The organism is Luteibacter sp. NPDC104163, assembly GCF_055584245.1.
On the sequence record NZ_JBVJMK010000003.1, the window covers coordinates 303,937 to 348,382 of the forward strand.

Sequence of the window (44,446 nt, forward strand, 5' to 3'; positions counted from 1 at the left end):
CAGCACCGTGGCGACATTTTCGGGCTAGCTATCGACGTTGCCGTAACGGTCTACGCCTGGCGCCTGGCCCAGCGCGGCGAGCTCCGGTAACCCCATTCACGCGCCCCGTCACATTCGGTTGTCACAAAAGCGAGGCAAAATCCTGCGGCGGACCTGACAGGGGGAGCGCCGCCGCAGGGGATTGCGGGCGTCTTGGGTCGCGTACAACTCAACGACTCGAGGGGATTATCGAATGCGTTCGACCAAGCAGCAGCGCGCCCTGTGGGCGGCGCTCGCCGGCCTCATGGCCGTCTCGTCGCTCCAGGCGGCGGATCTTTCCATCACCCAGTTCCGCGTCCGCGGCCCGGCTGGCGGCAACGACGAATTCGTCGAAGTCCAGAACTCCGGCACCGCCCCGCTGGATGTGTCGGGCTACAAGCTCAACGCCTCCAACAGCGCCGGCACGACGGGTACCCGTTTCACGTTCCCGGCCGGCGTGACCATCGCCCCGGGTTGCTACCTGCTGCTGGCTAACACCGCCAGCTCCGGTTACTCCGGCAGCGTGGCGTTCGACCAGAAGTACTCGACCGGCGTCACCGACGATGGCGGCCTCGCCCTCCTCGACGCCTCGGGCACGGTCATCGACCAGGTCGGCCTGAGCGCCGGCTCGGCCTACAAGCTCGGCACGCCGCTGGCGAGCCTGGGCAGCACCAATGGCGACCAGGGCTACGGCCGCAAGACCAACGCCGCCGGCTTCCCGCAGTCCACGGGCGATAATTCCGCCGACTGGGTGAAGGTCGCCCCGACCACCCCGCATAACAGCGCCAGCACCTGCGTGGCCCAGGGCCCGAGCCTGTCGATCGCCGACGCCTCGGTGAGCCTGCGCAACGCCGATGACGTCGCGATGCCGTTCACCGTGACGCTGAGCCAGGCCGGCGCCGCTGACGTCACCGTGCACGCCGCCACGGCCGACGATACCGCCACGGTCGCCGCGGGCGACTACGACGCGGTCAACACCGACCTCACCATCCCGGCTGGCCAGACCACGGCCACCGTGTCGGTGAACGTGCACGGCGCGAAGGCCGCCGGCCCGGACAAGGCGTTCAAGGTGAACCTCACCAACGCCTCGGGTGACGTCGCGCTGGCCAAGGCCACCGCCGTCGGCGCGATCCTCAACGAGATCCCGGTTGCTGCCGAAATCTGGCAGATCACCGGCCACGACCAGGTCTCGCCGCTGCTTGGCAAGCGCGTGTCGACCAAGGGCAACATCGTGACGGCCGTAGGCCCGGCGGGCTTCACCATGCAGACGCCCGACGCCCGCGCCGATAACGATGCGCTGACCTCGAACGGCATCTACGTGTTCACCAGCACGGCGCCGACGGTGAAGGCCGGCGACCAGGTGGACGTGGAAGCCACGGTCGACAACTACTTCAACCTGCCGGAACTGAAGAACGCGACGATCACGACGACGATGCACGGCGCGCGCCTGCCGGCCGCGGTCGTCTTCAACGACAAGGTCCCGTCGAACGATCCGAACGCCCTCTCCTGCGGCACGACGAACTACCAGTGCTTCGTGGGCATGCGCGTCACGATCAACAACGGCATGATCACCACCGGCAACCTGCGCTTCAGCAACGAGCCGTTCGCCGAGGTGTACATCACCGCCAACGGCCAGCGCTCGCTGCGCAAGCCGGGCGTGCGTTACACGGTGCCGGTGCCCGATGGCGTGAACCTGCCGAACTGGTCGGGCAACCCCGAAGTGCTGAAGATGAACACGGCCGATTTCGGCGCCGTGCCCGCCAACACGCCGTACAACGCCGGCACCACCTTCAAGGCGGAAGGCGTGATCTCGTATGCGTTCGGCGCGTACACGTTCATCCCGAGCAAGATCACCATCACCAAGGCCAACCCGCTGCCGCGTCCGGTCGATAGCCGTCCGTTCTACGCCGCGCGCATCGGTGCTTTCAACATGGAGCGCTTCTGCGATACGGACTTCAACACCACGTTCACCTGCAGCGGCGGCAGCACCGAGCCGACGGCGGACGAGGTGAAGCTGAAGACCCAGCGTCTCTCCGCGTACGTCGGTAGCGTGCTGAAGCTGCCGGATATCCTCTCGGTCGAAGAGGTGAAGAGCCTCGCCGTGCTGCAGGGCCTGGCCAAGCAGCTGGGTGACGATTACCCGGTGCAGTACGAGGCGTTCCTGCAGCCGGGCCACGACCCGAGCGGCATCAACGTCGGCTTCCTGGTCCGTACCGATCGCGTCCGCGTGGTCAGCGTGCGCCAGCTCGACGCGGATGCCACCTGGGATGATGGCGGCACGCAGTCGTTCCTGCATGACCACCCGCCGCTGCTGCTCACGGCCGACGTGCCCGCGATCATCGGCCGCATGCGCGTCAACGTGATCGCCGTGCACCCGAAGGCTCGCCAGAACGTCGACAAGACCGGCACCACGGCCGACCGTGACCGCCAGAAGCGTTTCCTCCAGGCACAGTCGCTCGCGAACCAGGTGCAGTTGCTGCAGACCGACAAGAAGAACCTGCTCACCCCGATCATGGTGGTGGGTGACTTCAACTCGTACCAGTTCAGCGATGGCTTCACCGACGTGGTGGGCCTGGTCTCGGGCAAGTACGACGACAGCCAGAACCTGCTGAAGCTCGGCAAGAACATCGTCAAGCCGGCACTCTGGAACGCGGTGGATTCGGTGCCCGCGCAGGATCGCTACTCGTTCCTGTTCACCGAGAACTTCGGCAACATCCAGGGCCAGGCCCCGCGCTCGGTGCCGACGCACCAGGTGCTGGACCATGCGCTGCTCAACACCATCGCGCGTGGTCTGTTCATCCGCATGGAATACGGCCGCGGCAACCTCGACGCCCCGGTGCAGACGCTGGATGATTCGGCGAAGGAAACCGGTGTGAAGAAGGCGATCGGTTCGTCCGACCACGATGGTTTCGTGGTGGACCTGCTGACGCTGCCTTCGATCCTGTTCTAAGCACGACGCACGTGATGTAAAAAGGCGCCCGGCTCACACCGGGCGCCTTTTTTTTATCGGCTGTTGTGGGAGCGCGCTTGCGCGCGATCCAGTCCGCCGCGAGCACCCATCGCGCGCAAGCGCGCTCCCACAACGAAGGGTGCGCGCGAGCGGTGGTATTACTTCGCGAAAGCGTCCGTCGCGCGGACGAGCTCGCGGGTGATGCCGGGCTCGAAGGCGGAGTGGCCGGCATCCTGGACGATGCGCAGCTGTGCCTCGGGGAACGCGCGGTGCAGGTCCCATGCGCTGCGCACCGGGCAGACCACGTCGTAGCGGCCCTGCACGATCACCGTTGGGATATGGCGGATCTTGCCGACATCACGCAGCAGCTGGCCATCGACCTCAAAGAAGCCGGCGTTGACGAAGTAATGGCACTCGATGCGCGCGAACGCCAGGGCGAACTCGTCTTCGCCGCTGGAGGCCATGTGGCCTTCATCCTGGTAGAGATAGCTCGTGGCGGCTTCCCACACCGACCACGCACGCGCCGCGGCGACGCGGACGACCGGATCGCTGCTGGTGAGGCGGCGGTGGTATGCGCTTATCAGGTCGCCGTGCTCGGCCTGCGGGATCGCGGAGAGATAGGTCTCCCACGCATCCGGATAGAGCTGGTCGCAACCGCCCTGGTAGAACCACTCCAGCTCGCTGCGGCGGAGCATGAAGATGCCGCGCAGGACGAGTTCGCTCACCTGTTTCGGATGGGTCTGCGCGTAGGCCAGCGCCAGCGTCGAGCCCCACGAGCCGCCGAACACCTGCCACTGGTCGATGCCCAGGTGCTTGCGGATGCGCTCGATGTCTTCAACCAGGTCCCAGGTCGTGTTGCCTTCCAGCTCCGCATGCGGGGTGGACTTGCCGCAGCCGCGCTGGTCGAACAGGACGATGCGGTACTTCGCCGGATCGAAGAAGCGACGGCAGCGCGGGTTGGTGCCGCCGCCCGGGCCACCGTGGAGGAACACCACCGGCTTGCCGTTCGGGTTGCCGCTCTGCTCGTAGTAGAGGGTATGCAGCTCGGACACCTTGAGCGAACCGACGTCGTACGGCTCGATCGCGGGGTACAGGTCGGGGGATTCCTGGGCCATGGGGGTGTCGCCTTGGGGGATGGGGGAAATGTTACAAGGGTAACCTACCCTGCCCCCGGCCTGTACCGGCCGTCCGGGAGCATCGCGCGCAAGCGCGCTCCCACAACGTCAGCCGCGCCCGCCCCCCCTGTGGGAGCGCGCTTGCGCGCGATAGCCTCCCCGGCTAGAGCAACTTTCCCGGGTTCATTAACCCTTTTGGATCCAGGACGCTCTTGATCCCCCGCATCAAGGCAATCTCCGCCTCCGAGCGCACACTGCCCAGCCACGGCTTCTTGACCAGCCCGATCCCGTGTTCAGCCGATATCGAACCCTCGTGCCGCTCCAGGGTTTCGACCAGCAGCGTCGTCACATGCTCGCACTGCTCGACGAAGGTGGCGTACTCGACGCCATCAGGCTTCAGAACGTTGATATGCAGGTTCCCGTCGCCGATATGGCCGAACCAGACCACATCGACGTCCGGGTAGCCCTCTTCGAGCAAGGCCTGCATCTCGGCCATGAAGGCCGGCACCCGTGAGATCCGCACCGACACGTCGTTCTTGTACGGCTTGTACTTCGCCAGGCTCTCGGTGATGCCCTCGCGCAGCCGCCACAGTGCCGCAGCCTGGGCGTCCGACGAGGAGATCACGCCGTCGACGACCCAGCCCTCCTCCATGCAAAGCTCGAAGAAGCCCAGCGCGTCCGCTTCCGCCTTCTCGTCAGCGGCGTCGAACTCGGTGACCACGTAGAAAGGGTGTGTCTCATCGAACGGAGCCTGCGCGCCATGCTCGAGCACGTGGTGCAGCGCCCGGTCGGTAAAGAATTCGAATGCCTCCAGGCGCAGCCGATGGCGCGCCTCGGCGAACACCTTCATCAGCGCATCCATGGCCGGCACGGCCAGGAGCATCACCTGCGTCGCGGGTGGCGGCGACGTCAGCGCCAGCGTGGCTTCGACCACGATGCCCAGGGTGCCTTCCGAGCCGATGAAGAGGTGACGCAGGTCGTAGCCCGACGCGTTCTTGACCAGGCCCTTGTTGAGGTCCAGCAACTCGCCGCTGCCGGTCACGACCTTCAGGCCCATGACCCACTGGCGGGTGTTGCCGTAGCGGATGACCCGGATGCCGCCGGCATTCGTCGCGATATTGCCGCCGATCTGGCAGGAACCGCGTGCGGCGAAATCCACCGGATAGATCAGCCCGTGTTCCTTCGCCGCGTTGTGCACCGCCTCAAGCGCGATGCCGGGCTGGACCGTCAGGGTCCGGTCGACCGGATCGAAGGCCAGCACCTTGTTCATTCGGTCCAGCGAGACGACCAGCTCGCCGTTCGCAGCTACGGCACCGCCGGAGAGCCCGGTGCGGCCGCCTGACGGCACTATGGCGACCCCGTGCTCGTTGGCCCAGCGGACCACCGCCTGGACCTCGGCGATGTCCGCCGGAAAGGCGATCGCCAGCGGCGCGGGCGTCCAGCGGCGCGTCCAGTCACGGCCATGGTGTTCCAGGTCCCCGGGCCCGGTGGAGAGCTTCAGGCCGGGCAGCTGGCGGGCGAGTTCGGTCAGGCGCGGATCGCTCATGGGTGTCTCGCAAGGGTGGCCATCCGAGGGTGCCAGTGCGCGGCGACCTCGTCCACTGCACTGCAACATCGCGGTCACGTTCTGGCATAGTGGAGCTTCACTTCGCTGGAGACCGGGCTGGCCATGAAGCGCACGTCGTACCCCAAAGAGGACATCAAGGTGCTGCTCTTGGAAGGCGTCAGCCGGAGCGCCCTGGATACCTTCCGCCAGGCCGGTTACACCCAGATCGAGTTCCACGAGAAGTCGCTGCCCGAGGATGAGCTGCGCGAGCGCATCGCGGACGCGCACATCGTGGGCATCCGCTCACGCACCCACCTGACCGCCGAGGTACTGGCCGAGGCACGCCGGCTGATCGCCGTGGGCTGCTTCTGCATCGGCACCAACCAGGTCGACACGGCCGAGGCCGAGCGGCTCGGCGTGCCGGTGTTCAACGCACCCTATTCCAATACGCGCAGCGTGGCCGAGCTGGTGATCGCCGAGGCGATCATGTTGATGCGCCGCATCCCCGAGAAGAACGCGCAGTGCCATCGCGGCGGCTGGTCGAAGTCCGCCGCCGGCAGCTTTGAAGTGCGCGACAAGGTGCTGGGCATCGTCGGTTACGGCCACATCGGCACGCAGGTCGGCGTCCTCGCCGAATCGCTGGGCATGCGGGTGATCTTCCACGATGTCGAGGCGAAGCTTTCGCTGGGCAACGCCCGCCCCGCGTCGAACCTGGAGGACCTGCTCGAGCGCGCTGACGTCGTGACGCTGCACGTGCCGGAAACCCCGCAGACGAAGCTGATGATCGGCGCGGCCGAGATCGGCCGGATGCGCCCGGGCAGCATGCTGATCAACGCCTCGCGCGGCACGGTCGTCGACATCGACGCGCTCGCCGCCGCGCTGCATTCGAAGCACCTGGCCGGCGCAGCCATCGATGTCTTCCCGGTTGAACCCAAGGGCAACGACGATCCGTTCGTCTCACCGCTGGTCGGCATGGATAACGTGATCCTGACCCCGCACGTCGGTGGCAGCACCGGTGAAGCCCAGGAGAACATCGGTATCGAGGTGGCCTCCAAGCTGGTGCGCTACAGCGACAACGGCAGCACGCTCTCGGCGGTGAATTTCCCCGAGGTCTCGCTCCCCGGCCACGCGACCAGCCGCCGCCTGCTGCACATCCACCGCAATATCCCCGGCGTGCTCTCGCGGGTGAACGACGTCTTCTCGCGTGCCGCCGTCAATATCGACGGCCAGTACCTGCAGACGTCGGGACAGGTGGGTTACGTGGTGATCGATGTGACCACGACGGAAGAGCATGCGGCGGCGTTGCGCAACGAGCTTGCCGCGATCGATGGCACGCTTAGGGCACGCGCGTTGTATTGAAGTCATCCGCGCTCTGGCATCGCGCGCAAGCGCGCTCCCACAGGGCCGTGCCTGCTGTTGTGGGAGCGCGCTTGCGCGCGATCGCGGTGCGTCAGCCTTCGGCGACGACGCGGTGGCGGCCGCGTTCCTTGGCCTTGTAGAGGCGGCTGTCGGCGACGCCGATGAACGGCAGCACGGCATCGTGTTCACCCGGCACCAGCGTGTTCACGCCGGCGCTCAGGGTCAGGCGCTTGCCCGGGCCCACGCCGGCATGCGGGATCAGTGCCTTGTCGATGAGATCCAGGCAACGCCAGGCCATGGCCATGGCCGCGGCCTCGTCGGTGTTCGGGAGCAGTAGCACGAACTCCTCGCCACCGAACCGGCACAACAGGTCGTCGGTGTTCCGCACGCCGCCGGCCAGTGCCTTCGCCACGCGCTTCAGGCATTCATCGCCTTCGAGATGGCCGTAGTGGTCGTTGTACTGCTTGAAGAAATCGATATCGAGGACCACCACGGACAGTGGATGCCGCGCCTGGCGCGCATCGCGCCAGCGGGTTTCCATCACTGCGTCGAAGCGACGGCGGTTGGCGACCCCGGTCAGGCCGTCCTTGAAGGAAAGCTCTTCCAGCTCGCGTTGCATGTCGAGCAGCTTTTCTTCCGTGCGCTTGCGTTCGCTGATATCGAACATGAAGCCGATCAGCGCATTCGGGGTACCGTCTTCATTGCGAACCACGTGGACCACATCGCGGATCCAGACGAATTCACCGTCCTTCCGCAACGCCCGGTAGTCCGCTTCGTGATCGATGCCCGCCTGCGATTGCGATACGCAGAAGTTGAACACCCACTCGCGATCCTCGGGGTGCATGCGGTCAGCCCAGTCCTGGACGGTCTGCCAGGACTGCGGCGACCAGCCGAGCAGCTCTTCGATCTGCGGGCCGATGTAGGCGAAGCGCAGGGTCGCCCAGTCGATCTTCCACGGGATGGCGCGTGTGGATTCAAGCAGCGTTTTATAAACGCTGATGTCTTCGGCAAGGATGGCGTCGTCGATGCTCATGGTCGTTTCCGGCGGCGCGGCAAGGTCTTCTTCAAGGGCAACGCCTTCGAGTGGCAACCCTGCGAATAGTTCAAGGATGGAGAGGGTCGCCTCCGGCGCTTCCACCAGTGCAGTGCTCCCATCGGGCACCTGGATGTAGATACGCGGTGCCCCACCCTTCGCCCCGCGCACATGTTCCATCAGCCACATGACGCTTTCCGGGATACTGCGCCGCAGGGTGTCGTGATCGTAGCGGTCGCGCATGCCCGATGGGGCAAGGTAGACCTGCTTGATGATGCTGGGCACCTCGAGGCCGCGCAGGGCTTCCTGGCAGGGTGTCGGGTGGTAAACGCCCGCGGGGTCGACCCGGCCGACAAGGGTCACCGCGTGGCCGGGGCCCGCCCAGCCGCCTTCGGGGGCCTCGCCGAGGGCGAGATCCAGGAGTGCCGGATCGATCTGCTTGTGACTGGCCACCCTGGCCTTGGCCTGCGCGAGCGCTTCACGCGCCCGCTGCCGTGCTTCCGTTCCAGACATCGGTAACCCCCATGGCCCCCGGGCCATGTTCTTATGCGTCCTCCTAGTATCGGCCAGAACCGTGTCAGCTTGAGAACGTCGTCACACTTCGCTGAGCCACGGAGTGGTACCGGTAGGCACCTGCCCCCAGGAGATCGTGCATGGCTTCCCGGATGATCCGACTCGCGGCCATGGCCGCCCTCTGCACCCTCCCGGTGCTGGCCGTGGCCCAGACGGGCCTGGGCTCAGCCGCGACCTACGCCTCCAAGCAGCTACACCAGAAGTTCCTGAAGGCCGACAAGGACAAGGACGGGTTCCTGACGAAGGAAGAGGCCGAGGCGGGGAACATGCCCGAGACGGCCAAGAACTTCGACAAGATCGATACCACCGGACGCGGCAAGGTCTCCGAAAAGGAGATCCAGACCTACCTGCTCCAGCAGGCCGGGACGAAGGCGGCGAAGCCACCCGGGGGCATGTGAGCCCGGGGCCGGCCGGCCTTAGTGCAGGCCGGCGAAGCGGAACGGCTGGGCGGTAACGAAGCTGGCCGAGACCTCGCCGGCGAAGGTGTGCCGTTGGTCCGCACCCAGGTCGAGTTTGCGCACCGGCGCGCCCGCCGCGAAATCGATCTTCTTCAGGTCGACCCAGAAGGTGTTGGGCGTAACCGCTGACTCGAACAGGTAGAGCCGGCGCTTATGGTCGAACACGCTGCGCCACCGCGTCGATGAGATATTCGGCTGGTCGGGCGTGGTAATGCCCAAGGGCACCGAGACATTGCGGATCACGGAAAAGACGCTCGCCAGCGCCAGATCGGGGTCGTCGCTTTTCGGGATGGCATTTACGTAGAACGACGCGCGGGCGAAGCGATCCGCCGAGCGGTTCGTCCCCGGCAGCATGACCGTGCCGCCGATCCCTTCCCAATAGGTATTCAGCGCCAGCTGCTCGTCGAAGGTCGGCGAGTTGGTCATGACCTGGTATTTGCGATCGTGGTGGATGACCTGTTTGCCGCCGATGTATTCGACGATGGCGCTATCGCCCGTTGCGTCTGACATCGAAAGGTGCAGCGTCGCAAGGCGCGGCTCACCGGGGACTTCATCGGTGACGACCACGAAAGGCTCTTTTTCCAGCGCTTTTACCGCCTCGTCCACCGTGGCGTAATGGTCGAGGACGTATTGCGCCCACAGCGCAATGCTTAGCGTGTGGTCGCCCTTCTTCGGTTTCGGGTAGCTGGACTCAACCAGCCACAGCACATTCGCCATCAGGCCTTTTTCGTTCGCGCCATCGGTCGTGGATACGTCATAACCGGTCGCGATGACGCTACCGTACTTCGACGTCCACGCCACCGACCCCGGGCCAGCTTCGCCAACGCGTTTCATGCCACGCGGGAAGATCCACAGGTTCGTGCCGACATCGACCTTCCAGTCCATCGACCGTGCGGTGATGACGTCGTCGTTGTTGCCGAGGTAGACCACGCGTGTGCAGGCGTCCGTGGCCATGGGCGCGGCGCATAACGCCATGAGCAGCGCGCACACGCCGTGCAGCGTGTTTCGTTTAGGTCTGATCATTGCGAAGCTCCGACGAAGTAGCCCTCCCCTGCCAGCGGGAGCATACGCCCGCTGTGGCACGGAACCATTAGGAAGTTTTACTTACCGTAGACCGCTCATGCGGATTCGCACAAACGAAAAAAGGCGCCCCAATGGGACGCCTTTTCGAATAATTGGTCGGGGTGGCGAGATTCGAACTCGCGACCACTACACCCCCAGCGTAGTGCGCTACCAGGCTGCGCTACACCCCGACGAGCTAACGATTGTAGCAGCAACGCCCTGCCCTGCGGAAGCAGGATCAGCGGCGCAGCAGCGTAAGTACTTCTTCCAGTTCCAGGCGGACCTGGCGCACGATCTGGTGCGACATGCTGGCTTCCATGCGGGCCTGGGGGCCCTCAAGGCGGGCGCGGGCGCCCGTGATGGTGAAGCCTTCGTCGTACAGCAACGAGCGGATCTGGCGGATCATGAGCACGTCGTGCCGCTGGTAGTAACGGCGGTTGCCACGGCGCTTGACGGGCTTGAGGGCCGGGAACTCCTGCTCCCAATAGCGCAGCACGTGCGGTTTGACGCCACACAGCTCGCTGACCTCACCAATGGTGAAGTAGCGCTTCGCCGGGATGGCGGGGAGTTCGGTGTTATTCCCTGGATCCAGCATAGCCCTCGACTCTTACCTTGAGTTTCTGGCCAGGACGGAAGGTGACTACCCGCCGGGCCGAGATGGGGATTTCTTCGCCGGTCTTGGGATTACGACCGGGCCGCTGATTCTTCTGTCGCAGGTCGAAGTTGCCAAAACCCGACAATTTCACCTGTTCGCCTCGCTCCAGGGCTTCACGGACCACTTCGAAATAAGCGTCCACGAATTCCTTGGCCTCACGCTTGTTGAGGCCTACGTCGAGGAAAAGCCGCTCGGCCATTTCCGCCTTGGTCAGCGCCATCTTATCCTCGCAATCTCGCCTTGCATGTCTGCTCCAATGCTTTCACCGCGTCTGCCACGCAAGCGTCGGCATCGTCGTCGGTAAGGGTGCGTGAAGCGTCCTGTAAAATCAAGCCCATAGCGAGACTCTTTCGCCCTTCCTCGACGCCCTTGCCCACGTAGCGATCGAACAGGCGGACCTCCTTCAGGAGCTCGCCGAGGGCGCCGCGGACAGCGCCTTCCACGCTGGCCCAGGCCACGTCTTCCGGCAGGTCCATGGCGATGTCGCGGCGGACCGCCGGGAAGCGGGCCACGCGGGTGGCGTTCGGCATGCGGCGGGTGAGCACCGGCTCCAGGGCCAGCTCCATCACGTACACGTCCGGACCCAGGTCGAGTGCCTTGGCAAGCGCCGGGTGCAGCGCGCCGAGGAAGCCGGCCGGCTGGCCATCGCGGAGCACGCGGGCGCCCCGACCCGGGTGCAGCCATGCGGGCAGGCCCTCCGAGTCGACGGACCAGCGCTGGGCTTCACCCGTGTGCGCGACCAGCGCATCGAGGTCACCCTTGAGGTCGTAGAAATCGACCGGGCGCGAGGCGTCGCCCCACTGCTCGGCACGCGCGGTGCCCGAGGCGACCACGGCCACGCGGCCGATCTCGTCCGGGGCGCCGCCGGTGGCGTGGAAGCTGCGCGCTACTTCGAACAGGCGCACGCGATCCTGCTGGCGGGCGCGGTTATGGCGCAGCGCCTCCACCAGGCCCGGCAGCAGCGAGGTGCGCATCACGGCCAGGTCGGCCGAGAGCGGGTTCGCGAGCGGGACCCAGGCGTGGTCGAGCTGCCAGGTCTTGAGCAGGTCGGCGCTGACGAAGGAAAGCGTCACCGCCTCGAAGTAACCACGAGCAGCGAGCTGGTCACGCAGGGCCATCTCCGGCAGGCGCGCCTCGGCCACCGGTTCCAGCGCGATCTTGCCGGCCGGGGTGGTGGTCGGGATGCGCTCGTAGCCATGGATGCGGGCCACTTCCTCGATCAGGTCTTCTTCGATCTCGATATCGAAGCGGCTGCTCGGCGGGGTCACGCGCCAGCCATCCGGGATCTCTTCCACGCCCATGCCGAGCGCGGTGAAGATGCGGGTGACTTCAGCGGCAGCGACTTCGATACCGAGGATGCGGCGCAGGCGGGCGTGGCGCAGGAGCACCGGCGCATGCGCGCGCAGGTGTTCGCCGAGCTCGGCGGTGGTCACCGGGCCGGCCTGGCCACCGGCGATCTGGATCAACAGCTCGGTGGCGCGTTCGAGGGCACGCTTCGGCAGGGCCGGATCCACGCCGCGCTCGAAGCGGTGCGAGGCATCGGTGTGCATGCCGAGCTTGCGCGCGCGGCCCATGATGGCGGCCGGCGCGAAGTGCGCGGCCTCCAGGAACACGTTGCGGGTGGCATCGGTGACGCGCGAGTCGAACCCACCCATCACGCCGGCGACGGCCAGGGCCTTCGCTTCATCGGCGATCACGACGAACGACGGGTCGAGCTTTGCATCGCTGCCATCGAGCAGCTTGAGCACCTCGCCCTCGCCCGCGTGGCGGACGACGACGCTGCCGCTGAGCTGGTCGCTATCGAATGCGTGCAGCGGCTGGCCGAGCTCCATCATCACGTAGTTGGTGACGTCGACGACGGGGCTGATCGGGCGCAGGCCAGCACGGCGGAGGCGCTCGGCCATCCACAGCGGGGTCTTTGCGGTCGTGTCGACGCCTTCGATGATGCGGCCGAGGTAGCGCGGCGCATCGGCGCCGGCATCCAGGCGCACGGCACGGGTGGCACCCGTGGTGGCCGGGACATCCGCTACACCGGCGGCGCGCACATGGCTGCCGAAGAGCGCGGCGACGTCGTGGGCCAGGCCGTTGAGGCCGAGCACGTCGGGGCGGTTCGGGGTGATCTTGAGTTCGATGCTGGCATCGGGCAGGCCGAGGTATTCCGCCAGCGACGTGCCGACCGGCGCATCCGCCGGCAGCTCGAGCAGGCCGGAGGCATCGGCATCGATACCCAGCTCTTTCGCGGAGCAGAGCATGCCGAACGATTCCACGCCGCGCAGCTTCGCCGCCTTGATGGCGATGCCGCCCGGGAGGGTGGCGCCGACGGTGGCCAGGGGCACGCGGATGCCAACACGGGCGTTCGGGGCGCCGCAGACGATCTGCAGCAGTTCGCCCTGCCCTGCGTCGACCTTGCACACCTGCAGGCGGTCGGCTTCGGGATGCTTCGTGGCTTCGACGATCTCGACGACGACGACGCCGTCGAGGCCATCGCCCAGGGCGGTGACTTCTTCGACTTCCAGGCCCGACATGGTCAGCGCGTGCACCAGCGCCGCGCGATCCGCGTCGATGCTTACCAGTTCACGCAGCCAGTTTTCGGAGAATTTCATGGGAGCGACTCGTATGCGTTAAGGGCGGCGTGGATCAGGCGAACTGGCGCAGGAAGCGCAGGTCGTTCTCGAAGAACGCACGCAGGTCGCTGACGCCATAGCGCAGCATGGCGAAACGTTCGACGCCCAGGCCGAACGCGAAGCCGCTGTAGCGCTCCGGATCGATGCCGCAGTTCTTCAGCACGGTGGGGTGCACCATGCCGCAGCCAAGCACCTCGAGCCAGCGGGTGCTGCCGTCTTCGGCATCCCAGCGGATATCCACTTCGGCCGAGGGCTCGGTGAAGGGGAAGTAGCTGGGGCGGAAGCGCATCTCGAAGTCGCGCTCGAAGAACGCACGGATGAACTCGGCCAGCGTGCCCTTCAGGTCGGCGAAGCTGGAGGTCTCGTCGACCAGCAGGCCCTCGATCTGGTGGAACATCGGCGAGTGGGTCTGGTCCGAATCGCTGCGGTAGACCTTGCCCGGCGCGATGATGCGGATCGGCGGCTGGCGGCCCTGCATCGAGCGGATCTGCACCGGCGAGGTATGCGTGCGCAGCAGGCGGCCGTCACCAAAGTAGAAGGTGTCGTGCATCGCGCGCGCCGGGTGGTGCGGCGGGAAGTTCAGCGCTTCGAAGTTGTGCCAGTCGTCTTCGATCTCCGGGCCATCGGCGCGCTGGTAACCCAGGCGGCCAAAGATGTCGGAGATGCGCTCGAGGGCACGGGTGATCGGGTGGATGCCGCCGTATTCGCCATCGCGGCCCGGCAGGGTCACGTCGATGCGTTCGGAGGCGAGGCGGCGGTCGAGCTCGGCCTGTTCCAGCGCCTGCTTGCGGGCGGCAATGGCGTCGGTGAGGCGCTCCTTGACCCGGTTCACTTCGGCGCCGCGCGCCTTGCGCTCTTCGCCGGTGAGCTGGCCCAGGGCCTTCAGGGCGGCGGTGACCGCGCCGTTCTTGCCCAGCAGGGCGACACGCACGCTATCCAGCGCCTCGAGCGAGGCTGCCGATTCGATATCGCGCAGGGAGGCGTCGACGTTCTCGATCGATTCCATCGGTTTTCCTGGAGAACAAAAAGAAATGGGGAGAAGGCAAGGCCTTCTCCCCACGTCATCCATCATCGCGCGATATGACTACCGCGCGTGGTAAAGCGGATTACGCAGCCAGACTGGCCTTGGCCTTCTCTGCGATAGCGCCAAACGCCTTGATGTCGTGCACGGCGAGGTCGGCGAGGACCTTGCGGTCGACCGAGATGTTCGCCTTCGCCAGGCCGTTGATGAGGCGGCTGTACGAGAGACCGAACTGGCGGGCAGCGGCATTGATACGGACGATCCACAGCGCGCGGAACTGGCGCTTGCGCTGCTTGCGGCCGATGTAGGCGTACTGGCCAGCCTTGATGACGGCCTGGTTAGCTACGCGGAATACCTTGCGACGGGCGTTGTAGTAGCCCTTCGCACGGCCGATGATCTTCTTGTGACGACGACGGGCGGTAACGCCGCGCTTAACACGTGCCATGACTTAGTCTCCCTTAGAGATACGGCAGCATCCGAGCCACACCCTTGGTGTCGCACGGCTTGACGTGGTTGGGAGCGCGCAGGCCGCGCTTACGCTTGGTCGACTTCTTGGTCAGGATGTGCGACTTGAAGGCGTGACCGGCCTTGAACTTGCCGGACGCGGTCTTGCGAAAACGCTTCGCAGCCGCCCGGTTGGTCTTGATCTTGGGCATCGGAATGCTCCCTTTTCGGGTTTCTGACTGAACCGGCGGCTGGCCCTTGGGCCCGCGCTTTCCTTCCTGCCGGGTACGGTACACGGCCCATCCATACGGACCGAGCCGGCGATGATACACAAAAATTATGGGTTTGTGTAGAAGCCGGCGCTAGACAGCACTGTGGGAGTGAGCTTGCGAACGAGGGCCCCGGGCCGAGGCACCATCGTTCGCAAGCTCACTCCCACAGGAGCCGATCAGGCCTTCTTCTTCGGGCCGATCATCATGACCATCTGGCGGCCTTCGAGGCGCGGGAAGGACTCCACCACGCCGTCTTCGCCGATGTCCGCCTGGATCTTCCTGGCCAGGTTCTGGCCCAGGTCCTGGTGGGACATTTCACGGCCGCGGAAGCGGATCGTGACCTTGACCTTGTCGCCTTCCTCAAGGAACTCACGCATCTTGCGGAGCTTGATGTCGTAGTCGCCCACGTCCGTCACCGGACGGAACTTCACTTCCTTGATCTCGACCTGCTTCTGCTTCTTCTTCGCAGCAGAGGCCTTCTTCTGGGCTTCGAACTTGAACTTGCCGTAATCCATGATCTTGCAGACCGGCGGATCGCCGTTCGGCTGGATTTCGACGAGGTCGAGACCGTCCTCTTCGGCGCGGCGGATGGCGTCACGGGTGTCCATGATGCCCAGCTGCTCGCCCTCGGGACCCAGCACGCGCACTTTCGGCACGCGGATCTCATTGTTCTTGCGATTGCCCTTGTTATCGGTCGTAGCGATACCGCTATCCTCCAGAAGATTGATCTAAATGCCGGACCCGCGCCTTAGCGGCGGGTCTCGGCCTCCAAACGTTCGGCGAACTGGGCCACGGTCATGGTGCCCAGGTCCTCGCCGCCGCGGGTACGTACGGAAATGGTACCCGTTTCCTTCTCGCGATCACCGACCACGATGAGATAAGGGACCTTCTGTAGCGTGTGCTCGCGGATTTTATATCCGACCTTTTCGTTGCGCAAATCGGAGTTCACCCTGAAACCTTGTCCGACAAGGGCTTGCGCCACGTCTTGGACATAATCGGCCTGGGCGTCGGTAATGCTGAACGCCACCGCCTGGATGGGGGCAAGCCAGGTCGGAAGCAAGCCCGCGTGGTGCTCGATCAGGATGCCGATGAAGCGCTCCATGGAGCCCACGATGGCGCGGTGGAGCATGACCGGGTGCTGGCGCTGGCTGTTTTCGTCCACGTACTCGGCGCCCAGGCGCTCGGGCATCATGAAATCGACCTGCATGGTGCCGACCTGCCAGGCGCGGCCAATCGAGTCCTTCATGTGGTACTCGATCTTCGGGCCGTAGAAGGCGCCCTCGCCCGGCAGCTCCTCCCACTCGACGCCCGCGGCCGAAAGCGCCTTGCGCAGCGCATCCTCGGCACGATCCCACACCTCATCGGCACCGATGCGCTTTTCCGGGCGCAGGGCGATCTTCATGGCGATGTTGTCGAAACCGAAATCGGCATAGACCTGCATGGCCTGGGCGTGGAACGCGGCCACCTCGGCCTCGATCTGGCCGGGCGTGCAGAAGATGTGGCCATCGTCCTGGGTGAAGGCACGCACGCGCATGATGCCGTGCAGCGCGCCCGAGGGCTCATTGCGGTGGCAGCCACCGAACTCGCCGTAACGGATCGGCAGGTCGCGATAGCTGTGCAGGTTGGTGTTGAAAATCTGGATGTGGCCGGGGCAGTTCATCGGCTTCAGCGCATAGGTGCGCTTTTCCGACTCGGTGAAGAACATGTTCTCGTGGTAGTTGTCCCAGTGGCCGGACTTCTTCCACAGGCTCACGTCCATGATCTGCGGGCCACGGACCTCCTGGTAACCGCTCTTCTTGTACACACCGCGGACGTACTGCTCCACGGCCTGCCAGATGGCCCAGCCCTTCGGGTGCCAGAAGATCATGCCCGGCGCTTCTTCCTGCATGTGGAAGAGATCGAGCTGCTTGCCGATGCGGCGGTGGTCGCGCTTTTCGGCCTCTTCCAGCTGGTGCAGGTAGGCCTTGAGGTCCTTGTCGTTCAGCCACGAGGTGCCGTAGATGCGGGTCAGCATCTCGTTGTTGGAATCGCCGCGCCAGTAGGCGCCAGCCACCTTCATGAGCTTGAACGCGCGCAGCTTGCCCGTGTTGGACACGTGCGGGCCGCGGCAGAGGTCGGTGAACTCACCCTGGGTGTAGAGCGAAAGCTCTTCGTTCGCCGGGATGCTCTCGATGATCTGCGCCTTGTACTCCTCGCCCAGGCCACGGAAGAACGTGATCGCCTCGTCGCGGCTCTTCACCGAGCGCGTCACCGGGATCTGTTCCTTGACGATCTTCTCCATTTCTTCCTGGATGGCGCCGAGGTCATCCGGGGTAAACGGGCGCGCGTAGGCGAAGTCGTAATAGAAGCCGTTGTCGACCACCGGTCCGATCGTCACCTGGGCGCCCGGGAACAGGCGCTGCACGGCCTGGCCCAGCAGGTGGGCCGTGGAGTGGCGGAGGATGTCGAGGGCCTCGGGGCTCTTCTCGGTGATGATCTCGAGCTTCGCGTCGTGGTCGATGCTGAAGCTGGAGTCGACGAGCTTGCCATCGACCTTGCCGGCCAGGGTGGCCTTGGCGAGGCCGGCGCCGATCGAGGCGGCGACATCCTGCACGGAAACGGGGTGGTCGAACGGCCGCTGGCTGCCGTCGGGTAGCGTGATCTGGATCATGGGAGCGAATTTCCGGGCAAACAAAAAGGGCGCCAGGCGCCCTTCGGGTATCAACGAAGACGTGGCGGGGGCTCAGGTTGAGAAGCGCGTAGTCCGCATGTCGCACACTCGGCCGGCGTTACCGCGGGCCACCTTTTCGTTGGGGTTACTACGGGAAAGCTAAGTCCTGCGGCGCCATGTGTCAAATGGGGCTATCGCGCGCAAGCGCGCTCCCACGGGAAAGCCGGCGCCGCAAGCCCGTGGAGCGCGCTTGCGCGATGCGCTCCTAGAGGAAGCCTGGGCAGCGGCACCCCTGTGGGAGCGCGCTTGCGCGCGATGGGATTACCTCAACCGCCCCAGGAGCCCGGACGCCCGCCGCGTCTTCCTGCCAACGGCATACGCCAGGATGTCCGGCGCGGCGAGCAGGGTGAAATGCCGGCGCGCACGGGTCACGCCGGTATAGACCAGCTCGCGGGTGAGTACCGGCGAGGGCTCCGGCGGCAACGCCAGCGCCGTGTGCTCGAACTCGGAGCCCTGCGACTTGTGCACGGTCATGGCGTACACGGTCTCGACGGCCGTGAGGCGACTGGGCGTGACGAAGCGAACCCGCTCACCCCCTGCCCCGTCCGTGACCAGGAATGCGACGCGCAACATCGTGCCGCCCTGCCCGTCCGGCATGGCGAGGGTGATGCCGATGTCGCCATTCATGAGGCCCACCGCGTAATCGTTGCGGGCCACGATGACCGGACGACCTTCGTACCAGCCAGCGGTGGTCCTGATCAGACCGCGATCGAGCAGCCCCTGGGCGATACGTTCGTTCTGCCCCTCCACGCCAAGATCGCCGCGGCGCGTGGCGCAAAGAAGCTGGAAGCGGCCATGCGCGGCCAGCGCACCGCGGCCCCATAGCGCGAAGGCCGCCTCATCCGCGTCCGCTGATGGACGGTTGCGCGCGACCCATTCAAGGTAGTGGCGGTAGCCCGGCGCATCGTCGCGACCTTCGATCGCGAGCGTCGCGACGCCCGCAGGCGAGGCCGGGAGCCGGTGGATATCGTTGAATCCACCGTCGAAGGCGCGATTCACCCCCGTTGCGTCGCCGTGGTTGATGGCGCCTGCGAGCGCACCGATACCGCTTTCGCTGCCAAATCGGCGACTCCGCCGCAGCATGGTGACGCGCTGGTCGAGCGGCCACGCGCCCGCCGGATCGCTCCACGCCTGCAGGTCAGCCCCCGTGGTGTCACGAAGCCACGCCACGGTGTCCCCGCTGTAATGGCCAGGCTCGGCGCGCGCGCACAGGTCACCCAGCACGGCCCCTGCCTCCACCGACGAAAGCTGATCCTTGTCGCCGAGAAGGATGAGGCGGGCACCGTCCGGCAAGGCGTCGAGCGTCGCGGCCATCATCTCGAGGTCGATCATCGACGCCTCATCGATCACCAGGACGTCGACGTGCAGCGGATTGTCCGCGTTGTGATGGAATGCACGGGTGTCCGGGCGACTGCCCAGCAGGCGGTGCAGGGTCGTAACCTCCGCCGGAATACCTTCACGCACGCCGGCGTCCACGTCGAGCTGCGCCACCTGGGTAGCGATGGATGCATTAAGGCGCGCGGCGGCCTTGCCGGTGGGCGCCGCCAGGCGGATGCGCAGGCGCGGCTCGCCGGCGGAAGCCGCCAGGGTTTGCAGCAGCCCGAGCAGGCGCACCACGGTGGTCGTCTTGCCCGTGCCGGGGCCGCCGGTGATAACGGCAAATGAGCTGCGCGCGGCGATGGCGCAGGCCACCTTCTGCCAGTCGATGCCGTCGTCGCCAGCGGGGAACAGGCGATCGAGTTCCGTTGCCAGCCCCTTCGGGTCCGGCAACGGCGCCAGCCGCGCGACGATCGCCGCGGCCACGCGCGCCTCGTCGCGCCAGAAGCGCCGCAGGTAGAAAAGGCTGCCATCAAGCACGAGTGGCGCAGCCGTATTTCCCGTGGGCGCGGCGACGAGGGGGGATTTCCCGAGCCACGCGGCGGCATCCGCGAGCGCAGGCTCACGCTCGACGAGCGCATCGATGTCCAGGCAGATGTGGCCCTCGGCCAGCTCGCGACTCAAAAGTGCCGCGGCCGCGAGGACGCGGTTGTCCACCTGCGGGTCCAGGGTGGCGAGGAAGCGGGCAAACGCCCGGTCCATCGGCCTCAGCCGCCCCTCTTCCGTACCGCTGTCCAGCCAGGCGTGGATATCCGCGATCATGCGGCGACTCCTTCGAACAGGCTGTCCATGGCTTCGATCATCGCGCGCGGAGGCCGCTCCACATGCACGCCGTGGCCACGGCCATCCACGCCACGAAGGTAGAGATAGACGGCTCCGCCGATATGTGTGTCGTAGTCGTACGCAGCGCCCATGCGCGCTCGCAGGAGCCTGTGCAACGCGAGCAGGTACAGCGCGTACTGCAACTCATAGCGCGATTCGAGAATCGACGCCCGCATGGCCTCCGGGGTGTACGCGTGCTCGTCGGCACCAAGCCAGTTCGATTTGTAATCGGCGACGTACCAGCGTCCTTCGTGCTCGATGATCAGATCGATGAAGCCCTTGAGCATGCCATTCAGGCTGTCGCTGACCAGCGCGGGACGTACCGCGCCGTCCAGCGTGTGCTGGCGCACGATGCGGTCCAGCGCGAGGGTGTCGACGTGGCGCGCCTCGAACAGGAACTCGAGTTCGGCGCGATACCGCGTGGGGTCATCCAGTGCGCCGAGCGCCACGACCTTGCCATCCGGCAAAGCCATGGGCGTGCGCAGCAGGACCAGCAGCCAGTCGGTGAGCAGGTCGATCGCCCCCTCCCAGCCGCGACGCTCACAACGTCGCGCCACCGTATCGCGCAGGCGTGCCGGATCGTTCGCGATGGCGGCAAACCCCTCTTCCGCAATCCACTCGAGCAGGTCATGCAGGAACGTGCCGGCCTCCGCACCGCGGTGGAAGGCATGGATGCTGCCGGGATCGGCGACCGTCGCCACCGGCTCCGTGACGTACTCGACGATGACGTCGTCCGCCGCGGTTTCCGGTGCCGCCATCTCGGCTTCCGTCTCGTCGTAACGCAAGCCGCTGTAGCTGCCGATGCGCCATGGCTCGATACGGGCCAGGCGGGGCTCGCGCGGCGGCAGCAGGCGGTCGTCACGCGACGGCGGCTCGTAGCGGCGATCATCCGGTGCGGGCATGTATTCCACGGCGATCGACGGCGCGGCCCGGGCCAACCCCTGGAGCAGACCGGCGATCGCACCGTTGTCGATTTCCACGCCGCCCGTGAGCAGGTGGCCGAAGGCGCTGCGATGCACCTGCGGTTTCTTCGCATTCCCGGCGGCCACCGGGGCGATGCCAAGCCAGCATGCGTGGCGCGCACGCGTCAGCGCGACGTACAGCAGGCGCAGGTCTTCCTGCAGCGCGGCCCGCTCGGCAGCTTCCTTCGCCTCGGTAACCGCCTGCCCGCCCTGCTTCTCGCTCAGCAGCTCGAGCGAAACACCTTCGCCATCGTGGTAGCGATAGCCTTGCCCGGAGCGGGCCTTGCCGCTTGCGCACACGAACGGCAGGAACACCAGCGGATATTCGAGACCCTTCGACTTATGGATGGTGACGACCTTCACGAGATCGTCGTCACTCTCCAGCCGCACGATCTGGTCATCGCCGTGGTGGCTGGCCGTATCCGTGATGCGTTCGGAGAGATAGCGGATCAGCGCCTGCTCCCCATCGAGCGTCGCCGCCGCCTGCTGAAGCAGCTCGGCGAGGTGCAGCACGTTGGTGAGTGCGCGCTCACCGTGCTCGATGGAAAGCAGCCGCGCAGGCAGATCGAAGACGTGCAACAGCCGGTGCAGCATGGCCAGCACGCCGGCATGGCGCCATGTGTCGCGTAGCGCCATGAATTCCCGGCCGCGCGCTTCCCAATGCAACTCCTCGGTGTTCAGCCGCTCGAGTTCACCGAACCCCAGGTGCAGGGTGCGCGTCGCCAACGCCGCGCGCATCGCGGTATCCGACGAAGGCTCGGCCACGGCGCGAAGCCAGAACAGGAGGTCGCCGGCCTCGACGCTCTCCCACACCGAATCGCGATCCGAAAGGAACACGCTGCGGACACGACGCTCACCGAGCGCGGCCCGCACCTCGGATGCCTCGGCATGGCTGCGCACGAGCACGGCGATATCGGCGGGGCGCAGCGAACGCCATTCGCCATCCCCCTGTTGGAAACCCGAATCGTTGCGCGACGCCTCGTCGAGCAGGCGGACGATCTCGCTGGCGCAGGCCGCGGCCATCTCCTTGCGGTAGAAGCGGACACCCACGGGCTGCTCGTCGTCGAGCAACCACAAGTGAAGCGCTGGCTGCGCTGCGCCATGACGGGTGAATCGCTCACCGCGACCGCGCGCGAGGACGGGAGCGAACGGCAAGCCGCGATCATCGAAGTGGAACGCGCCTGACGGATGGCGCTCACCATGCGAGAACAGCGCGTTGACCGCGTCGACCATGCCCTGGGTGGAGCGGAAGTTCGTATCAAGGCTGTAGTGCGGCGCCAACGCCTCGGCTCTCGCGGTCAGGTAGGTATGGATATCCGCGCCGCGAAACGCGTAGATCGCCTGCTTGGGATCGCCGATCAGCAGCAGCCCGACCTCAGGCTCTGCCGCGTAGACCGTGCGGAAGATGCGGTACTGAAGCGGGTCGGTGTCCTGGAACTCGTCGATGAGTGCCAGCGGATACTGGCGGCGGATGGTCGCGGCCAGGTCGGCGCCCGCCTCGGTGGCGAGCGCGCGATCGAGCCTGAGCAGGAGATCGTCGAACCCGATCTGCGCACGGCGACGCTTCTGGTCGGCGAAGCGGGTGCGAACGCGCTCCACGGCATCGGCGAGGATCACATGTCGAACCGCCACGCGGTTCGCCTGCCACTCGGCCCAGTGTTCCAGCACGGCATAGGCCGGGTGCTCAGGACGCGACTTGCCCTTGCCAGTCGCCTTGCCCAGGCGGGTCGATGAATAACGCGCGATATCGAATCCGCCGGGCTCCCCCGATGCGGCCCAGCGCTGCATCGCCGCCATGTCCGCCGGCATGCGCTCCGGCTTGTACCAGCCGTTGTGCAGCACCTTGCCGGCCACGGCGTCGATCAACGCGCGGCTGATGGCCTCGGCATCGTCACGCCAGGAGCGGGCGGCTTCAGCCATCCGCTGGCTGTCTTCCTCATCCCACGCGCGACGCTCGGCCAGCACGGCCTGGAGGCCTTCGCCTACGCCAAGCACCGCACCATCGACGCGAAGTGTGGCCTCGCCACCTCCGAGGATCGGCTTGAGCGAACGCAGCAGATCATCCGGCGTCCGCCACTCAGCCTGGATCGACTTCAGCAAAGCCTCATCGAGCGGGTAAAACGTCTGCCGCCAGTAGTCGCGAACGCATTCCGCCAGCAGCTCGCTTTCATCGGGCTCCAGCGTCTGGGCGAAGGCATGCCCGCTGCCGAATGCATGCTGCGTGAGCATGCGCTGGCTCCAGCCGTGGATGGTGAAGATGGCGGCCTCGTCCATCCATTGTGCGGCGAGCTCGAGGCGGCGGGCGCATCCTGCCAGCTGTTCCGGCGCGAAGGTTGCGATCAGTTCGCCCAGCAAAGGTTCGTTGGATCCGCCCGCGCGGAACGCGGTGGCGGCCTCGACCAGGCGGGCACGGATACGCTCGCGCAACTCCTGCGTCGCCGCCTCGGTGAACGTGACGACCAGGATCTGCGGCGGCAACAGGGGTTGCGGCAGGCCATGGCCAAGCACGGCCCGCACATATAGGGCGGCAATGGTCCAGGTCTTGCCCGTGCCGGCGCTTGCCTCGATCAGGCGGACACCATGCAGCGGGAGTTCAAGCGGACGCAACGGTTCGATAGCGAAGCTCATGCCTGCTCCACTCTCAACGCGGCGCAAAGATCGCGGTACGGCTGCAGATGGTGCGCGAACCCGGCGGCCAGCATCGCGTCGAAATCGGGCCACGCGCGCGCGAGATAGGCATCGCCATCGACTTCGCCCCGGCTGAATTCATCGGCCGGTGAATAGGCGCGCCGCGCCGCTGCCTCGCCCGCATCGTCATCACCCGCCGTGATCCAGGCGATCGCGGCCTTCATCGCAATCGGCAAAGGCCGCGACATATCCTCGCGCCATGCGTGCACAAGCGTGCCGAGGGCATTGAGCGCGTCCTCCGCATCCATGGGTGCCATCACGATCGTGCCATCCGGGCCGATGTAGCGGGTCTCGACCGGATGACCGGCAGCCTGCGCCACGAGGTGATCGACCCACGGCATGACGACGCGATGGATCAGCGGCCGCCCCTCTGCATCGAGCACCCCCGACGGCGAGACCAGCAACGCGGCGAGGGCACCTGCCTCGTTAGCACGGAGCCCGGCCAGCCAGTCTTCGATAACGACGCCGTCGCTCTCGACCCTAACCTCGAACTTGCCCGCCTCGACCGGCCAGCGGCGACGTTCGGCGACGTAGCGGCCGTAGACGGCCGCGGCGCCCTCCTCGAGTTCGCGCCTCACCGGCGTGGCAAACCCACCCATCGGTAGCTTGCCACTGCGTTGAAGACGCGCAGTCGCTTCGGCAATGGCGACACCGGACGCCTGTTCCTCACGCAAAGCGGTACGCAGGACCATGTCGGTCATCGTGTAGCGATCGAGCCCATTCAGCGCAAACGGCTCGAGCACCTCGCTGGCGACGTCGGGCACCTCGAAGCGAACACCGAGGCGCGCCTGGAAGAACTCGCGCACGGGATGACGCAGGAAACGGCGTAGGGTTGCCAGGCCAATCGGCCGCTCAGCCGACCAAACCGGGATCATGTCCCCTGCCGTCTCCATGCCGCCACCGTGTACATGGCGCCATTCATTGGCATACGTAAACAGTCGGGAATCGCCCGCGCGAAAGTACGCCGGGCTGAACGGCTGCAACGGATGCTCCACCGTGAGCCTGTGTAGCAGTTCACCTTCCCCTGCGTCCTTCCACGCGGCAGCGAGGTAGTCGCGCAGCTGGCCGACGAGCACGGAGGGCGCGCGTTCGGCGTTGTCGCGCGCACTGCGACCCACCCATCCGATATGCAACGCATCGCGCGCCGAGAGGAGCGCCTCAAGGAACAGGTAGCGGTCATCCTCGCGACGCGAGCGGTCGCCCGGGCGCCATGCGCCAGCACGGGCCATGAGATCGAAATCCATGGGCGGCCGCGCGCGCGGGTACTCGCCATCGTTCATGCCGAGCAGGCAGACGAGGCGGAACGGAATCGCACGCATCGGCATCAGGGTTCCGAAGCTCACGGCGCCAGCGAGGAACCGCTTGGACAGGCCGCCATCGTCAATCTGGCCCAACCAGGCTTCACGAACGACATCCACCGGCACCGGCTCGTCGAAGCCGGCCTCCGCGCACGCACGCTCCCAGGCGTCCAGCGCATCGAGCAGGCGCTGCTCACGCATGGCGTCATCGGGGTCCGTGGTCTTGAAGAAATCACGCAACAACGCGCGCAGGCGCAAGCCCCACTCCGCGGCGGGCGCGGGGGTCGCCATGGCCCGCCAGTGCGCGCCCAGCCGTTCGACAAGGTCAGCCAGCGGGCCGACGAGCTGCGCATCGAGACCGCCCACTTCGCCGTAGGGTTCGATATCACCCCATGCGTCGCCCTGCCCCACCGCATAGCCGAGCAGCATGCGCCGCAGGCCGAACAGCCAGGTGTTCTGCTCGAGCGCGGGCAGGCCAAGGGAAGCGCGCTGCTCGGCATCGAGGCCCCAGCGCACGCCCGCACCCTCCACCCAGCGATGGAGCAGCGGCAGATCATCGTCGCCAAGTCCGAAGCGTTCGCGTAGCGCAGGCACGTCGAGGAGATCGGCCATGTCGCCCGCACCGAAGCGCGACTCGGTCATGCCCATCAGCATGTCCAGCGCCATCACCATCGGCACCGTACCGCGCGAGGCGCGGTCGGCGATGCTGTAAGGCACGTAGCGTGGATCGTCGCGCGGCACGCGGCCGAACACGGCATCGATGTGCGGCGCATAGGTATCGATGTCGGGCACCATCACGATCACGTCGCGCGGGAGCATGGGGTCACCCGTGAGGGTCGACGCCTCGAACCGCGCCAGCAGCTGGTCGTGCAGGATCTCCACCTCACGCTGTGGGCCGTGCGCGACGTGGAACGCGATGGATTGGTCCGACACGGCGACTGCCGCTGGCTGGTCGGGCAGCGGCTCAAGGTCGAGGATGGCCGCCTGCACCTGGCCAAGCAGCGTCGTCGCCGGCGGATCCTCGAAGAAATCGATGCGTTCGTCCCAGGCGGTGAAGCGCTGGCGATACGTCTCCGGGTGATCGAATTCATCGAGCATGCGGATGTAATCGCGCCCCTGCTTGCCCCATGCCGCGAGCAAGGGATTGGCGTAGAGATGCAGATCGCCTTCGTCCGGTAGCGCGGGCATGCCTGGCTTCAGCTGCTGTCGCCGACGTTCGGCCCGGAGCAATTCGCGGTCGTCGACGATGTCCGCCCAGTAATGCCGGCACGGATTCAACACCACGAGAACGACCTGCGACCACCGCGAAAGCGCCGATAGCGCTTCAAGCGTCTGGCGCGGCAGCGAGGACATGCCGAAGACCACGATGCGCCGGGCCAACGCACGCGGGCGCTCCGTCGCCGTCGCGGCGGCATGGAGGAACCTGGCGTGCACAGCCGCGCGGTGGCCATGCGCTTCCCCGGGGCCCACATCCTCCAGCAGGCGGCGCCACAAGGCGGCCTGCCAGCGGTCGCTATCGAGCATGGCCGGCGAGCCACCGCGGGCATCGCGCATGACATCGCGGCCAGCCGCCCAGTCATCAAGCCAGTCGGCGCGATACACCTGGTAACCGTCGTAGAGATCGGCCAGGCGCTCCGCCAGTTGGTGACACTTACGCGCATCGCCACCGTCGCCGAGGAAAGCGGCAAGGGGTTCGAACGCGGGCTCGCCAGCAAGGGCGGGCAGCAACCGCATCAGGCGCCAGATAAGGCGGGATTTGTCGAACGGTGACTCGGGCGGAACGGCATCACGACCAAGGACCGCGCGGTAGGCATCCCAGAGGAACCGGCCGGGCAGCTCGACGTGAACCGAGGCCGCGATACCGAGCCCGCCATCGGCCTCCGCACGCGCCAGCGCCAGCCTGAACCACTGCGCGATACCGTTGGACTGGACGAGCACGCGCTCATCCTCGAGCGGCCGCAGGGGGGCCTGGCGGAGCCACCCGACGAGGATGTCGCGCAGGTCTTCGAGGCGGTTGCCGTGCAGGACCATGAGGCCCGGCTCGATCGGATGGGAATCGCTCAAGCGCCAGCTCCGTCGGCGGAATGGTGGATGTGACCGATGATGACCGACGCAGGTCTCATGCCACGAGACCTCAGAACGGCTTGGCGACCACGAGGTAGACGATGGCCAGCAGGACCAGCACCGGCAGTTCGTTGCCGATACGCAGCGCCTTCGACGACGGCAGCGCGCCGCCAGCGATGCTGCGCTTCAGGGCCCGCCCCGCCCAGATGAAGTACGCGAGCATGCAGGCGACAAGGAAGAGCTTCGCATGCAGCCAGCCGCCCGTGATGCCGAAGTACAGCCACAATACGAGCCCGAAGATAAAGGCCATGCCGAACATGCTGTGGCCGAACTTGTACAGCCGGCGCCCCATCAGCTCGAGCCGTGCCTTCACGGCCGGCGGCTCGCCCTCGGCTTCCTTGATGTTGACGAGGATGCGCGGGAGGTAGAACACCGTGGCCATCCAGGCGATGACGAACACGATGTGCAGGGATTTGGTCAGCAGGTAAGCCATGGGCGGCACTCCCTAGGAAAGGCCAGAGTGTAGCCCGGCAGGCGGCTCCCCGGCCTGCGGCAGTGAGCCTCATGGGAGGCGCATGACCCGGAACAGCGCCTGGGCCCCGGCGAAGCCGAGGGTGCCCCCAAGCGCCGCGATAGCGGTGATCATGCCCCACAGCCGGTGACGGTAGCCGATGAGGTCCTGGATATCGCATTCGACGGCACGCAGCCGCTTGTCGACATCCTTTACATCGCGACGAACGACACTGATGGACTGCTCGAGATCGCCGACACGAGCTTCGAGGCGTTCGAAACGGGCATCGATACGCTGGAAGCTTTGGTTCGTACGGCGGACGTGCTCATCGAAGCGCCCGAGGAAGGCATCGAACCGCGCGTCGGAGCGCGCCATGCGCTCCTGCATGGCCGTCCAGTCGGCGGCAGAGAGAGACCAGTCAGGCATGGCTTTGCTCCTGTGGGGTGGACGACAAGGATCCCCGCTGGAACGAATACGTGACAGACGCTGACGCTCAACAGGACGCGTAGGAAAAGGCCTACACGCCACTCAACCGGCGCTGACCGCGATCAGAAGCGATCCGTGGTCGCCAGGTAGCGCCACTGCCCCGGCTCGAGCCGACCCATCGGGATCCGGCCAACGCGCAGCCGCTTCATCCCCAGCACCTTCAACCCGACGGCATCGCACATCCGCACGACCGTCTCGGGAGAGATACGTTTAAGCGCAAAGCGCAGGTGCCGTTCGTTCTGCCAGCTGACCTTGATCGGCGGGAGCGCGTAGTGATCGAACACCAGCCCATGGTTGAGCATGGCTAGGCCACTCGGCGATAGCTTGCCCTCGACCTCGACCACGATCTCCTGCTCGATGCGCTCGATGTCCTCCTGCAGGCGACGCTTCACGCGCCAGTCCTGGGTGAAGACGAGCAGGCCACTGGCCATGTCCGGCAAGGGGAGCGCGGACTCCAGGCGAGCGAAGTGGCGATGCAGCACGCGGACGCCCGCGGGATCGTCGGCGATGTGGTTCTCGACCCGGATCAGCGCCCTGGCCTCCTCCACGCCCATGCCAGCCGGCTTGTGCAGCACCATGGATGCCGGCTCAGGCGGCGTGAGCCTGGCTGCCGGATCGATCTCGATGCGCTCGTCGCGCACCTTGAACTGCGGCTGCTCGACGACCACGCCATCGACGCGGACCCAGCCACCCTCGATGTACATCTCGGCTTCGCGCCGCGAACACGGCACCAGCGCGGCGATACGTTTGGCGAGGCGCTCGGGTTCGGTCATCAGCGTGGCCTGAGGGTTGAACCGTGCCGGAAGGCAAGAAAAAAGGAGCCTGAGGGCTCCTTAGTCGTTCTCTTCATGCCACTCCCCTACTGAGGAAAGTGGTGGGCGGTACAAGGATCGAACTTGTGACCCCTACCATGTCAAGGTAGTGCTCTACCGCTGAGCTAACCGCCCGAAGAGCTGCGCAGTTTACCGATGCCCGGGGAGGGACGCAAGAGGGGCGAGGAAAAAAGGATCCCCCCGCCCGCCTGCCCATCAACGCAGCGCCCGTTCCCGCAGGCGGTGGATCTCGTCGCGGACCTTGCCGGCCTCCTCGAACTCCAGGTTCTGGGCATGCTTGTACATGCGCGCTTCGAGCTTCTTGATCATGGAGCCCGCCTGCTCGGGGTTGAGGGCGCTGTAGTCGGCGGCCACCTCGGCCACCTTCTTCGCGTCCTTGCCCTTCTTGCCCTTGCCACGGGCACCGACATCGGCACGCGCACCTTCCATGATATCGGCGATGCGACGAACCACGGTCTTCGGGGTAATCCCGTTTGCGGCGTTGTACTCGATCTGCTTCTCGCGACGGCGCGCCGTCTCGTCCATGGCTTCTTTCATCGAACGGGTAATCTCGTCCGCATAAAGAATGGCCTTACCCCGCACATTACGGGCGGCGCGGCCGATGGTCTGGATAAGCGAACGGTTCGAACGGAGGAAGCCCTCCTTGTCCGCGTCGAGCACCGCCACCAGCGACACCTCGGGCATATCCAGGCCCTCGCGCAGCAGGTTGATGCCGACCAGCACATCGAACTCACCCAGACGAAGGTCGCGAATAATCTCCGTGCGCTCCACGGTCTCGATATCCGAGTGCAGGTAACGCACCTTGACGTCGTGTTCGGAGAGGTAGTCCGTCAGATTTTCAGCCATGCGCTTGGTCAGGGTGGTGACCAGCACGCGATCGCCCATCTCAATGCGCTTGCGAATCTCGCCGAGCAGATCGTCGACCTGCGTGCGCACCGGGCGCACCTCCACTTCAGGATCGATCAGGCCGGTCGGACGCACCACCAACTCGACGATATTGTCGTCGGAATGCTCCAGCTCGTATTTCGCAGGCGTCGCGGACACATAGATGGCGCGCGGCGCACGGCGCTCCCACTCCTCAAATTTCAGCGGACGGTTGTCCATCGCCGAAGGCAGGCGGAAGCCGAACTCCACCAGCGTCTCCTTGCGCGAGCGGTCGCCCTTGTACATGGCGCCCAACTGCGGCACGGTCACGTGCGACTCGTCGACCACCATCAGGGCATCCGGCGGCAGGTAATCGAACAGCGTCGGCGGCGGTTCGCCCGGGCCGCGGCGGGTCATGTGCCGCGAATAGTTCTCGATACCCTGGCAAAAGCCCACCTCGGCCATCATTTCCAGGTCGAAACGCGTGCGCTGCTCGAGGCGCTGCGCCTCCACCAGCTTGTTGTCCTTGTAGAGCTGCTCAAGCCGTTCGGAAAGCTCCACCTTGATCGTCTCCATCGCGTTCAGGACGCTCTGGCGCGTCGTGGCGTAATGGGTCTTCGGGTAAACCGTATAGCGCGGCACCTTGCGCAGCACTTCGCCCGTCAACGGATCGAACAGGGAGAGGTTTTCGACATCGCCATCGAACAGCTCGATCCGCAGGGCCTCGGCTTCCGATTCGGCCGGAAACACGTCGATCACCTCGCCGCGCACGCGATACGAACCGCGGCGGAGTTCCATCTCGTTACGGGTGTACTGCAGCTCGGTGAGCTGACGGATGAGGGCGCGCTGATCCACGTGATCGCCACGCGAGAGAATCAGGCGGAGGCTCATGTAATCCTCCGGATCACCCAGGCCGTAAATCGCCGAGACGGTGGCCACGATCAGGGCGTCCTTGCGCGAAAGCAGCGCCTTGGTCGCCGCCAGCCGCATCTGCTCGATGTGATCGTTGATGCTCGAATCCTTCTCGATGAAGGTATCCGACGCGACCACATAGGCCTCGGGCTGGTAGTAGTCGTAGTAGCTGACGAAGTACTCCACGGCGTTATTCGGGAAGAACTCCTTGAACTCGCCGTAGAGCTGCGCCGCCAGCGTCTTGTTCGGTGCCAGCACGATGGTCGGCTTCTGCACCTTCTCGATGACGTTGGCGATGGTGAAGGTCTTGCCCGAGCCAGTAACGCCAAGCAGGGTCTGGGCCGCGAGGCCGGCTTCAAAACCATCGGTAAGGCGGCGAATGGCCTCGGGCTGGTCGCCGGAGGGCTGGTACGGCGAGACGAGCTGGAAACGGTCAGTCATGGCCGGAAATATGCAGGCGAAAGCGTTGAGTTTAAAGGCGCGGCGCCTACAGGGCGTGAGGCCGTCCGCCTACAGACCCTGGAGACCGCCCCGGCCAAGCTCAGCGACCCATCCAGGCCCCTGATATGCCCCGCCACGCCAGTCCCCGTCATGCCAGCGCCTTCACCCTCGTCGAACTGGCCGCCGTCCTCCTGGCCCTGGGCGTGGCAGCCGCCGTCGCCCTGCCCGCCCTCGGCAACCTCCTGGCTGAGGCGCAACTGAGGCAGGCGGCCGGAACGCTGCTCGACGACATGGACACAGCGCGCAGGGCCGCCATCACGCGAGGCGGCGGCGTCGCGATATGCCCCAGCCGGGACGGCCACCACTGCGGCCCGACAGCGCTCTGGCACCACGGCTGGATCATCGTGCACGGCACTCGCGTCATCTCGGCACACGAGGCCCTGCCCCGACGTCTCGCGAGCGCCTCCTCCATGGCCCGGCGCCGGATTATTTTCGACGAGGCCGGGCGAGCACCCGGCTCCAACGACACGATCACCTTATGCGTCCGCAAACGGCCAGCCACGGCGCGTTCCGTGCTGATTTCCAGCGTCGGCCGGATCCACGCGGAGCCGCCGGAGGCGCCCAAAGCCGAGGCGTGCGCGGCCTCTCGTGAAGACATTCGTTAAGAACGCTTGACAGCCCCCCGCAACATACACAAAATACGTGGCTCCCCGCCCGAATAGCTCAGCCGGTTAGAGCACTTGACTGTTAATCAGGGGGTCGTTGGTTCGAGTCCAACTTCGGGCGCCAGATTTGAAAAGGGCTTGCAGCAATGCAAGCCCTTTTCTTTTGCGTCATTCAGGGCGACGCGACGGTACGCGGCGAGGCCCCAGCGCCGATATTCGCATCCAGGAAGTCCAGCATGCGGGCGTAATAATCCTCCGCGTGCGCAGGGCCTGCGATGCCATGCCCCTCATAGGGATATTCGAGGTAAACCGGCGGATGCCCAGCCTTGGTCAGGGCATCGCGCATCGCCCGCGCGTGCTGCACGGGCACACGCCCATCCAGCGTGCCATGGACAAGCATCACCGGGATCGTGATCGCGGATGCCATGCGTGCCGGCGAGCGGCTGGTGAGTTCCGCCTTGTCGGTGCCGATGACGCGGTGCAGGTAGTTATCGCCGTAGTTGCTGCGATGGATGTCGCCCCACGAATACATCTTGCCGACATCGTAAACGCCGGCCTCGCCGATGGCGCAGCGGTACAACGTGGGCTCCCTGGCCGCGCCCATGAGCGCGGCATACCCGCCATAACTTCCGCCGTAGATGCAGATACGCCCGGCGTCGACCAGCTTGTTATCGATCGCCCAGTGCGTCGCGTCTGTCACGTCGTCCTGCATCGTGCCACCCCACTGGCGGTAGCCGCGCTGCTGGAAGTCGAGGCCGAAACCCGTGGAGCCCCGGAAATTCACCCGGAGTACGGCGTACCCGTGCTGCGCCAGGATCTGGGTGTCCCGATCGAAATCCCAATCATCGCGAACGTAGTACGGGCCACCATGCACCATGACGACAAGCGGTGGCGGCGTACTCGCCGAAAGAGGCAAGGTGAAAAAGCCCGTCAGCGCCAGGCCATCCCGCGCCTTGAAGCTGAACTCGCTGGTGGATGCCTGCTTTTCCGGATCGATCCAGGGCTTACGATGGAACAGCAGCTGCGCGTGGTGCGCCGCCTTGTCGAACAGGTAAAACGAGCCGGGATCACGGTCGCTGATCGTGCGGATCACCAGCAGGTTGCCATCGGCACTGGCACTGACCACGGTCGCAAGACCGTCCGGAAACGCGGCATTCAGTGACATCCGCCAGCGGCTGTCGGCCTGCGCCGGATCGAAGAAGCGTTGATGCGGACGCCCCGGACCAAAGGTCGCCCCGATCGGCTCCATCTGGTCCATGCTGAGGACGATCGAGAGCGGGTCGGAGTTCGGATCGCTGAGCATCACCTTGCGTGAGCCATCGACGAGGTCGTAACGCTCGAGCACGTTGGTGCCGTGGGCCTGCTCACTGATCAGGTATCCATAACGGTTGTCCCGGCTGATACCTACCGGCAGGACGTAGAGGTGGCTGTCCTTGCCATCGTTGATCTTCTCCCACGCGCCCTCGCCCCGGCGCACATAGAGCTGCTCCTCGTCATCCTCATTGGTGCCGTAGGCGAAGCGCGGCTGGCCGGCGTGGTCGGTCACGAAGTCGGAACCGCCGGCTATCGGCGACACGGCCACCGAATCGCCATTGCCCGTGAGGTGGGTGATATCGAGCTTGACCAGTTCGACGTGGCACTTACCGTCGACCGTCTTGCAGCGCTCCACGAGCACATGCTTGTCGTCGCCCTCGATCGTGCCAGCGAAGTTGCTCGCCAGCAGCTTGGGATGGTTTTCGTGGATATCCAGCAGGTAGAGCTGCGGCTCGACGATGGGCTGCGCGTAATCGCCAGTCACCTTGCTTGCCGAAATCAGCAGTTGCTCCGATCCCAGCCAGTTCAGCACCTGCACTTCGGCGCGCTCGCCAGGGTCCACCTGCCGCACCGGCTTGAGCGTGGCCCGGTCAACGACCGTGACGAGCGTGCCGTCATGGTCACGATGGGCTATCGCCAGCAGCGCGCCATCCGGCGATATCTGCACGTTCTCGTACTGTGCGCGGCGTAGCAACCCTTGCGTTGCCTCATCCGCGACACCCGCCTTTCCCTGCACACTGCCGCCGAGCGCAAGGCCCAGCCACATCACTGCGAACATCGAGAAACCCTCCCCTGAAGGTGACGCGATCATGCGGCAGGGCCGCGGGGCCCTGCAATGGGGGTTAGTTCTCGATCTGCGTAATGGTGCTCACCAAGCCATTGATGATTTCGACCTGCACGGTCTTCTTCGGCTGGAAGTACTCGAGGCGGTAACCCCGCAAGCCGCCACGCGAGGTTTCGATCGGCGTCTCGCGATCGGGCTTCCCGGCGACCTGGCGCAGGCGCCCTTCACTGTCACCCGTGCTGACCACCTGCGAGTTGACGCGCCACGTGTCCGAGGCGACGGCCGGAAGGGCCAGGGCTGCGAGCAGGACGGCGGTGATGACACGCTTCATGCGAATCTCCTTGTCAGTTCGATGTCGAGCCTAGCGCCCTGCCGTCATCAACTACAAGTTGCCGAACGTCACGATAGTCGTGCATTCAGCCGACGGACATGCCGGCGTAACCGCACAAGCGCTCACGGCCTGCACGGACATAAGTGCTTCCTTATCGTACATACGATAAGCTGATGGAAATCTGGTATGACCAAGCCAAACAGGGCCGGAATATCGAAGAGCGTGGACTTTCGTTTGATGAGGTCGCTCACTTCGATTTCTCAACCGCACTCGTCCGGCGCGACGAACGCAAGGACTATGGCGAAGATCGATTCATCGCGCTCGGGATGCTCGGCCACCGTCTGCATGTCGTTGTATTCACCCGTTGCCCTGGCGGCATCCGTGTGATCAGTTTCCGTAAGGCCAACGCGCGCGAGGTGCGCCACTATGAAACCCGATAAGCCCCTGACGACGCGCGATGGCGAGCTGCGCGCTAACCTCACGGAAAAGGAACTCGCTTCTTTCCGACCTGCAGCCGAAGTACTCCCCGACGATCTTCAGAACCTTCTTGGTGTACGCAGGCGCGGGCCGCAAAAGATGCCCACGAAAGTCGCGACGACCGTCCGCCTTTCCCCTGAAGTTGTTCAGCACTTCAAGGCCGGCGGACGAGGATGGCAAACCCGGCTGGATGATGCCCTCAAGGTCTTCATTTCGGAACATCCCACGTTCCGATAAGAACCCCACCTCACGGCTTTGAAACGTTCGGATTACCCGCCACGTACCAACGCCACAACAAATCGGTGCCTTCGCGAATGCCGATACGCGCCGAACCGGGCACGTTCTCCGGCGGCGGCATGCCATCGTCCAGCACGGTATAACCATCGCGCGCACGCACCAGGTCGATGCCGTTCTGCTCGCCGGTGATCCCCAGCGCCTGGGTCAATCGCGCCGGGCCACTGCAAAGCTCCTTGTCACGGCGCGTCTTCGGTCGCGCCGCCCGCATCAACTCGAGCCCGGCGATCGGCTCGAGCGCGCGAATCAACACGCCATTCCCCTCACCCTCTTCGCCGCACACGGTGTTGCAGCACCAGTGCATGCCGTAGGTGAAGTACACATACATATGCCCGGCCGGGCCGAACATCACCGCGTTGCGCTTGGTTTTGCCGCGGAAGGTGTGCGCCGCAGGATCGATCGCGCCGACATACGCCTCGACTTCCACGATGCGCCCTGCCCGACCATCCGCGCTGGCGAGGACCTTGTTGAGCAACTGGGGCCCGACTTCCCGGGCATCTCGCTGGAAAAAAGTGCGCGGCAGGATGTCACCCGGCCAGGGCTTGCGTCGTGGTGGCATCAGGGTTCCGGGGTTTCGCCGTCGGTATCGGGTTCGGGGCCCGGGCGTTCCACGGGCTCATGGTCGTACGGCGGCGGCGAGGTGCCTGGGTGCGGCAGATCCGTATCAGGGACGGGGCGATGGGGTCGGGGCATGGGGTCCTCCTCGCGTCGCCACCCGGGGCGCCGCGCATCCCACCATGCTACTGAAGGATGCGCGGCAGCGTGAGTGCTGCGTCAGAAGACGCCGAGCAGCCAGCAGGCCAGGATGATGGCGAGGATGACGCCGATACCGCCGCTTGGGCCATAACCCCAGGAACGCGAATAACCCCAGGTCGGCAGGCCGCCGATAAGGGCGAGGATAAGCACGATAAGCAGGATGGTGACGAGCATGGGCGTCTCCGGTGGTGAGGTGGACGCATCGTCGCCCGCCGCCCCGTCTAGAGCCCGTGACGCCCGCAGGGGGCGCCGAAGTCACGTTCAGCGAATGGCAGGGCGGCGTGGTGCCGCCCTGCCCGGTCGGTCAGGTCCGGACCACGTAGCACGGCTCGTAGGCGGTGCCGCCCGGGAGCTTCATGCGGTGCTGCTCCACGAAGGCCTTCAGCAGGTCGTCCAGCGCGCGCATGATCTCCGGCTCGCCGTCGATCACGAACGGGCCGTGCTCCGCGATGGCGCGGACGCCCTCCGGCTTGACGTTGCCGGCGACGATGCCCGAGAACGCACGGCGCAGGTCGGCCGCCAGCTCGTGCCGCGGGCGGTCACGGTGCAGGGCGAGGCCCGACATGGCCGCATGCGTCGGCGGGAACGGCTGCTGGAACGGCAGCGGGATATCGAGCGCCCAGTTGAAGAAGAACGCGTCCTTGTTGTCCAGGCGGTGGTTGCGCACCTTGTCGATGCCCGAAACCATCGCATGGGCCACGGCGGCCGGATCATCGATGATGATCTTGTAGTGCTCGGCGACGGAATCGCCCAGGCACAGGCGCAGGAACCGGTCGATCTGCTCGAAGTACGGCGCCGAATTGCGCGGGCCGGTGAAAATCAGCGGGAACGGAATGCCCTTGTTCTTCGGCAGCAGCAGGATGCCGAGCATGTACAGGATTTCTTCCGCCGTGCCGACGCCACCCGGGAACACGATGATGCCGTGGCCGAGACGGACGAACGCCTCGAGGCGCTTCTCGATGTCCGGCATGATCACCAGGTTGTTCACGATCGGGTTGGGCGACTCGGCCGCGATGATGCCCGGCTCGGTCACGCCGATGTAGCGGTTGCCCTTGCGGCGCTGCTTGGCGTGGGCGATGGTCGCGCCCTTCATCGGGCCCTTCATCGCACCCGGGCCGCAACCCGTGCAGATGTCCATGCTGCGCAGGCCGAGCTGGTAGCCGACGCGCTTGGTGTACTCGTACTCATCGCGCGAGATCGAGTGGCCACCCCAGCACACCACCAGGTTCGGATCGACCTGCGGGCGCAGGATGCGCGAGTTGCGCAGGATCTCGAACACGCTGTGGGTGATACCGACGGTGTCGTCCAGGTCGAACGCACCGGCTTCCAGCTGGGTCGACACATAGACGATATCGCGCACGACCGCGACGAGCAGTTCGTTGATACCGCGGATGATGCGGCCATCGACGAAGGCCTGCTCCGGCGCGTTCTTGAGTTCGATCTTGATGCCGCGGTCTTCCTGCAGCACCTGGATGTCGAAATCCGGGTACTGCTCGAACATCGAGCCCGGATCGTCGGAAAGGTTGCCCGAGGTCAGCACCGCCAGCGCGCAACGGCGCAGGAGCTGGTGCAGGCCCGACCCGCTGGCGTCGCGCAGGCGCGCAACCTCGTTACGGGAAAGGATATCGAGGCCGCCGGCGGGAGAAACCCGCGCGCTGACGGTCTTGCCGGTGATCGGCTCCCCGAAATGTTGAGCATTCATTGACTTACATGTCCTTCTGACCGCGAATTAGCGGCGAACCCCGCTCCGGAAAAGGAGCGGACTGCCTAGGATCACGCGGGGGTTGGGCGGGGGTCAAGTCCGTGGCGCCTCGAATCGCACAAAAAAAGCCGGCGCCCTTCCAGGCGCCGGCTCTTTGTTCTTCGAAAGCCCGAAGGCCCTTTTTAGAACGTGTAACGAACGGTCAGCTGGGCCGACCAACGCGAGACCGGATTCAGCTTGGTCGCGCTGTTGTCGGTCGGCGCATCGTACACAGCCTTCGAACCCGGGGCGTAGTTGCCCTGCGAGTCGGTCGGCAGGTTGTAGATGTAGTTGCCCTGGGCGTCCACGCCGCCGAAGTTGGCCAGCGTACGGGTGTACGGGAAGCCGACATACGACTGCTGTCCCCAATCCTTGTTGAGCAGGTTCAGGAAGTTGTAGATGTCGAGGCGGATCTCGCCCTTGTTGCCCTTGAAGATGCCCGGGATTTCCTGGCTCAGGCCAAGGTCGATCTGGTTCACCCAGGCCGAGACTGCATCGTTACGACGCGCGATCTTGCCCTGGTTCTTGCGCAGGCTCGGATCGTGCTGGATGTAGTCGAAGAACTGGTTGATCAGGGCGTCCGAAGCGGCAGCCGCGCCGTTAGCCGTGCGGAAGGCCGTACCGTCGTTACGGGTCGGGATGTAGGCCAGGTCCTTCGAGTACGAGTCACCATTGGCGTCGTTACCGAACACCCAGCTATACGGCACGCCCGAGTGGCCATCGTAGAAGGCGCTGACGGTCGTGTTGTAGTCGCCGAAGAACGCGTGCTGCCAGGTGATCGAAGCGTTGAGGCGCTTGGCGATGTTGGTGTTGGCCGTGGAAGCCACGTCTTCGTTCGGGTTGGTCCATGCGCTGTTCGAGTAGTTCGACGACGCCTGGCTGGACGTACCCGGGTTCACTTCGGTCGCGTGGCCGCCGGTGGCCGACACGCTCCACGACCAGCCGTTTTCCATCGGCTTGGTGAACGACAGGGTCACCGTGTCCGCACCACCCTTCGAGGTGTTGGTCAGGTAGGTGACGGCCTGGGCGAAGCGGCCATCCGCACGGTAACGGTTGCGGTTGGTGCTGAGCGCCGCGCCCGTTGCATTGCTCGTCGCGCAGTTAGCAGCCGTACCGATCGGGGTGGAACCACCGATGCAGCCGTAGTACGTGAAGCGGCCGTCCGGCATCTGGCCGGTCGGGCCACCGATGTTGAGGTTCTGGTAGAAGATACCGTCCTGCACGTCGAGGTGCTGGTACTCGATGCTACCGATGATGCCCATCCACGGCAGTTCGCGATCAAACGCGATCGAGGACTTCCAGACGCTCGGCAGCTTGAAGTTCTTGTCGACCGTATCGACGGCCATCTGCGGCTGCGTACCCGCACCGCTGGTCGGCTGCTTCAGCGGATCCGGGCTGAACGTCGGGCAGGCGATGCTGAGCTGGCTACCGAGACGGCAGGTGCCATCGGCGTTGCGATCGTACGAATACGTGACGATGTTGATACCGTTGTTCTGGTACGGGTTCGTCATCCACACGGTCGGCGGATCGGACTGGAACAGGCCAACGCCACCACGCAGCTGGGTCTTGTACTCGCTGTCGAAGTTGTAGTTGAACGACAGGCGCGGCTCGACGAGCTTGCTGCCGTTAACGGTCGCAGCGTTGCTGAAGCCGTATTTCTGCTGGAACGTGGCGTTGTAGAGCGGCTTGTCGTCGGTCAGGTACTTGTTGACACGGAAACCGAACTGAACCGACAGGTTGTCCGTCGGCTGCCAGGTGTCCTGCAGGAAGAACGTGTGGCGGCGCAGTTCCCACTGGGCGGCGATGTCGTTCAGGCTGTAACCCGGCGCCGGCTGGTACAGCGAGTAGTTGCTGTACTGACCGCTGGCAATGGTGTCGATGCCGTTACCGAACGTATAAGCGCCGAACTCCGTACGGCCGAACAGGTTGTAGATGCGGTTACGCTCCCACTCGAAGCCACCCTTGATGGTGTGGTCGTCGAGGTACAGGGTGCCGGCCCACATGGCGTTCAGGGTCTTCACCGAGGCCGCGTTGTAGTGCGAGAACTGGTCTTCGCCGAGGTTGATCGTCGGGCCAGTGCCCTGGGCGCTGCCGATGCCGCTGTTCACGCGGACGGTGACCATCGGCTGCTGCGTGTCCACCGAACGGTTCAGCGAGTAATCGCTGTAGCCGATCTTGGTTTCCGACGAGAACACGTCATTCCAGTCGTCGAACGACTGCAGGGTGTAGTTCTTGATGTCGGAATTGACGGTGTACCAGTAGCTGGACAGGCCGATCGACGAGGCGCCATTACCCTGCGGGTTGGGCTTCACTTCCTTGGTACGCGAGTACGCAAGGTTCATGCGGTGGCCGTCGGTGATGTTCCAGTCGATCTTGCCGATGTAACGCTTGTCGGTCAGCGTGCCGCCGTTGGCGCCGAGTGAACCCGGGACGAGGCCCAGGCCGCGGGCGGCGTCGATCGTGCGCTGCAGGTCAGCGGCCGAGACCTTGTTGTTGGTCGAGTTCGGGATCGACGGATCGAGGCCGTTCACGGCACCCGAGCTCAGGCCGGTCACTTCTTCCTTCTCATAACCCGCGAAGAAGAACAGCTTGTCCTTGATGATCGGGCCGCCGACGGTGGCACCGGCCTTCCAGTTACGGTCGAACTCGGTGTATTCGCGGTCCTGGCCGTTGTTGATCCAGCCGGCGTCGCCGACCATGCTCGAGGCGTTTTTGAAGCCGTAGTACACCGAACCGTGGAACTCGTTGGTACCCGACTTGGTGACGGCGTTGATGTCCGCGCCGATCGTGTCGGAGCCGACGTCGTAGTTCGCGGTCGAGATGTTGAACGAGTCGAGCGTATCCATCGACACCGGCGAGCCGACGGTCGGCATGCCGGTCGAGTTCAGGCCGAACGGGTCGCCCACGCCAAGGCCATCGACCTTGATCGCGTTCATGCGCGAGTTCTGGCCGTTGGCCGAGATGGCGCCGGTGCCGTGGTCGACGTTGACGCGCGGATCGAGGCGGGCGATATCGGCGATATTGCCGCTGGGAGCCGGCGTAGCCTTGAGCTGCGCCTGCGAAATGGTGGTGCCGAGGCCCTTGTTCTCCGAGGAGAACTGGCCCGAGACGGCCGACACGGTCACGGCGCCGAGCGCGGTGGCGTCAGCGGCGTTCGCGGCGGCGCCGGAGGTGAGGTTCACGGCGGTATCGGCGCCGAGCGACAGGTAGACCTGATCCTGACGGGCGGACGGCGCACCGTCCTTGCTGGCGGTCACGTCGAACGGACCACCCGGGCGCAGGCCCTGGGCCGAGTAACGGCCGTTGGCGTCCGTGGTCGTCGTCTTGGTGGTGCCCGACGGCTCGTGGACGATGGTGACGGTGGCGTTGGCTACCGGCTGGCCGGCGTTATCAAGCACACGGCCGGAGATCGTCGACGACGTCTCCTGGGCGAAGGCGGCGGGCGACGCGATGAGCGACGCGATGGCCAACGGCAGGAGTTTGGCGCGGATACGCTTCTGCATGTAACGAACCTCACAATTTCGCGAGAAAAAAAGCTGGAAAGACAAGGCGTCGCAACACGCCCGTCCCCTGGAAGGCAACAACGATTCTTCGGTTTTCCCCTGACCCGGCGGTATCGCCCAGCGGTCGCGGAATGACAGCGGTCCGTAAAGACTAGATGAAGTTTATTACATCGACGTAACAAGTTGCGATAGGAAATTGCCTAGGAAGCTATACGTTCCCGGCACAATTTAGATCGATCAAGCACTTATAAGTACATGATTTCGCGAGATTTCACGCTCGTGAAATCTCGCAGCCACGATCCTTGCGGCCTCTGTCATGTTTCATGTCACATGAGACTTTGACGTTAAAAAAAAGGGCGCCCCTCCGTGGGAGGGGCGCCCGCTTCGACACCCGAAGGTGTCAACCCGTACGTGGCAGCCTGCGACTTAGAAGAACGACGCGCCGAAGGTCACCATGAAGGTCCGCTCCTGCAGTACCGAGTAGTACGGTGCCGAGGCGAACAGGGTGGTGCCGTTGGCATCCTTGATCTTGTCCGGGTTGCTGGCGAGGAACGCGCCGACGTTGCTGGCGTAGGTAAACGCCTTGCGGTCAGCCAGGTTGAACAGGTTGATCTTGATGTACGGGCTGCGGAACGAAGGCGAGAAGTCCGGGAAGTTCCAGCCGGCGTTGAGGTTCAACGTCGTGTAACCGCCGATCTTCTGCGTGTTCGACCAGTCGCCCCAGCTCGCGCCCTGGTACTTCGCATTCAGCTGGGCCCAGAACGGACCGTTCTTGAAGTTCACCGCGACATAGCCGGTGTTCTTCGGCGCGTTCAGCAGGGTCTTGCCCTTGGTGTAGAAGATGCCGTCACCCAGCGAATCCAGGTTGTCCTGCATCAGCGAGCGGGTGTAGTTGTAGTTGGCGTAGACCGACCAGTTCTCGTCCAGCTTGTAGCTGATTTCCGAGTTGAGGCCGCGCATGTGCACCTTGGGCAGCTGGGTGTACACGGTCAGGCCGGTGTTCTGGTCGTAGCCACTCACCTGCTTGTTGTTGAAGTTCGACGCATAGGCATCGACGCTGGCCGAGATGCTCTCGCCATAGAAGCGCCAGCCAAGATCACCCGTGACCGACGTCTCCGGCTTGTTCGGCAGCGGGGCCGCCTTGGCCGTGCCATTGCCGTAAAGCGCATTCGACAGGATCGCGCCATTGATCGGGGCACGGAAGGTCTTGCCGACGCCCAGGTAGAACTGGTTCTGGTCGTTGAGCTGGTACTTCACGCCACCGGTCGGGGTGAACTTGTGGAACGTCTTCGTCACCGAGGTGCCGTAGGCGGCATTGGTCGACGTGACCTTGCCCGCCGTGCTGATCGAGCCGATCGAACCCGGGTACTCGTAGACGTCGCCGTCGCGCTTCGACCAGATGTAAGCCAGGCTGCCGGTGAAGGTCAGCTTGTCGGTCGGGGTCCAGTTGTCGGTAATGAACGCCTTTTCGTTATTGGTCGTCGTGTAGTTGATGTACGACTTCTGCACCTGGCCGTCCGGGTACTCGATGCGCACGTTCTTCGCCCACGTATCGACCGGGATACCCGTTTGCGGATCGACCGGCACGAAGACCTGATCCTGCTGCTGGCGCGGACGCTCCCACCACACGCCATATTCCAGGCTGTTGTTATCGGTAAGGTCCTGGTTCAGCTTGGCGATGATGCCCGGGCGGTAGGTGATCGAGTTGCTGTACGAATTGACCAGCTTGGTGCCGCTGATCTTGCCGTCGCCGTCCAGGTCGTAATTGACCGAGTGGTAATAGTTGCCGTTGGCCAGCGGGTTCTCGGTCACCGTGCTGCCGGAACCGCCACCGCCCTCACCGTACTGGAAGTACGGGACGACGCTGAGGCGCAGGCTGTCAGTGAAGGTGAATTCGCCGTCGGCACTGGCCAGGTAGTTGCGGAACGGATTCTGGTGCAGCGCGTAGAAGTTGCTGCTGGTGCTGCCCGGCGTATAGACGCTGGCGTAGCTCTGCTTGTACTGCTGCGCCACCTGGGCCTTGGTCAGGCCTTCGTAATTGGTCTTCACTTCGCGGTTGTACTGCACCGAGAAGGTCACCGAATTGCGGTCATCGATCGTCCAGACCGACTTGCCGTCGACCTTGGTGATCTTGGCCTTGCCGCGGCCACGCCACAGCTCGGTCTCGTTATTCGAGTACGAGAGCCACGAGCGCACCGGGCCGGTATCGCTGGTGTTGAGGCGGAAGAACGTGCGGTGGTAGCTGTTCTGGCCCAGCGACTGGCTGAAATCCAGGCCCGCGGTGTGAGACGGATCGACCGTGACCCACGCGATGGAGCCACCGGCCGCGCCGGAGATCGGCGTGTCGTTGTCCGGGTAACCCTGCTGCACGGTGATGTCACCCATGTTCTCGGTGTCACCGTATTCGGTCGGGTAGATCTTGTAGTTACCGCTGTCGTTGATCGGCGCGCCGTTGACGGTCACGCCGACTTCGTCGATGGGAAAGCCGCGGATGGTGACGTTACCGTCGTTGGTGCCGGTCACGTCGTCCGTCGACGAGACCACGCCCGGGATCGAATCGATCGCCTGGATGAAGGTGGCGCCCGGCGCGGCCTGCTTGATGGCATCGCGGGAGATGGTCGAGACCGCTTTCGGCGCGTCCTGGATGGACATCAGCCCACCGCCCAGCGACAGCGAGTTCGCACGCACCTGGACTTCGCTCATCTGCTCGGCGGCGCGGCGGGTGGCGTTGTCGTTGGTGGTGTTCGACGTGGAAGAGACGTTCGAACGTTGCGTGGTCGTCGTGCTGGCCTGGGTCTGCTGCGCCTGGCTGTCCTGGGCGGCGGCACTGCCGGTCACGAGGCAAAGCGAGAACGCTATCGCTGCCGAAAGGGTATTGCGATTCATCGACTGGTTTCCTGGTGTGATGCGAGTTATTGGTAACGGGTAATTCGAAAAATGTTTCTAATGACGTGATTAATTGCGATTAATAAGGCGTCCGTTTTTTATTACGCCTGCGCAAGAAAAAACGTTTTCTCCAGACACAGCTAAGCGCTCGGTACGCATACCGAGCGCAATAAGTCCTGTGTAGCGCCGCCCGCCGCGGCAAACCCTGTGTTACGCGGGATATCCCTGCCCTGAGATAATCAATAGGCTAGCATCACAGAATGACAATTTGTCGAATGCTTGACGTTTTTTTCATACGTCGGCATTCGGCTTTTCCTGCGATCAATGATAATCAGGGCATTCGATCTTCCGGGGTTGGCTCGCGTTCCGCTTCGCGCCATGTAATCGGTTCATTCGCTGACGCGAATGCATGTTCCTAGCGGCTGACGCCGCCTCGCGCTCGGACGTCTCCGGAAAGAGGCCTGGGTGCCCACCCTCGCTGCTCAGACAGGTCCTGTGGGAGCGCGCTTGCGCGCGATTCGGGTGTTCGGCCAGCCCCATTCGCGCGCAAGCGCGCTCCCACAGCTCTCTTGTGCGGAACTCGCCTCGAGGGTGGGC

At 65.0% G+C, this 44,446-nt stretch carries 34 protein-coding genes and 3 tRNA genes (1 of these 37 cut by a window edge); 8 read left to right on the plus strand and 29 right to left on the minus strand.

What is annotated here, in order from left to right; translation table 11 throughout:
* Together ACZ6YI_RS06255 and ACZ6YI_RS06260 are read left to right on the plus strand one after the other, a co-directional pair.
* On the plus strand, positions 1-90 hold the 3' portion of the coding sequence (locus ACZ6YI_RS06255; RefSeq protein WP_465777891.1) for a hypothetical protein. The gene continues 327 nt to the left of window position 1, outside the view; 90 of the gene's 417 nt are visible here — the last part of the coding sequence; its start codon lies off the left edge, out of view; it ends in the stop codon at positions 88-90.
* A 142-nt stretch (positions 91-232) separates the two neighbouring features.
* Complete coding sequence (locus tag ACZ6YI_RS06260) at positions 233-2,968, plus strand: lamin tail domain-containing protein (RefSeq protein WP_465777892.1); 2,736 nt, start codon at positions 233-235, stop codon at positions 2,966-2,968.
* Between the two features lie 158 nt (positions 2,969-3,126).
* On the opposite strand, the gene pip is transcribed toward ACZ6YI_RS06260, so the two are convergent.
* Positions 3,127-4,083, minus strand: coding sequence for a prolyl aminopeptidase (gene pip, locus ACZ6YI_RS06265; protein WP_465777893.1), 957 nt, complete (start codon positions 4,081-4,083; stop codon positions 3,127-3,129).
* 163 nt (positions 4,084-4,246) lie between these two features.
* A complete protein-coding gene (locus tag ACZ6YI_RS06270; protein WP_465777894.1) occupies positions 4,247-5,629 on the minus strand; it encodes an FAD-binding oxidoreductase in 1,383 nt (460 codons plus the stop codon).
* 117 nt (positions 5,630-5,746) lie between these two features.
* Between ACZ6YI_RS06270 and serA the strand changes: the two genes are divergently transcribed.
* Positions 5,747-6,988: a phosphoglycerate dehydrogenase gene (gene serA, locus ACZ6YI_RS06275; RefSeq protein WP_440329387.1), complete on the plus strand. Its 1,242-nt coding sequence runs from the start codon at positions 5,747-5,749 to the stop codon at positions 6,986-6,988.
* Positions 6,989-7,079: 91 nt separating this feature from the next.
* On the opposite strand, the gene ACZ6YI_RS06280 is transcribed toward serA, so the two are convergent.
* Positions 7,080-8,534 carry a GGDEF domain-containing protein gene (locus ACZ6YI_RS06280; protein WP_465777895.1) on the minus strand — a complete coding sequence of 485 codons (1,455 nt, stop codon included), beginning with the start codon at positions 8,532-8,534 and terminating at the stop codon, positions 7,080-7,082.
* Between the two features lie 140 nt (positions 8,535-8,674).
* On the opposite strand from ACZ6YI_RS06280, the gene ACZ6YI_RS06285 reads away from it, so the two are divergent.
* Positions 8,675-8,992, plus strand: coding sequence for an EF-hand domain-containing protein (locus ACZ6YI_RS06285; protein WP_465777896.1), 318 nt, complete (start codon positions 8,675-8,677; stop codon positions 8,990-8,992).
* Positions 8,993-9,010: 18 nt separating this feature from the next.
* On the opposite strand, the gene ACZ6YI_RS06290 is transcribed toward ACZ6YI_RS06285, so the two are convergent.
* The 18 genes from ACZ6YI_RS06290 to uvrB all read right to left on the minus strand — a co-directional run bounded on the left by ACZ6YI_RS06290 (position 9,011) and on the right by uvrB (position 31,098).
* Positions 9,011-10,075, minus strand: coding sequence for a linear amide C-N hydrolase (locus ACZ6YI_RS06290; RefSeq protein WP_465777897.1), 1,065 nt, complete (start codon positions 10,073-10,075; stop codon positions 9,011-9,013).
* Between the two features lie 153 nt (positions 10,076-10,228).
* Positions 10,229-10,305, minus strand: a tRNA-Pro gene (locus tag ACZ6YI_RS06295).
* A 47-nt stretch (positions 10,306-10,352) separates the two neighbouring features.
* Positions 10,353-10,709 (minus strand): MerR family transcriptional regulator, encoded by a 357-nt coding sequence (locus ACZ6YI_RS06300; protein ID WP_036114913.1) that lies wholly within the window; start codon positions 10,707-10,709, stop codon positions 10,353-10,355.
* The gene (gene ihfA / locus ACZ6YI_RS06305) at positions 10,690-10,989 is read right to left on the minus strand and encodes an integration host factor subunit alpha (protein ID WP_036114917.1); all 300 of its coding nucleotides are present in this window, start codon (positions 10,987-10,989) and stop codon (positions 10,690-10,692) included. The genes ACZ6YI_RS06300 and ihfA overlap by 20 nt, the downstream gene beginning before the upstream one ends.
* A 1-nt stretch (position 10,990) precedes the next feature.
* Positions 10,991-13,372, minus strand: coding sequence for a phenylalanine--tRNA ligase subunit beta (gene pheT / locus ACZ6YI_RS06310; RefSeq protein ID WP_465777898.1), 2,382 nt, complete (start codon positions 13,370-13,372; stop codon positions 10,991-10,993).
* Between the two features lie 34 nt (positions 13,373-13,406).
* Positions 13,407-14,399, minus strand: a complete 993-nt coding sequence (gene pheS, locus ACZ6YI_RS06315) for a phenylalanine--tRNA ligase subunit alpha (protein ID WP_247334544.1) — start codon at positions 14,397-14,399, stop codon at positions 13,407-13,409.
* 100 nt (positions 14,400-14,499) lie between these two features.
* Positions 14,500-14,859 carry a 50S ribosomal protein L20 gene (gene rplT / locus ACZ6YI_RS06320; protein WP_072322974.1) on the minus strand — a complete coding sequence of 120 codons (360 nt, stop codon included), beginning with the start codon at positions 14,857-14,859 and terminating at the stop codon, positions 14,500-14,502.
* 13 nt (positions 14,860-14,872) lie between these two features.
* Positions 14,873-15,070 carry a 50S ribosomal protein L35 gene (rpmI, locus tag ACZ6YI_RS06325; protein WP_045831437.1) on the minus strand — a complete coding sequence of 66 codons (198 nt, stop codon included), beginning with the start codon at positions 15,068-15,070 and terminating at the stop codon, positions 14,873-14,875.
* A gap of 236 nt (positions 15,071-15,306) precedes the next feature.
* On the minus strand, positions 15,307-15,834 hold the full coding sequence (gene infC / locus ACZ6YI_RS06330) for a translation initiation factor IF-3 (protein ID WP_465777919.1): 528 nt from the start codon (positions 15,832-15,834) through the stop codon (positions 15,307-15,309).
* A gap of 44 nt (positions 15,835-15,878) precedes the next feature.
* Entirely contained in the window at positions 15,879-17,780 is a 1,902-nt protein-coding gene (gene thrS, locus ACZ6YI_RS06335; RefSeq protein WP_465777899.1) for a threonine--tRNA ligase, read from the minus strand.
* Between the two features lie 321 nt (positions 17,781-18,101).
* The gene (recD, locus tag ACZ6YI_RS06340; protein WP_465777900.1) at positions 18,102-19,979 is read right to left on the minus strand and encodes an exodeoxyribonuclease V subunit alpha; all 1,878 of its coding nucleotides are present in this window, start codon (positions 19,977-19,979) and stop codon (positions 18,102-18,104) included.
* A complete protein-coding gene (gene recB / locus ACZ6YI_RS06345) occupies positions 19,976-23,629 on the minus strand; it encodes an exodeoxyribonuclease V subunit beta (protein WP_465777901.1) in 3,654 nt (1,217 codons plus the stop codon). Before recB ends, recD begins: the two co-directional genes overlap by 4 nt.
* On the minus strand, positions 23,626-27,051 hold the full coding sequence (gene recC / locus ACZ6YI_RS06350; protein ID WP_465777902.1) for an exodeoxyribonuclease V subunit gamma: 3,426 nt from the start codon (positions 27,049-27,051) through the stop codon (positions 23,626-23,628). The genes recB and recC overlap by 4 nt, the downstream gene beginning before the upstream one ends.
* A gap of 70 nt (positions 27,052-27,121) precedes the next feature.
* Positions 27,122-27,544, minus strand: coding sequence for a CopD family protein (locus ACZ6YI_RS06355; RefSeq protein WP_465777903.1), 423 nt, complete (start codon positions 27,542-27,544; stop codon positions 27,122-27,124).
* Between the two features lie 69 nt (positions 27,545-27,613).
* Positions 27,614-27,988 carry a hypothetical protein gene (locus tag ACZ6YI_RS06360; protein WP_465777904.1) on the minus strand — a complete coding sequence of 125 codons (375 nt, stop codon included), beginning with the start codon at positions 27,986-27,988 and terminating at the stop codon, positions 27,614-27,616.
* A gap of 122 nt (positions 27,989-28,110) precedes the next feature.
* On the minus strand, positions 28,111-28,821 hold the full coding sequence (locus ACZ6YI_RS06365) for an rRNA pseudouridine synthase (protein WP_465777905.1): 711 nt from the start codon (positions 28,819-28,821) through the stop codon (positions 28,111-28,113).
* Between the two features lie 99 nt (positions 28,822-28,920).
* Positions 28,921-28,995 (minus strand) — tRNA-Val (locus tag ACZ6YI_RS06370).
* A gap of 81 nt (positions 28,996-29,076) precedes the next feature.
* Positions 29,077-31,098, minus strand: coding sequence for an excinuclease ABC subunit UvrB (gene uvrB / locus ACZ6YI_RS06375; RefSeq protein ID WP_440325631.1), 2,022 nt, complete (start codon positions 31,096-31,098; stop codon positions 29,077-29,079).
* Positions 31,099-31,223: 125 nt separating this feature from the next.
* Between uvrB and ACZ6YI_RS06380 the strand changes: the two genes are divergently transcribed.
* Together ACZ6YI_RS06380 and ACZ6YI_RS06385 are read left to right on the plus strand one after the other, a co-directional pair.
* Positions 31,224-31,763, plus strand: coding sequence for a GspH/FimT family protein (locus ACZ6YI_RS06380; protein ID WP_465777906.1), 540 nt, complete (start codon positions 31,224-31,226; stop codon positions 31,761-31,763).
* A 47-nt stretch (positions 31,764-31,810) separates the two neighbouring features.
* Positions 31,811-31,887, plus strand: a tRNA-Asn gene (locus ACZ6YI_RS06385).
* A 48-nt stretch (positions 31,888-31,935) separates the two neighbouring features.
* Here the strand turns inward: ACZ6YI_RS06385 and ACZ6YI_RS06390 are convergent.
* Together ACZ6YI_RS06390 and ACZ6YI_RS06395 are read right to left on the minus strand one after the other, a co-directional pair.
* Complete coding sequence (locus tag ACZ6YI_RS06390; RefSeq protein WP_465777907.1) at positions 31,936-33,855, minus strand: alpha/beta hydrolase family protein; 1,920 nt, start codon at positions 33,853-33,855, stop codon at positions 31,936-31,938.
* A gap of 64 nt (positions 33,856-33,919) precedes the next feature.
* Positions 33,920-34,192, minus strand: coding sequence for a DUF2845 domain-containing protein (locus tag ACZ6YI_RS06395; RefSeq protein WP_465777908.1), 273 nt, complete (start codon positions 34,190-34,192; stop codon positions 33,920-33,922).
* Between the two features lie 173 nt (positions 34,193-34,365).
* Here ACZ6YI_RS06395 and ACZ6YI_RS06400 point away from each other — a divergent pair, with 173 nt between their 5' ends.
* Positions 34,366-34,632: a BrnT family toxin gene (locus ACZ6YI_RS06400; RefSeq protein WP_440325626.1), complete on the plus strand. Its 267-nt coding sequence runs from the start codon at positions 34,366-34,368 to the stop codon at positions 34,630-34,632.
* Positions 34,619-34,906, plus strand: coding sequence for a BrnA antitoxin family protein (locus tag ACZ6YI_RS06405; RefSeq protein ID WP_465777909.1), 288 nt, complete (start codon positions 34,619-34,621; stop codon positions 34,904-34,906). Before ACZ6YI_RS06400 ends, ACZ6YI_RS06405 begins: the two co-directional genes overlap by 14 nt.
* Before the next feature lie 10 nt (positions 34,907-34,916).
* Here ACZ6YI_RS06405 and ACZ6YI_RS06410 read toward each other — a convergent pair whose 3' ends face one another.
* From ACZ6YI_RS06410 to ACZ6YI_RS06435, 6 genes are all read right to left on the minus strand, one after another.
* Positions 34,917-35,522 carry a DNA-3-methyladenine glycosylase gene (locus tag ACZ6YI_RS06410; RefSeq protein ID WP_465777910.1) on the minus strand — a complete coding sequence of 202 codons (606 nt, stop codon included), beginning with the start codon at positions 35,520-35,522 and terminating at the stop codon, positions 34,917-34,919.
* Complete coding sequence (locus tag ACZ6YI_RS06415) at positions 35,522-35,656, minus strand: hypothetical protein (protein ID WP_440325620.1); 135 nt, start codon at positions 35,654-35,656, stop codon at positions 35,522-35,524. Before ACZ6YI_RS06415 ends, ACZ6YI_RS06410 begins: the two co-directional genes overlap by 1 nt.
* A gap of 81 nt (positions 35,657-35,737) precedes the next feature.
* The gene (locus tag ACZ6YI_RS06420) at positions 35,738-35,893 is read right to left on the minus strand and encodes a DUF3309 family protein (RefSeq protein WP_465777911.1); all 156 of its coding nucleotides are present in this window, start codon (positions 35,891-35,893) and stop codon (positions 35,738-35,740) included.
* A gap of 130 nt (positions 35,894-36,023) precedes the next feature.
* Positions 36,024-37,421, minus strand: coding sequence for a nucleotide 5'-monophosphate nucleosidase PpnN (gene ppnN / locus ACZ6YI_RS06425; protein WP_465777912.1), 1,398 nt, complete (start codon positions 37,419-37,421; stop codon positions 36,024-36,026).
* 182 nt (positions 37,422-37,603) lie between these two features.
* Positions 37,604-40,963, minus strand: coding sequence for a TonB-dependent receptor (locus ACZ6YI_RS06430; RefSeq protein ID WP_465777913.1), 3,360 nt, complete (start codon positions 40,961-40,963; stop codon positions 37,604-37,606).
* A gap of 426 nt (positions 40,964-41,389) precedes the next feature.
* Positions 41,390-43,849 carry a TonB-dependent receptor gene (locus tag ACZ6YI_RS06435; RefSeq protein ID WP_465777914.1) on the minus strand — a complete coding sequence of 820 codons (2,460 nt, stop codon included), beginning with the start codon at positions 43,847-43,849 and terminating at the stop codon, positions 41,390-41,392.
* Between the last annotated feature and the right edge of the window lie 597 nt (positions 43,850-44,446).

Excerpts from the sequence above, each read along its gene's own strand:
- pheT (WP_465777898.1), bottom strand. The coding sequence starts at position 13,372 with ATGAAATTCTCCGAAAACTGGCTGCGTGAACTGGTAAGCATCGACGCG.
- ACZ6YI_RS06435 (WP_465777914.1), bottom strand. The coding sequence starts at position 43,849 with ATGAATCGCAATACCCTTTCGGCAGCGATAGCGTTCTCGCTTTGCCTC.
- ACZ6YI_RS06360 (WP_465777904.1), bottom strand. The coding sequence starts at position 27,988 with ATGCCTGACTGGTCTCTCTCTGCCGCCGACTGGACGGCCATGCAGGAG.
- ACZ6YI_RS06365 (WP_465777905.1), bottom strand. The coding sequence starts at position 28,821 with ATGACCGAACCCGAGCGCCTCGCCAAACGTATCGCCGCGCTGGTGCCG.
- recB (WP_465777901.1), bottom strand. The coding sequence starts at position 23,629 with ATGAGCTTCGCTATCGAACCGTTGCGTCCGCTTGAACTCCCGCTGCAT.
- ACZ6YI_RS06355 (WP_465777903.1), bottom strand. The coding sequence starts at position 27,544 with ATGGCTTACCTGCTGACCAAATCCCTGCACATCGTGTTCGTCATCGCC.
- ACZ6YI_RS06260 (WP_465777892.1), top strand. The coding sequence starts at position 233 with ATGCGTTCGACCAAGCAGCAGCGCGCCCTGTGGGCGGCGCTCGCCGGC.
- ACZ6YI_RS06395 (WP_465777908.1), bottom strand. The coding sequence starts at position 34,192 with ATGAAGCGTGTCATCACCGCCGTCCTGCTCGCAGCCCTGGCCCTTCCG.
- ACZ6YI_RS06410 (WP_465777910.1), bottom strand. The coding sequence starts at position 35,522 with ATGCCACCACGACGCAAGCCCTGGCCGGGTGACATCCTGCCGCGCACT.
- uvrB (WP_440325631.1), bottom strand. The coding sequence starts at position 31,098 with ATGACTGACCGTTTCCAGCTCGTCTCGCCGTACCAGCCCTCCGGCGAC.
- rplT (WP_072322974.1), bottom strand. The coding sequence starts at position 14,859 with ATGGCACGTGTTAAGCGCGGCGTTACCGCCCGTCGTCGTCACAAGAAG.
- ACZ6YI_RS06290 (WP_465777897.1), bottom strand. The coding sequence starts at position 10,075 with ATGATCAGACCTAAACGAAACACGCTGCACGGCGTGTGCGCGCTGCTC.
- ACZ6YI_RS06400 (WP_440325626.1), top strand. The coding sequence starts at position 34,366 with ATGGAAATCTGGTATGACCAAGCCAAACAGGGCCGGAATATCGAAGAG.
- ACZ6YI_RS06280 (WP_465777895.1), bottom strand. The coding sequence starts at position 8,534 with ATGTCTGGAACGGAAGCACGGCAGCGGGCGCGTGAAGCGCTCGCGCAG.
- pheS (WP_247334544.1), bottom strand. The coding sequence starts at position 14,399 with ATGGAATCGATCGAGAACGTCGACGCCTCCCTGCGCGATATCGAATCG.
- ACZ6YI_RS06405 (WP_465777909.1), top strand. The coding sequence starts at position 34,619 with ATGAAACCCGATAAGCCCCTGACGACGCGCGATGGCGAGCTGCGCGCT.
- pip (WP_465777893.1), bottom strand. The coding sequence starts at position 4,083 with ATGGCCCAGGAATCCCCCGACCTGTACCCCGCGATCGAGCCGTACGAC.
- thrS (WP_465777899.1), bottom strand. The coding sequence starts at position 17,780 with ATGATCCAGATCACGCTACCCGACGGCAGCCAGCGGCCGTTCGACCAC.
- ACZ6YI_RS06270 (WP_465777894.1), bottom strand. The coding sequence starts at position 5,629 with ATGAGCGATCCGCGCCTGACCGAACTCGCCCGCCAGCTGCCCGGCCTG.
- rpmI (WP_045831437.1), bottom strand. The coding sequence starts at position 15,070 with ATGCCCAAGATCAAGACCAACCGGGCGGCTGCGAAGCGTTTTCGCAAG.
- ACZ6YI_RS06390 (WP_465777907.1), bottom strand. The coding sequence starts at position 33,855 with ATGTTCGCAGTGATGTGGCTGGGCCTTGCGCTCGGCGGCAGTGTGCAG.
- ACZ6YI_RS06285 (WP_465777896.1), top strand. The coding sequence starts at position 8,675 with ATGGCTTCCCGGATGATCCGACTCGCGGCCATGGCCGCCCTCTGCACC.
- ppnN (WP_465777912.1), bottom strand. The coding sequence starts at position 37,421 with ATGAATGCTCAACATTTCGGGGAGCCGATCACCGGCAAGACCGTCAGC.
- ihfA (WP_036114917.1), bottom strand. The coding sequence starts at position 10,989 with ATGGCGCTGACCAAGGCGGAAATGGCCGAGCGGCTTTTCCTCGACGTA.
- ACZ6YI_RS06380 (WP_465777906.1), top strand. The coding sequence starts at position 31,224 with ATGCCCCGCCACGCCAGTCCCCGTCATGCCAGCGCCTTCACCCTCGTC.
- ACZ6YI_RS06415 (WP_440325620.1), bottom strand. The coding sequence starts at position 35,656 with ATGCCCCGACCCCATCGCCCCGTCCCTGATACGGATCTGCCGCACCCA.
- recD (WP_465777900.1), bottom strand. The coding sequence starts at position 19,979 with ATGATCGCGGATATCCACGCCTGGCTGGACAGCGGTACGGAAGAGGGG.
- ACZ6YI_RS06430 (WP_465777913.1), bottom strand. The coding sequence starts at position 40,963 with ATGCAGAAGCGTATCCGCGCCAAACTCCTGCCGTTGGCCATCGCGTCG.
- ACZ6YI_RS06420 (WP_465777911.1), bottom strand. The coding sequence starts at position 35,893 with ATGCTCGTCACCATCCTGCTTATCGTGCTTATCCTCGCCCTTATCGGC.
- ACZ6YI_RS06300 (WP_036114913.1), bottom strand. The coding sequence starts at position 10,709 with ATGCTGGATCCAGGGAATAACACCGAACTCCCCGCCATCCCGGCGAAG.